54 protein-coding genes and 1 riboswitch (1 of these 55 only partly in view) are annotated in these 56805 nt (G+C 61.5%); of the genes, 25 read left to right on the forward strand and 29 right to left on the reverse strand.

The window, feature by feature from the left end:
- Nucleotides 1-128 precede the first annotated feature (128 nt).
- The 10 genes from AC13C8_RS01335 (at nucleotide 129) to AC13C8_RS01380 (ending at nucleotide 15001) form a co-directional block, all read left to right on the forward strand.
- The gene (locus AC13C8_RS01335) at nucleotides 129-857 is read left to right on the forward strand and encodes an ImmA/IrrE family metallo-endopeptidase (protein ID WP_482846129.1); all 729 of its coding nucleotides are present in this window, start codon (nucleotides 129-131) and stop codon (nucleotides 855-857) included.
- Between the two features lie 843 nt (nucleotides 858-1700).
- Nucleotides 1701-2630 carry a DUF2493 domain-containing protein gene (locus AC13C8_RS01340; protein WP_482846130.1) on the forward strand — a complete coding sequence of 310 codons (930 nt, stop codon included), beginning with the start codon at nucleotides 1701-1703 and terminating at the stop codon, nucleotides 2628-2630.
- Between the two features lie 584 nt (nucleotides 2631-3214).
- The gene (locus AC13C8_RS01345) at nucleotides 3215-3940 is read left to right on the forward strand and encodes an SH3 domain-containing protein (protein WP_482846222.1); all 726 of its coding nucleotides are present in this window, start codon (nucleotides 3215-3217) and stop codon (nucleotides 3938-3940) included.
- Nucleotides 3941-4298: 358 nt separating this feature from the next.
- Nucleotides 4299-4505, forward strand: a complete 207-nt coding sequence (locus AC13C8_RS01350; RefSeq protein ID WP_133358581.1) for a hypothetical protein — start codon at nucleotides 4299-4301, stop codon at nucleotides 4503-4505.
- Between the two features lie 773 nt (nucleotides 4506-5278).
- Nucleotides 5279-5953 carry a hypothetical protein gene (locus AC13C8_RS01355; protein WP_482846131.1) on the forward strand — a complete coding sequence of 225 codons (675 nt, stop codon included), beginning with the start codon at nucleotides 5279-5281 and terminating at the stop codon, nucleotides 5951-5953.
- Entirely contained in the window at nucleotides 5946-7862 is a 1917-nt protein-coding gene (locus AC13C8_RS01360) for a relaxase/mobilization nuclease domain-containing protein (protein WP_482846132.1), read from the forward strand. Before AC13C8_RS01355 ends, AC13C8_RS01360 begins: the two co-directional genes overlap by 8 nt.
- A gap of 14 nt (nucleotides 7863-7876) precedes the next feature.
- Nucleotides 7877-9772 (forward strand): type IV secretory system conjugative DNA transfer family protein, encoded by a 1896-nt coding sequence (locus tag AC13C8_RS01365; protein WP_482846133.1) that lies wholly within the window; start codon nucleotides 7877-7879, stop codon nucleotides 9770-9772.
- Between the two features lie 517 nt (nucleotides 9773-10289).
- On the forward strand, nucleotides 10290-13301 hold the full coding sequence (locus AC13C8_RS01370; protein ID WP_482846134.1) for a hypothetical protein: 3012 nt from the start codon (nucleotides 10290-10292) through the stop codon (nucleotides 13299-13301).
- A 15-nt stretch (nucleotides 13302-13316) separates the two neighbouring features.
- Entirely contained in the window at nucleotides 13317-13778 is a 462-nt protein-coding gene (locus tag AC13C8_RS01375; protein ID WP_482846135.1) for a response regulator, read from the forward strand.
- Nucleotides 13775-15001: a 5'-methylthioadenosine/S-adenosylhomocysteine nucleosidase family protein gene (locus tag AC13C8_RS01380; RefSeq protein WP_482846136.1), complete on the forward strand. Its 1227-nt coding sequence runs from the start codon at nucleotides 13775-13777 to the stop codon at nucleotides 14999-15001. Before AC13C8_RS01375 ends, AC13C8_RS01380 begins: the two co-directional genes overlap by 4 nt.
- Nucleotides 15002-15643: 642 nt before the next feature.
- Here AC13C8_RS01380 and AC13C8_RS01385 read toward each other — a convergent pair.
- Complete coding sequence (locus AC13C8_RS01385; RefSeq protein ID WP_482846137.1) at nucleotides 15644-16366, reverse strand: SDR family NAD(P)-dependent oxidoreductase; 723 nt, start codon at nucleotides 16364-16366, stop codon at nucleotides 15644-15646.
- 169 nt (nucleotides 16367-16535) lie between these two features.
- Between AC13C8_RS01385 and AC13C8_RS01390 the strand changes: the two genes are divergently transcribed.
- From AC13C8_RS01390 to AC13C8_RS01400, 3 genes are all read left to right on the forward strand, one after another.
- Nucleotides 16536-17312: a DUF4386 domain-containing protein gene (locus AC13C8_RS01390; protein ID WP_482846138.1), complete on the forward strand. Its 777-nt coding sequence runs from the start codon at nucleotides 16536-16538 to the stop codon at nucleotides 17310-17312.
- Nucleotides 17313-17378: 66 nt separating this feature from the next.
- A complete protein-coding gene (locus AC13C8_RS01395) occupies nucleotides 17379-18296 on the forward strand; it encodes a helix-turn-helix transcriptional regulator (protein ID WP_482846139.1) in 918 nt (305 codons plus the stop codon).
- A gap of 37 nt (nucleotides 18297-18333) precedes the next feature.
- Entirely contained in the window at nucleotides 18334-18870 is a 537-nt protein-coding gene (locus tag AC13C8_RS01400) for an SRPBCC family protein (RefSeq protein ID WP_482846140.1), read from the forward strand.
- Between the two features lie 366 nt (nucleotides 18871-19236).
- Here AC13C8_RS01400 and AC13C8_RS01405 read toward each other — a convergent pair whose 3' ends face one another.
- From AC13C8_RS01405 to AC13C8_RS01480, 16 genes are all read right to left on the reverse strand, one after another.
- Nucleotides 19237-20193: an IS110 family RNA-guided transposase gene (locus AC13C8_RS01405; protein ID WP_482846141.1), complete on the reverse strand. Its 957-nt coding sequence runs from the start codon at nucleotides 20191-20193 to the stop codon at nucleotides 19237-19239.
- Nucleotides 20194-20633: 440 nt separating this feature from the next.
- The gene (locus tag AC13C8_RS01410; RefSeq protein ID WP_482846142.1) at nucleotides 20634-21404 is read right to left on the reverse strand and encodes an SOS response-associated peptidase; all 771 of its coding nucleotides are present in this window, start codon (nucleotides 21402-21404) and stop codon (nucleotides 20634-20636) included.
- A 156-nt stretch (nucleotides 21405-21560) separates the two neighbouring features.
- A complete protein-coding gene (locus tag AC13C8_RS01415; protein WP_482846143.1) occupies nucleotides 21561-22562 on the reverse strand; it encodes an ATPase, T2SS/T4P/T4SS family in 1002 nt (333 codons plus the stop codon).
- Nucleotides 22563-22635: 73 nt separating this feature from the next.
- Entirely contained in the window at nucleotides 22636-24054 is a 1419-nt protein-coding gene (locus tag AC13C8_RS01420; RefSeq protein ID WP_482846144.1) for a TraB/TrbI/VirB10 family type IV secretion system protein, read from the reverse strand.
- Nucleotides 24055-24056: 2 nt separating this feature from the next.
- A complete protein-coding gene (locus AC13C8_RS01425) occupies nucleotides 24057-24776 on the reverse strand; it encodes a TrbG/VirB9 family P-type conjugative transfer protein (protein WP_482846145.1) in 720 nt (239 codons plus the stop codon).
- 3 nt (nucleotides 24777-24779) lie between these two features.
- Nucleotides 24780-25436 (reverse strand): VirB8 family type IV secretion system protein, encoded by a 657-nt coding sequence (locus AC13C8_RS01430; RefSeq protein WP_482846146.1) that lies wholly within the window; start codon nucleotides 25434-25436, stop codon nucleotides 24780-24782.
- 5 nt (nucleotides 25437-25441) lie between these two features.
- Nucleotides 25442-26470: a TrbL/VirB6 family protein gene (locus tag AC13C8_RS01435; RefSeq protein WP_482846147.1), complete on the reverse strand. Its 1029-nt coding sequence runs from the start codon at nucleotides 26468-26470 to the stop codon at nucleotides 25442-25444.
- Complete coding sequence (locus AC13C8_RS01440) at nucleotides 26471-26860, reverse strand: hypothetical protein (protein ID WP_482846148.1); 390 nt, start codon at nucleotides 26858-26860, stop codon at nucleotides 26471-26473. It lies immediately after the preceding gene.
- Nucleotides 26857-27621, reverse strand: coding sequence for a type IV secretion system protein (locus tag AC13C8_RS01445; protein WP_482846150.1), 765 nt, complete (start codon nucleotides 27619-27621; stop codon nucleotides 26857-26859). Before AC13C8_RS01445 ends, AC13C8_RS01440 begins: the two co-directional genes overlap by 4 nt.
- Complete coding sequence (locus AC13C8_RS01450) at nucleotides 27618-28724, reverse strand: lytic transglycosylase domain-containing protein (RefSeq protein ID WP_482846151.1); 1107 nt, start codon at nucleotides 28722-28724, stop codon at nucleotides 27618-27620. Before AC13C8_RS01450 ends, AC13C8_RS01445 begins: the two co-directional genes overlap by 4 nt.
- Entirely contained in the window at nucleotides 28724-28918 is a 195-nt protein-coding gene (locus tag AC13C8_RS01455; protein ID WP_482846152.1) for a hypothetical protein, read from the reverse strand. Before AC13C8_RS01455 ends, AC13C8_RS01450 begins: the two co-directional genes overlap by 1 nt.
- Nucleotides 28909-31284 carry a VirB4 family type IV secretion/conjugal transfer ATPase gene (locus AC13C8_RS01460; RefSeq protein ID WP_482846153.1) on the reverse strand — a complete coding sequence of 792 codons (2376 nt, stop codon included), beginning with the start codon at nucleotides 31282-31284 and terminating at the stop codon, nucleotides 28909-28911. The genes AC13C8_RS01455 and AC13C8_RS01460 overlap by 10 nt, the downstream gene beginning before the upstream one ends.
- Entirely contained in the window at nucleotides 31274-31552 is a 279-nt protein-coding gene (locus tag AC13C8_RS01465; protein ID WP_482846154.1) for a VirB3 family type IV secretion system protein, read from the reverse strand. Before AC13C8_RS01465 ends, AC13C8_RS01460 begins: the two co-directional genes overlap by 11 nt.
- A 42-nt stretch (nucleotides 31553-31594) precedes the next feature.
- Entirely contained in the window at nucleotides 31595-31876 is a 282-nt protein-coding gene (locus AC13C8_RS01470; RefSeq protein ID WP_482846155.1) for a TrbC/VirB2 family protein, read from the reverse strand.
- 19 nt (nucleotides 31877-31895) lie between these two features.
- Nucleotides 31896-32510: a lytic transglycosylase domain-containing protein gene (locus AC13C8_RS01475; protein ID WP_482846156.1), complete on the reverse strand. Its 615-nt coding sequence runs from the start codon at nucleotides 32508-32510 to the stop codon at nucleotides 31896-31898.
- Nucleotides 32482-32814: a hypothetical protein gene (locus tag AC13C8_RS01480; RefSeq protein ID WP_248411101.1), complete on the reverse strand. Its 333-nt coding sequence runs from the start codon at nucleotides 32812-32814 to the stop codon at nucleotides 32482-32484. The genes AC13C8_RS01475 and AC13C8_RS01480 overlap by 29 nt, the downstream gene beginning before the upstream one ends.
- Nucleotides 32815-32982: 168 nt before the next feature.
- On the opposite strand from AC13C8_RS01480, the gene AC13C8_RS01485 reads away from it, so the two are divergent.
- The gene (locus AC13C8_RS01485; protein ID WP_482846157.1) at nucleotides 32983-33561 is read left to right on the forward strand and encodes a hypothetical protein; all 579 of its coding nucleotides are present in this window, start codon (nucleotides 32983-32985) and stop codon (nucleotides 33559-33561) included.
- Here AC13C8_RS01485 and AC13C8_RS01490 read toward each other — a convergent pair.
- Nucleotides 33555-33755 carry a hypothetical protein gene (locus AC13C8_RS01490; RefSeq protein WP_275394953.1) on the reverse strand — a complete coding sequence of 67 codons (201 nt, stop codon included), beginning with the start codon at nucleotides 33753-33755 and terminating at the stop codon, nucleotides 33555-33557. The two genes, AC13C8_RS01485 and AC13C8_RS01490, sit on opposite strands and share 7 nt — an antisense overlap.
- A 144-nt stretch (nucleotides 33756-33899) precedes the next feature.
- Nucleotides 33900-34586: an acyl-homoserine-lactone synthase gene (locus AC13C8_RS01495; protein ID WP_482846158.1), complete on the reverse strand. Its 687-nt coding sequence runs from the start codon at nucleotides 34584-34586 to the stop codon at nucleotides 33900-33902.
- A gap of 182 nt (nucleotides 34587-34768) precedes the next feature.
- Here AC13C8_RS01495 and AC13C8_RS01500 point away from each other — a divergent pair, with 182 nt between their 5' ends.
- Nucleotides 34769-35437: a helix-turn-helix transcriptional regulator gene (locus AC13C8_RS01500; protein ID WP_482846159.1), complete on the forward strand. Its 669-nt coding sequence runs from the start codon at nucleotides 34769-34771 to the stop codon at nucleotides 35435-35437.
- 265 nt (nucleotides 35438-35702) lie between these two features.
- Here AC13C8_RS01500 and AC13C8_RS01505 read toward each other — a convergent pair whose 3' ends face one another.
- The 6 genes from AC13C8_RS01505 to AC13C8_RS01530 all read right to left on the reverse strand — a co-directional run bounded on the left by AC13C8_RS01505 (nucleotide 35703) and on the right by AC13C8_RS01530 (nucleotide 41764).
- The gene (locus AC13C8_RS01505) at nucleotides 35703-36002 is read right to left on the reverse strand and encodes a CcdB family protein (protein WP_482846160.1); all 300 of its coding nucleotides are present in this window, start codon (nucleotides 36000-36002) and stop codon (nucleotides 35703-35705) included.
- Nucleotides 36002-36307, reverse strand: coding sequence for a type II toxin-antitoxin system CcdA family antitoxin (locus AC13C8_RS01510; protein WP_482846162.1), 306 nt, complete (start codon nucleotides 36305-36307; stop codon nucleotides 36002-36004). Before AC13C8_RS01510 ends, AC13C8_RS01505 begins: the two co-directional genes overlap by 1 nt.
- A gap of 361 nt (nucleotides 36308-36668) precedes the next feature.
- Complete coding sequence (locus tag AC13C8_RS01515; RefSeq protein ID WP_482846164.1) at nucleotides 36669-37616, reverse strand: substrate-binding domain-containing protein; 948 nt, start codon at nucleotides 37614-37616, stop codon at nucleotides 36669-36671.
- Nucleotides 37617-37710: 94 nt separating this feature from the next.
- A complete protein-coding gene (locus AC13C8_RS01520) occupies nucleotides 37711-38775 on the reverse strand; it encodes an ABC transporter permease (RefSeq protein ID WP_482846166.1) in 1065 nt (354 codons plus the stop codon).
- Nucleotides 38776-38792: 17 nt separating this feature from the next.
- On the reverse strand, nucleotides 38793-41111 hold the full coding sequence (locus tag AC13C8_RS01525; RefSeq protein ID WP_482846168.1) for a sugar-binding domain-containing protein: 2319 nt from the start codon (nucleotides 41109-41111) through the stop codon (nucleotides 38793-38795).
- The gene (locus tag AC13C8_RS01530; RefSeq protein WP_482846170.1) at nucleotides 41111-41764 is read right to left on the reverse strand and encodes a DUF2291 family protein; all 654 of its coding nucleotides are present in this window, start codon (nucleotides 41762-41764) and stop codon (nucleotides 41111-41113) included. Before AC13C8_RS01530 ends, AC13C8_RS01525 begins: the two co-directional genes overlap by 1 nt.
- Before the next feature lie 408 nt (nucleotides 41765-42172).
- Here AC13C8_RS01530 and AC13C8_RS01535 point away from each other — a divergent pair, with 408 nt between their 5' ends.
- The 6 genes from AC13C8_RS01535 to AC13C8_RS01560 all read left to right on the forward strand — a co-directional run bounded on the left by AC13C8_RS01535 (nucleotide 42173) and on the right by AC13C8_RS01560 (nucleotide 49032).
- Complete coding sequence (locus AC13C8_RS01535; RefSeq protein ID WP_482846172.1) at nucleotides 42173-43741, forward strand: FGGY family carbohydrate kinase; 1569 nt, start codon at nucleotides 42173-42175, stop codon at nucleotides 43739-43741.
- Nucleotides 43742-43744: 3 nt separating this feature from the next.
- Entirely contained in the window at nucleotides 43745-45253 is a 1509-nt protein-coding gene (locus AC13C8_RS01540) for a glycerol-3-phosphate dehydrogenase (RefSeq protein WP_482846173.1), read from the forward strand.
- Entirely contained in the window at nucleotides 45253-46185 is a 933-nt protein-coding gene (locus AC13C8_RS01545; protein ID WP_482846175.1) for a sugar phosphate isomerase/epimerase family protein, read from the forward strand. Before AC13C8_RS01540 ends, AC13C8_RS01545 begins: the two co-directional genes overlap by 1 nt.
- Nucleotides 46186-46237: 52 nt before the next feature.
- Nucleotides 46238-46376, forward strand: a riboswitch (FMN riboswitch).
- Nucleotides 46377-46445: 69 nt separating this feature from the next.
- Nucleotides 46446-46883 (forward strand): 6,7-dimethyl-8-ribityllumazine synthase, encoded by a 438-nt coding sequence (locus AC13C8_RS01550; RefSeq protein WP_482846177.1) that lies wholly within the window; start codon nucleotides 46446-46448, stop codon nucleotides 46881-46883.
- Nucleotides 46884-46886: 3 nt separating this feature from the next.
- Nucleotides 46887-48032, forward strand: coding sequence for an iron-containing alcohol dehydrogenase (locus AC13C8_RS01555; protein WP_482846178.1), 1146 nt, complete (start codon nucleotides 46887-46889; stop codon nucleotides 48030-48032).
- Between the two features lie 25 nt (nucleotides 48033-48057).
- Nucleotides 48058-49032 carry a sugar-binding transcriptional regulator gene (locus AC13C8_RS01560; protein ID WP_482846179.1) on the forward strand — a complete coding sequence of 325 codons (975 nt, stop codon included), beginning with the start codon at nucleotides 48058-48060 and terminating at the stop codon, nucleotides 49030-49032.
- A 23-nt stretch (nucleotides 49033-49055) separates the two neighbouring features.
- On the opposite strand, the gene fsa is transcribed toward AC13C8_RS01560, so the two are convergent.
- From fsa to tkt, 4 genes are read right to left on the reverse strand one after another with little or no spacing between them, the layout of a single operon-like run.
- Nucleotides 49056-49709 (reverse strand): fructose-6-phosphate aldolase, encoded by a 654-nt coding sequence (fsa, locus tag AC13C8_RS01565; protein WP_482846181.1) that lies wholly within the window; start codon nucleotides 49707-49709, stop codon nucleotides 49056-49058.
- Between the two features lie 23 nt (nucleotides 49710-49732).
- Entirely contained in the window at nucleotides 49733-50767 is a 1035-nt protein-coding gene (fba, locus tag AC13C8_RS01570; RefSeq protein ID WP_482846183.1) for a class II fructose-bisphosphate aldolase, read from the reverse strand.
- Between the two features lies 1 nt (nucleotide 50768).
- Nucleotides 50769-51785, reverse strand: a complete 1017-nt coding sequence (locus AC13C8_RS01575) for a class 1 fructose-bisphosphatase (protein WP_482846184.1) — start codon at nucleotides 51783-51785, stop codon at nucleotides 50769-50771.
- The gene (gene tkt, locus AC13C8_RS01580) at nucleotides 51782-53815 is read right to left on the reverse strand and encodes a transketolase (protein ID WP_482846186.1); all 2034 of its coding nucleotides are present in this window, start codon (nucleotides 53813-53815) and stop codon (nucleotides 51782-51784) included. The genes AC13C8_RS01575 and tkt overlap by 4 nt, the downstream gene beginning before the upstream one ends.
- A gap of 122 nt (nucleotides 53816-53937) precedes the next feature.
- Here tkt and AC13C8_RS01585 point away from each other — a divergent pair, with 122 nt between their 5' ends.
- The 4 genes from AC13C8_RS01585 to AC13C8_RS01600 all read left to right on the forward strand — a co-directional run.
- The gene (locus AC13C8_RS01585) at nucleotides 53938-54717 is read left to right on the forward strand and encodes a DeoR/GlpR family DNA-binding transcription regulator (RefSeq protein ID WP_482846187.1); all 780 of its coding nucleotides are present in this window, start codon (nucleotides 53938-53940) and stop codon (nucleotides 54715-54717) included.
- A complete protein-coding gene (locus AC13C8_RS01590) occupies nucleotides 54714-55481 on the forward strand; it encodes a triose-phosphate isomerase (RefSeq protein ID WP_482846189.1) in 768 nt (255 codons plus the stop codon). The genes AC13C8_RS01585 and AC13C8_RS01590 overlap by 4 nt, the downstream gene beginning before the upstream one ends.
- Nucleotides 55482-55499: 18 nt before the next feature.
- Nucleotides 55500-55955, forward strand: a complete 456-nt coding sequence (gene derI, locus AC13C8_RS01595) for a D-erythrulose-4-phosphate isomerase (protein WP_482846191.1) — start codon at nucleotides 55500-55502, stop codon at nucleotides 55953-55955.
- An 88-nt stretch (nucleotides 55956-56043) separates the two neighbouring features.
- A protein-coding gene (locus AC13C8_RS01600; RefSeq protein ID WP_482846192.1) for an FGGY-family carbohydrate kinase crosses the window boundary here: on the forward strand, nucleotides 56044-56805 show its 5' portion. 768 nt of this gene lie beyond the right edge of the window; 762 of the gene's 1530 nt are visible here — the first part of the coding sequence; the start codon lies at nucleotides 56044-56046; its stop codon lies off the right edge, out of view.

The raw sequence follows: 56805 nt of genomic DNA on the forward strand, positions 1-56805 counted from the left end.
AAAGGAAAAGGGTCAAGAAACAGACAATCCTACACCGCCGCTTGCAACATCAAAAACAAGCCGCATAATCAGTCACACAAACGAGCCAGAGCCTCCATTGCTCAAACCGCTCTGATGTCCCATTTTATATGACGACGGACAATATCGTCTACAACGACGATAAGCGATACCGCGGCCGTGTGCGTTTCACTATCGCGCATGAGTTCGGTCACTATCAGCTTCATCGTCCCGTATTGTCTGGCGACGACTACAAGACCGGAGCGCTAGTGCGCGATTGCGATTTTCAGTGTAAACCGTTGCAGCCGGGTGCTTGGAATGAAGCTGAAATTCGGCGTGAGGAAGAGGCTGACACCTTTGCATCCTTCCTGCTTATGCCGCTCGATGATTATCGTGCACAGGTGAGCGGCGAGGAGATAACAGTCAGCCTTTTAGACCACGTTACAGATCGGTACGGCGTCTCCCTAATTGCCGCCTGCAGAAAATGGATCGATTTCACCGAAAAACGTGCAGCAATGGTCGTTGCACGCGACGGCTTCGCCAAATGGGGACGTGCGAGCAAGTCAGCACTCAAAAGCGGAATCTTCGTTCGATCAGGCATGCAAATCCCCGACGACGCGATCGCGACCATTGGTGCCTACGAGAGAGGTTTTGTGTCGGAAAAGCCAGTTCCAAGGCCGGCAGGCGTCTGGAGCTTTGGCCGCGTGTCCGAGCCGGTGAGAGAGTTGGCAATGGTTTCAGAGTTCCTGGATATGTCTCTAACCATTCTTCAGTTCGACGACGTGGTTGATGCCAAAGATATCGATGCGGAAGATCCGTGGGATGCTTACGATCAATTCCAATCAGGGCGCGGATTTTAGAAACTGTCTCCGTGCCCACCTGATTTCGCTGAACCACATTTTCGGCGACTAACCTTGCTTGGAGAGTCTCCGCTTCGTGTAGCGCGTTCCGTATTGCTCGCCATCGCAGCGAACATCCGCTTCTTCTGAAAACCTTCCCGAAAAGAACCGACCTCGCTGCGCCGCTTTGAAGGTCCGCTTTGGCGGCATCTCAAAATTCTTGCTGCAAAGCGGCGAATTCACACTTTCCGCCAATCACGTCGAGTGCTTGGACAAGCAATCCCTATAGTCGGCAGCGGCGTCGCCTGCACATCAACCTGGGTCTAAGCCCTCTGGCCTCCCCTGCTCGGCAGCCATGACGCAGGAGAGAACGGCCCTTCGGTCCGTCGCGCATTCGGCCATGCGGCCTCACCGCGGCGTTGCACCCGGCATCCCGGTTTGCCCGCCTCGCGAGCACGTCCCTCCCCGGCCGCTCCGCCGGATTGCGCTCTGGTCTGTTTTGCGGGGCAAAACGATCCCGCCGCTCCATCCGTCTGCCGCGTCCGGTCGGGCCGTTTGCCTGCTCGGGTCGGGCAAACCTACCGTCAAAACACACACACATGAGCGTGGAAGCATATCCTCCGGATGGCCCCCAAATCAGCCCGCCTCAAGGATCGCAAAACTTTTCGGCGAGGGCGGCGGAGGTGGAGAGGTTGGTCCCGTGTTCGATGGTGCGACTGTTGCGAACGATGCGCCCGGAAAACTTTTGCGCCCGGCAAGCCGGCGGCTGCGCCGTCCCTGACCCGGGCAGATTCGGAAACCAGACATTCGGCCATGCCGCCACACTCACGTGGTGGCCTTGGAACCGAACACTGGAGACCAGACATGGCATACGACAACGCAAACACCTACGAGACCATCGAGCTTTTCGGGCTGACCGAGAAGGACGCACAGCTGCCGATCCCGGAGGATCACGTCCTGACCGATCATATTGTCCGCGAGAGCTTCGAGACCCTGCTCGGTCAAATGCGCAATACCGGCCTTGAGGCAGAAATCGAACCACTGGCACATGGGCTCGCCACGATCCTGCAGCGGCGCAAGGTGGCGCTCGGCAACGAGGTCGACCGCACCGCCGATAGGATCGGCGCGCTGGCAAAGTCCCACGACGGATCAGAGATCGCCGAGACCGCGCTCGAAGAAGCGCAGGCGCGCTTCTTGCAGCTCCGCGAGATTGTCAGCGCCATCGAGGTGATGAGCGAGGCGGCGGCGGAATGCTACGAGATTGAGACGGGTCACGCCTTCATCCCGGCAGCCGGGTCGCGCGCAAGCGTCCGGGCGCAAGAGACCGGGGCGGTCTTCGAGGCGCGGCAGCTCCTCGAGCAGCATGATCGTGAGACCGCCGAGAAGTCGAAAGTCGAGGGGGTTCCCCTGATCGTCTCAGGCGCCACCGACTGGACCGATGTCGATGTGATCTTCACCACGCTCGACAAGGTTCGCGAACGGATCAAGCAGAACCGCAATCAGGAGATCTTCCTCTGCCACAAGGGTGGCAAGCACGGGGCCGAGATGATTGCGGCTCGGTGGGCGCGCGCACGGGGTGTCGCACAAGCGCGCTTCGATCCGCGCTGGTCCGCCCATGGGCGGGCGGCTCCGTTCAAGTGCAACGATGAGATGCTGGACGACAAGTTTGCCGCGACGGGGGTTGTTCTCTTCGGCGGCAACGGGGTCGCACTGAACCTCGGGCAGAAGGCGGAAGCGAAAGGCCTGACGGTCATGCGGGTTGCGGACCCGACAAAGAAGACCGCGGAGACGTGAATTGAGAGGGTCGCGCTTGGCGCGGCCCTTTCGTCGTTGTCCCAGATGTGTGCGAACATCGGCGGTGTCGCAGTGAACTCCAACAATTGGCATGGACAGGCGTGGTGATCGCAATCCGGCCAATCTGGTTTTGGGAATGGTTGGATGGTATTTCTATGCAGTTACAGCTTAATGTGGCCGTGCGGCATAAGATATTTGTTGCACAGCTCAACACGCGCCCAGGTTTTTCCCAGATGCCTTTTTCTCCGGAACGCACCAAAGAGATTCAATCGCGCATTGATGCGCGCTTGCGATCCGGGCAGGCAAACGATTGGGAAGTGTCTTTTCTCACAAACATGGCTGAACGGTTTCAGCGGTATGGGGCGGCGACGCGCCTGAGCAAAGCGCAGTATGCCAGCCTGCACAAAGTCCTGAAACTGGAACGGGAAAAACCGGCCCAGACAAGGACAGCGGCCGACGACAAGACGTCTCAACCAGCACCAGAGCGCAGTACCAGAACTGTTCAGGCAAGACCCCGTCCGATTTCCGTGACCCGCGCGATCACTGCGCCTCGGCGTGCCGTGCGCAAGGCTCAACGCCAAATCATGGTGCCGTTGGTGATCGCTGTCGGGTTCGTCGCATTGGTTGGATCATTGTTTGAGACATCAAATTCGCGATCCACACCCTACAGTCCATCAGCGGTTCCCGCATCGCAAACGGCAAACATCGCTTACGTCTACGTGACAGGGACGCGTGTCAACCAACGTGCTGGGCCGTCTACCTCGCATGCTGTGATGGGCGTCTTGAGCGAGGGGACCCGTGTCGAAAAGCTTCGCGATGAAGGGCAGTGGGCGCAAATTCGTTCCAACTTGGGGACGGGCTGGATGTCTTCCAGATTCCTGTCGCCGGTCGCGCCACCTGCAGAGCGACCCGCCTCGCAGGGCCGGACGCTTCGTGCCAGCGATGTACGGATCATTGATGGTGATACGATCAATGTTCGAGGCCTGAGAGCGAACGTGCGTCTCGTCGGGGTTAACGCGCCTGAGACATGGAGACCCGCCTGCTCCGCAGAGCGTGAGGTCGGGGAGCGCGCGACCGCGCGTCTAGGTCAATTGGTGCGGGGTGCGACGTCAATTGAATTTGAGCGCGTGGCCTGTTCCTGTCGGCCCGGGACGGAGGGTACGGATCAGTGCAATTTCGGGCGGTTCTGCGGCTCGTTGTTCGTTGACGGTCGGGACGTGGGCAGCACGCTCATTGCTGAAGGTCTGGCCGTGCCATATCGATGCGGCCGCACCAGCTGTCCCCCACGCCCTCAACCCTGGTGCCGATAGCAGACGCGCCCATCCGACACAGACGACGGATCTTCGCTCGCGGCGGAACGCTGACCTGCCACATGGTGAGCGCGGCGGATCATTATCCAGATGCATTGGATCGGAACGAACCTAGCCATCTTCGATCACGATCGACGGGGTCGATCGCGGCTTCAAAGTGGTGGCACAAATTCGGATCACTCCTTTTTGCTCATAGATGTGGATCGCACGGGGTCGGCCCAATCGTGCCCTGCGCTTCGCTCCGGCAAGCACAAATACGGCTTCCACGGCAGGGCCGCGGACCCTCCGCATTTGCGCTTGCGACCGGGCCTCTTGCCCCCGTGCCGGGTGATCCCCATCGCAAAAAGGAGTAACCCAAATGACCAACCACTACGTCGCCACCGTCCCCGTCAAGTTCACCGATACCGATGGCCAGGAGCGCACCCGCTTCCAACGCGTGGGCGCGATGTTCCGCAACACCCGGGGCGGGGACGGCTCGGAGTTCTTCAGCCTCAAGCTCGACTTCCCTGTCGCAGTCTCGGAGCTGGTGATGTTCCCGCCGAGCGCAAAAGACCCTCAGGACTAAATCCTCTGACGAGGATGGGCCGTCCCAGGACAATCTTGGGGCGGCCCGATCCCTGTTCCAGGGATGCCGTCACCGGCGCGTGTGATCGCCGATAGCGACCTCCTCTTGGTGCCGGTCGCTGCGCGTTAAAGGAACGCACTCCCCCCGGAATGATCAGGCCGCGACAGATCGAACAGTCAGTCTCAAGGGGGCCACCCGGAATAACAGTCGGGCTGACGCCCGCCGGTTTTTCCGGCAGAGATTTGGCGGGCCAAATCTGGCCTCCCTTGACCCCGTCCGTCAGCCCCGTCGGTGTAGAGGTGCGCCGCCCCTCGTTTCAGTCCGAACACGGGTCCGTGTTCGGACTGAATCTCGGGGTCGGGCCCACGTGAAGCCGGTGGGGGTCGGGTGGAGCGGGGGGATTTCTATTACGCACTTCGGCTGCGCCGCCTTACACCTGGGCCTCACATCACCGGCTTCCTGGGGCCCATATCACCCGGATGTTTTCGGGCGGCACCAGCGCACCGGCTGGGCTAGACTGGCGGCGTGGGTGCGCCGATTCCCTGAATCGTTCGAACATGCGACTTGCATTAATCACACGAATTATATAAAACGAACAAAATAATGACATTGGCAGGATATGGCCAATGTATACACATTTTGTCCGAGGGGTCTGTGATGGGCGTTTTCCGTAGGAATGAATGCTTCACCGCACGCGAACGCGTTTGTAGGCAAACGCTGCCTCGCGCGGGTCTTCGCATACATCTCGTCATCGGAAGCGGGAAACACCTGTGATGGGCAGAGCCCGCAAGAACCTGACGCTCGAACAGCGCATCGAGATCGCGCGGCGGGCCCATGCCGGCGAGGCGGCACGGGACCTGTCGGCCGAATACGGTGTCACCGTGCGGCACATCTCGCGGCTGGCGAAGGAGCATCGCGGCGAGGGCGTGGAGGTGCGCGACCCGTCGGAGATCGTGAGTTTCCGGGCCGCGCAATCCGAGATCGAAGCCTTCGATGCGGAGTGGCGCGCGAGAGGCTTTGCCAATCGCAGCCAGGCCCTGAAGACCGTCCTGCGGGCGCGCTGCGGCGTGTTGGATGTGACCGCGGATCGGCTCGATGGCTTCGTCGATGCCTGGCGTCAGTCCCGCGATCTGACCGATGCCGGAATGGCGCTTGCTAGGGAAGTGCGGCGGGGCCGGCTGGGGCTGACGGAGGCCGACCGGGCCCTGGTGTCCGAGCTGGTCGAACTGGCGCAGAGGATGACCCGTGAGCTCGGCGCGATGAAAGATCACGCACAGGTCCAGCGCGGCACCGGGCTGCCGGAAGTGGTGGATATGCAGGACCGCGAGAGGAGGGCTGAGCATTCCGGTTCACAATCGGGTCGGGGTTCGCTGCCTCTCGGCGAGCTTGAGGCGCGAGGTCCGATACAGGATTCAATCCCTGATAACCGGAACGCTCTCAATGGCTGATCCGCTCGCACTCTACACCGCCGTGATGGGTCGTCTCTGGGAGGATGAGCGCATCCGCGGCAAGGCCCAGGGACGGATCGACGCGCGGCTGGCCGGGCGCCGGCAGGGCCGCAGCTACGCCCGGGTCGGGCGGCTCTCGTTCCGCAACATCGCCAAGGCGGCCTCCGGTCAGAGCCGGGCGGCGGTCTTCAAGCGGATCCGGGCAGGGGGGTGCAAGACGCGGGGAAGCCTCGGCAACCAGCTCTCCTATATCAACGACAAGGCGGTCTTCACCTATTCCACGATGACCAACCCGCTCGACGAACGGGCGGTGCTCTCGAACGAACAGAAAGGCGACATCATCGAAGCCTGGGCGAAGACCTGGCGCGGCACCACCAAGCTCGGTTTCACCTCCCATATGCTGCTCTCCTTCCCGACCGATGTAAGCACCGAGAAGGTGCGCGACATCGCGCTCGACTGGGCGGAGCATTTCTTCGAGAGCGGGACCTATGGCGACCAGTGGGACTACGTGCTCGCGGTCCATGACGACCGGGCGCACCGGCACGCCCATATCGTCCTGAACAACCGCGGCCGCGAGAACGGCACCTGGTTTTCGTGTTGGGCCGAGGGTGTAATGTCGCCCCAGCTCATGCGCGAAAAACAGGCGGAACTCGCAGAGACCTATGGCGTGATGCTGGACGCCACCACGCGGCTTGAACGCGGCATCTTCGCCAAAGCCCCCGGTATCGAAGAAATCTACCGCGCCAAGGAAGAGGCGCGCCTGCCGCGCGAGATCGCGATGACACCAGAAGAATCCGCCATCGCACAGGCCCAAGTCGTGGGTTTTGCCAAGGACTATGCCAAGCTCGCCGATCTGCTGGATCGTATGGATCAGCGTCACCTGGCCCGCGCCGTGCGGGCCATGGCCAAGGGTCTTGGGTCAAACACCGTTCACCAGTTCACCGCAGGAGAGATCGACATGGAAAACATCCGGACCGTCGGGGAGGCGATCGAGTATTCCGAACGCACCATCGAGGCGCTGCGTCTCAAGGCCGAGGAACTGGACGGGGAAGCTCGTGCCGGTTTCGAGGTGAAAGCGGCTCCCATCATCCGCGACCTCTCGCAGATGGTGCCGGACCCCGACCTCAGGGCGCGGTTCGGGCGTGACCTCACCGAACCCTATCCGCCAGGCGCGGGCGATGCGCGTCTGATCGAGGCGCTGCAATCGGGCCGCGACGGAACATTGGCCGACATCCTCTCGGAGGCGGAGGAGGCGGGGATCGACCGGGACGACCTCGTCGCCCGGATCGCCGCGGGCGGCACCACGAATTATGGGCTGGCCCAGGACTGGGTCGAACGCGACATGGGGGCGGTGCTGGCAAAGGACGGACTCACCACCGAGACCGCCAATGATCGCGAGCTCGACGCGGCGCTCGAAAAACTCGACGGTGTGATGGACCGGATCCTGGAGCGGGCCCGCGAATTGGGTGTGCCCGTGGGGAGAGGTCTCGACGCCGAAGACGGACAGGAGCTGACGCTGATTGATGACCGCGACCGGGGCCCGAACCCCTACCTGCAGGAGCTCGCCGAGATGCTGAAAGAGGGCCAGCTCACCGAGCAGCAGGAGGAAGTGGTCGAGCGCACCCTGCAGGCGGAACTCGTCAAGGAGCTGGGCGAAGAGGGTCTCGCCGAGCTGCGCCGCGGCAACTACACGGTCCTGGAAGAGGCGCTGCCCGGCAAGCTCGACCAGATCGCGGTCACGCAGGAATTCCTCGAGATGGCCCATGAGGAGACCGGCGATCAGGTCTTCACCGACCGCGCGGCGGCGCTGCAGCAGGACAAGGCGACCGAGCTCGCCCGGCAGATGGAGGCCGAGCGGGACCGTGCCCGCGAGCTTGGCCTCGACCGCGATGACGAGCTCGGACTCTGAGCGGAGGTCCCCATATGAAACCCATCCCCCTCTGGGCGGCCGTCCCCTTCGGCCTGGTCTGCGGCGCGCTCCTCGGCACCATCGTTGCCAGCTTCTATCTTGCCCTGGCGCTCAGGACCGGGTTCAGCCAGTTCGACATGTTCGCCGTCTGGCAGGCGAGCGCCGGGTTGCGGGCCGCGCATCCGGACGCCTTCAAGGTGGCCTTCGGGTCGGTCGGCTTCGGTGCCTTCGGGCTTGGCGTGTTGGCCGCCGCCTGGTCCTGGAAACGCCAGCAGGATGATTATGGCTCGGCCCATTGGCAGACCAAGGCGGAGCTTCGAAAGAACGGCATGCTGCAGGACCCCGGCAAGGGATTTGTCTGCGGCAAGCTCGGCAAGCCGAAATCGAAGTCCGATTTCATCTCCTCGACCGAGATCCCCCATGTGATGATGGTGGCCCCGACCCGGGCCGGTAAGGGGGTGGGCTTCGTGATCCCGAACCTCCTGTCCTTCGCGGGCTCGGTCGTGGTGCTCGACGTCAAGGGTGAGAACTTCGACAAGACCTCGCGGCTCCGCGCGGCCAATGGTGACGAGGTGTTTCGCTTCAGCCCCTTCGACTGGGCCAACAGCACCCATCGTTACAATCCGCTTGCACGGATCGCCCGATACCCAAGCTTCGCGCAGCAGTTCACCGAAGTGTCGATCCTGGCCGATCTCTTCCTCGACAAGGACAACAAGACCCTCGATACTTTCTCGGAAGCCGGCAAGTCGATCTTCGTCGCCGCCTGCCTTCTGGCTATCCAACGCGGCACGCCCAATCTCGGCGCGGTGAACCAGATCGTCACCGGGGGCGATTACAAGAACGCCCAATATGGCGCCTATGCCGAGGAGGCGGACGAACAGGTGGTCAAGGAGCTCTGGACCAATGCGGCGAGCGCGTCGTCTCGTCTGCTCACCTCGAACATCCAGGCGCTGATGACGGCCGGGCTCAAGCAATGGGACAACCCGGCGGTGCGCTCGGCGACGATGGCGAGCGATTTCGACTTCGCGGAGTTCCGGCGCAAACCGCATTCGCTCTACATCGTGGTCTCGGAAGATCATATCGCCACCCTGGCGCCGCTCCTGCGCCTCATGTTCGCTGATCTCATCGCTTGCCTGCGCCTGAAGGAGCCGGGGTCGGACGAACCCTGGCCCGTCATGATGATGATCGACGAGTTCCAGCAGATGGGCGCCATGCCCTATCTCGAACGCGCGATCCATTCGCTGGCGAGCTATGGCGGACGTGTCGCGTTGATCGCGCAGTCGCTGGCGGCACTTGATCGGATCTACGGGTCCGAAGGACGCGAGAGCCTGGAGAATGGGGCGGGCCTGAAGCTCTACATCACGCCGCGGGACCAGCGCACCGTGCGGGAGGTCTCGGCGGCGGTTGGCAGCACCACGCGCGAGGCGGTCACCCGCATGTATGGGCGCAACAAGGGGTTCCTGGGCGCGACCTCGACCTCGGCGCGGTTGGAAGAGCGGCCGCTCCTCTCCGAGACCGAAGCCCGGCTCCTCGATCCCGACGAGGTCATCATCCTCGCCTCGCCTCAGCACCCGATCAAGGCGCAGCGGATCAAGTATTTCGACGACCCGGTATTCAAGGAAATGGTCGCGCGCCAGGAGGGCAGGGAGTTCCCCTATCCGCCGAGCGTGGAAGGCGCGGGGCCCTGGGTCGAGAGCGGCGATGTCGACGAGGATGCGGAAGAGAATGATCCAGAAAGCACGCCGAGATCACGGCGGCGCCAGGCGCGGGTCATGCGCGCCACCTCGAAGAAATTCGATACCGACAGTCCGCAGCCGCAAGAACTCGATCGCGAGGACGGCGTGCCGCCTCGATGGGAGGAGATGCTCGATCGGCAGGAGAGCCTCATCGACGAGCTACTGACGGAGTAGGGATGGGGCTGACATCGGACCGAGCCACGGTGAAAGTCGGCGACGGGTCCATGCCAATCGATGCTGCGTCTGACAGCAGCCGGGGGTTTAGCGACCCTACGATCTTCCCTCCTCGCGGGTGCAGTACTCGGGGGAACGGTTGGCGGAAAGCGGAAGTTCGCTGCGGGCGAGACGGCATCAAAAAATAATGCTTAAAGCCGACATTTGATGAAAGCTTAGCCTAGATGGCTGGGTGCTCTTGATCTCAGCCTCTCGACTGGGCCAAAAAATAGTGGTGGCCTTTCTTGAGGGTAGCTCCGGATCAGTTCCAGCCGGTAACGAAATTCCTGCTCATGGGCTTCTGGTAGTGCACCTATGGGTTGATTGATTGGTTGCTTCCTCACCAACCTGAAGTTATCCATTGTGGGGATTATTCTAGTGTGATGCCTATAGAATGCGTTACGAGATAGCAATTGAGGCTTAAGACCCGACTTTGGCAAAAAAAAGAAAAAAGACCGCAAAGAACCCAATGCATGCAATGATCCGCCGAACAGGCGGTTCTCCGAGCGCACTGAACCGCGTATTCAAATCTTCTTCAGTAGCGCAATTTCGGAATGTACTCGAATGGAGTTATCCTAGGTATAGATCGCAAGTTTTCTTTTGCGGCTTAGCGCCTAAATTTTCATCTCATCTTGCAAAGTGGATGCTCTTCCCATTCGACAGCCCGAGTGAAGCTCTAGGTTGGGTATCGGTGATGGGGGACTTCAAGCATGATGAAATCCGACAGTATAATCAATTCGTTATTTCGGTCGAGGGGCTTGGTGAAAGCTTTGACGAGATTTTGGAAGAAGCTGAAATTCTGACATCTAATGCAATGTTGAGCTACTCGGGATTGAGCACGGTTCTGTTCGCATTGTCTAAGTCCAAAGGTCTGGAGGCCCAGAGAAACTGGATGGTCGAAAATCTGTATGTTGCAAGCGGATCGCTGGCCAATGTTCTCTTCTATTTCATGGGCCTGGCGGGTGAAAGTGGCCGTGATCCAGAAGACATACTGGGAACCATGTATGCCAATCTATTTGTTCACATCGATGACCCTGAATTCGTCAAGCTGATAAGCTATCTGTTGCTCAATACACCGGTTGATGTTTCGGAGTTCTCCGAAATCGCCCAGCTTATGGCCAATCAGCCGATTGTAGATCAATATGACCTCGCTGCGAACGTCATATGCTCCAACTATTTTCTGTTTGCTGGCACCGAGGACGAAAACCTGGAGCGCTTCTGGAATTTTATGGTTGTCACGGGGGACTGGAGAGCAGCGGGGATTTCTTTCCTGCTCGAAGACATAGCGCTTCAGCACATATTCTTACCTTTGTCTGATCAAAACTCCGAGCGTTTTTTTGACGACCAACTAAGCGTGGTAAATGATGCACGATTTAACGAACGCGAGTTCCGTACTGCTCTTGCAAACAGTTTCTTTTGTTCGCAAAGCACGCCTAGCGCGTATCTAGCGTCATCAGCATACCTATTGAAGGGCGCTAACTCGATTGAGGAGTTTCAGAGAGGTGTTGCGCGCCGAGAAATTGCTCAAGCACACAATTCTCAGCAAACACCAACTCAGGCAGGCAGGAGGAAAGTACCGCTCAAGTTTGACGACCTGTTGAATGAGTTGAGAAAGGCTCAATCTCAGCTTGAGAAACGTGAGATCTTCAGATTGACGAGCTTGTGCGGAATTGAAGAATGCCGCGTCTTTGATGTTCTGATTTGTCTCTACGAGATCACGCAGACAGACAGGAATGCCTACACCTACTTCCCGACAAATTTGTTTTTCTCCAAATGTAGTGAAGATGAAGTGATAGAAGCTTCAACTGATTTGCGCGTCGCCGTTGCAATTTCACGAATTGAACGTGACCTCTACAATGAAGGTGAGAGCGTTCTTTATCTTTCCGTAGAGCGAATTTTGGAGGATATTGGAGCGCTTAAGCCGAGCGAGCTAGTCGCTGAACAAGGTGAAGTTGCAGACTTCCTGTTTGAGGCTTGTACTCTGGAATGTCTTCGGCAGAGTCTTGAGTTTGTGTCAAGGCTGGAAGTCGAAGAAGAGCGGATTGAGATCCTTCGAAAGCTAGCGGAAGCCGATCCCGAGCTGCGAGACAAATATGAAGATGAAGCGCAGGCAATTATTGGGCGGCAAACTGTCGATGAGCTTCTTCAGCGCTATGAAGTTGGGAAGATTCACTGCAACGAAAAAGCGATACTTGCTTGGGCAAAAGAAGAGTTGGCTGCAAAATTCATTCGCCTGCAAGATTTTATTGCAGAGGACCTTTTGCCCGTTGAACGAGATGCTGAACTGGAATTTCTATCTCACATCTCAACTGGGAAAGATGGTGCTTTTACATTCAAAGTTCCTAGCAGTGAAGCGCTTAGCATCGCGAGTTCAATCATCATGGATCTGGCAAATAAGTACGCACTTGATCCAAGGCACGGAATAGACTCGTATTTGAGTTTGGGTATGAGGCATGGCGAACTGGAGGAGCATTTAAGGGCTCCACTTTCGACGAGGCAGCTTCTGACTGTTAAAGGTCCCACCGGATACGAAGAAACGGATTTTTGGTGCCGTACTTTTCACCCAGTGGTGGGCACCAAGATCGGCCAAGTGATCGCCCGTTTCTCCGAGAAGTATAATGAGACGCTAAAGCTCATTAAAGATGAGTACATTCAGGTAAATCGCGATGAAAAGCCGAACGGAATAATTGACCTTGAATGGCAGCAGGTTGAAACCCTTTCTTTTTCCTCGACTTTTGCCAAAGTGGACTCCATTGACAGACTACTTGAGGAGTTTTCACCTTTTTATTGGGCAACCGTAGAGCAGAAGCTGGTACCTGCAAGGCGTAAAGTATTCACAGAAATTGGACCAATTTTGCACGCATTGCTCGACGAGCTTCAAAGAGAGGTTGAATCAGAAACGGGGATTCCCAGGCTTGGGCCATTCACCGATGAAATAACCCGTGCACGTTCAGATTTGGACACCGCGCTGAAAGAGCTAGCATCGTGGCACAATGTAGCGCGCTCAACGGATACCGAGCCAATCGCCCTGGCGGACATTATTTCGGCCGCACATCGGATCGTTGCTAGATTGCACCCGCGATTTGCTCCCCGCATTGAGGTAACGGGTGATACTAATGTCTCTCTGAGTTCATCACTTCATGTTTTGATTGAGGTGTTTAAAGCCCTTTTCTTCAATGTCTTTGAGCATTCTGGTGTGGACAGCCCCCGAATCTTTGTTGAAATTGACGCTACCGTCAGCGACCAACTCGTTGTGGAATTCTCTAGTTCCCTTGATGACCTTGAAGCAGGTGAAATTGCTGCCAAATTAGCGAACGAGCGGATCCGTACTGGAGAGTATGAAGCGAGGCTTCCGAAAGAAGGTGGATCTGGCCTCCCGAAAGTAGCCCGAGCCACTGTCAAGGATGGTAGGCCGAACACTGTAATTTCGGTTGATCCGAAGAGATCGCTTTTCAGTGTACAGATGACTTTCAATTTACTGCACTTGTAATTCCGGGGGGATGTAATGAAGATTCTTCTTGTTGAAGATAATCCAGCTAAGAGAGCTGCAATCAGCAGTTTTCTCTCGAAAGAGTTCCCTGAAGATACTCTTGAAGAGGCAGACTCTTTGATTTTAGGGTTGAGGTTCGCCAGAGATTTTGAGCCAGACTTCATCTTGTTGGATATGTCGCTGCCGAACCATCCGCCAAAGGATCGAGGGTCGCATGCAACGGATATGCGTCCGTTCGCCGGAACGGAGTTTCTCCGCCGCTTGAAGCGTATGAAATTTCCAACAAAAGTTTTGATAGTATCCATGTTTGAAACGTTCGGAGTGGCCCCAAACCTAACAACCTTACAGGGGCTTAGCCAAGAAATGGCCGAAAAATATCCCGAAATCTATCTCTCTGCCATCCACTACTCGACATCAGACGACGAATGGCAAACGCATGTGAAAAAATTCCATCAATCCATTAAGGCAGAACAATGAAGATACTTATCGTAGACGACAACAATGATAAAGTGATGGAAGTCGTGAGTGTGGCCAAGGATGCTGGCGTGAACGAAGGCGCAATCGAAGTTGCCACTACTGCTGCGACTGCGATGAGGGCACTCAAGAATGAATATTTTGATCTATTGATCGTAGATCTGGTTTTGCCACTACGATTGGGAGAAGCTCCGGAAATCGGGGGAGGGGTTACTCTTTTAAAGCAGATACACCGTTCGAGTGATGTTCAAGCTCCTGAGGCAATTCTTGGGCTGACTGTTGATGAGGAAGCGCTGAATTCTTCACAATCAGATTTTTCCGATCATCTTTGGAGTGTAGAGCTGTCGGGGCCTAGCAATGGTCAGTGGAAACTTAAGTTGCAGCAGAAAATTCAACACTTAACTGCTCGAGAAAACCAGCGTGCAGGTATGTCCCTTGAGAACAAGGTGGATTGTGACGCGCTTTTTGTTTGCGCTCTAGCGTCACCAGAACTAGAGCAGCTGCATATAGCTTCTGGAGTGAAGTGGGAACAAGTCACATTTCCTAGCGATCCAATTCTGTATTGGAAGACAAAATTAGACGTCGAGGACCGCAAGATAGAGGTTTATAGTATTTGTCTACCACAAATGGGTTTGGTCTCAGCTGCGACAGGTGTATCTCAGGCAACTCGAACACTATCGCCGAAAGTTGTCATTATGACTGGTATATGTGCAGGGCGAAAGGGTGACTGTAATCTTGGCGATGCGATAGCTGCGAACATTACTTGGGACTATGGAAGTGGTAAATTTGTACAGGATGATGATGGCGAAGTTGAATTTGAACCAGCTCCAGTTCAATTAATTTCGGACGCAACGATTCAGCGCAGTGTCACTTCCATAATTGCGGACGATATGAAGCTAAGGCAATTTTACGATGATTGCCCAGGGTATCGGATCAGCAATGTTCCTACACTGCACATAGGCCCAATAGCTTCAGGAGCGGCGGTTCAGAACCACAGAGAGTTTTTTAACGGCGTGGCGGACCAGAACCGAAAAATTCTAGGCGTTGACATGGAAGCCTTTGGGGTCGCTTGGGCCTGCCATCAGAGCATTGAGCCGCAACCAAAATGGCTCATCGTAAAAGGTGTTTCTGACTTCGCTGATGGATCCAAAGACGACAATGTGCAAAGCTTTGCGTCGTTCATAAGTGCGAAAATTGGCTTGGAGGTGACACGCAGTATGGCCTGATCGTCCCTTGACGGCGGGTTAGGTGGAACACCTGGTTTCTACGCTGCTTGTAGAATGACAACGAAGCGAAAGAGCCAAATAGCAATCAGGGTTTTGCTTCTGCAATTGCCAGTGTCACTGACCGCAAAGAGAATGAGGACATTGAACTCCTTTCAAAGGTCTACCGAGTTGCGCGACCGCACGTGGGGAAATATGAATAGCTGGATTGTCTGACGGGCGAATGACCGGTTCGGTGAAGCTGCGCCGCGGTGTCAATTGTGCTGATGAATGGCAGCAATGGGCCGTTTCCCCAGTTGGCCTGATCAGCGCCAAGGACCGTTTTGTCCCGCAACTTTCCCATTCATGAACTTCGAGATTTCGCTATTGCAGCGAATGGCCGGAAAGCGGGCTGCAGATGCAGCATCTGGACTGCTCGGTGAACGGCAGGAATGGGCCGGGTGTGACGAAGCAAGGTTGAGTTGAGCGCCCGGATGCTGCGGTCGATCTAACGGCCGCGAAGAGCCCGGAACGGACGATGCGTGATGGTCGTAAGAAGCAGAATCCATGAAAAAAGCTCCGGTCGCCCCCGTTTGCCTGGCATTGGGAACGATACCTCGCGGCGTGCGCATTGCGCCTTCTGAACGATATTCGGCGAAGGGAGCTTCAACCCCGGGCAATCGACCTGGCAACGAGTTCCGGAAAGAGCCGATTGAGCCTCAGCACTTGGCCGGAAAGACCGGGAGCGACGACCCGGCGTCTGTCGGCTAGGCCAGCAAGAATGGCATCGGCCATCGCTTCGGCGCTGATCTTGCCCTTGCCGCGACCCGAGGTCATCGCGGTGTCGACGAGCGGCGGAATCGCTTCCATGACATGAACCCCCATTGGCTCCGCCTGCAAGCGCAAGGCCCGGGTGAATGACTTCAGCCCGGCCTTGGTTGCGCTGTAGACCGGAGCGGAGCTCTTGGGATGTAGCGCCGTCAACGACGTCACGTTTACGATGGCACCACCCGGCCGGGCGATGCGGTCGATGAGCGACCAGGTGAGTCGGATCGGAACTTCAAGGTTTAGCGCGATCTCGGTGCGAAGGGCCGAGCTGCGGTCTTCCTTGAGGAGATCCGTAATGCAGTGCGAGTACTGAACGCCGGCGTTGTTGACCAGCAGGTCCACAGGCCGTCCTGCGCGCTCGACTTCTGAGACCACGCGCGGGATCGCGTCGTTGTCGGTGAGGTCGAGCGCCAGGTGGCGGACCCGACCGCTTTCCGCGGACGGAGGATTGCGCCGCGCGATGGCAAGCACGTCATATCCCTGGGCGGCGAGCTTGGTCGCAAGGGCCGCGCCGATCCCGCTGCTGGTTCCGGTGACGATGGCAAATCCGTTGGTGTCCATGACTGGTCTCCTTCGATCTGGATGCCGGTTTCGTACCGAAAGGCAGAGGAGACCTATTGAACAAACGCGCCAAAGGCCGGATCGGGCGGATTGGCGCGATCCTTCAATAAGCGGGTTTGGGGGTCAGTCATGCTGGCGGCACAAATACCCGCAACCGAAGAGGTCTGTCATGCCTGTCACAACCCGAACTCCCGACCGCGCGACGGCAGTCGTGCTCATCCTGCATATCGTCGCCATGTTCGCCGGCTTCGCCGTCCTCGGCGCCGTCTTCGAGTTTCCCGACGTGCTCCGCTACCCGGCGCCAGACCGCTTCGCGATCTTCGCCGAGAACGAGGCCATCATCCGCCCGACCTACTGGGTGCTGACCATGACCGGGATAACGCAGATCCTGATCTCGGTTCTCCTGTACCAGGTGGTCCGGGCCCGGTCGCAGACCGCTGCGACCTTGTCGTTGATCTTCGGCACGCTCGCCGGTTTCTGCCAGGCGCTCGGTTTCGGCCGTTGGGTCATCCTCATCCCCTATTTCGTGACCGAGGCCGCCGACCCAGAAAAGGCGCAGATGGCGGCGATGCTCGAAGGCGCGTTCAACCACTACGCCGGTGTGCTCGTGGGCGAGCACCTGGCCAATATCTGCTGGGGTGTGTGGCTCGCGTCGATCTGTGTCGTGTTCCTGAATGGTACGAATATCAGTCGTTGCCTGGCGTGGTTCGGCCTCGCGCTCTCGCCGCTTCTGTTCCTGCTGGCCGGTGAACAGATCGGCGTCTCGGGTGACGTCCTCGACCCGCTCGTGGATTTCGGCTTCCCGTTGCTGGCCGTCTGGCACATCCTTCTTGCGGTTCAGCTCTGGCGGCGATACGGGGCTGAAGAGTTCGCGGGGGTGGGTCGCACCACATGGGTCACAGGGGGCGCGCTGGCAGTTGCCATGATCGTCCCGGCCTTTGCCTGACCCCTGCGTGACATCAAGGCGTCGGACCGCTCCGCCGGTCCGGCGCTCCACCATCGGGAGGAGGGCATGTCCGGTTTCACCAGCACGACGCTGATCGGTCTCGTGGTCGGGGCGATTGACCACATCGACCCGGACCTCTGCCGCGGCATCTTGCGGCCCGATCCCATGCAGGCCGGTGTCGTGTCCGACCGGGACAAGCTCACGCTCCTGTCGGCTTTCGCGGATCGGCACGGAGCGTCGGCCGTCCTGCGGATCGGGCAATACCTGGACTTGGCTGAGGAATCGCCCGTGATGGCCGTTCTCCTCCGATCCGTCGAGCCGGCGGTGCTGGCCGAAAAGTGGATGCGCCTGGAAAGATACTACCATTCGAGCCACCGGACTCGGATCGACACCGGCACGCATCGCCAGTGGCAGTGCCGGCGCGAGAGCAAGGCGGACCCCGCCAGCGCCGCCGAGAACCTGCTGATTGCGGGTATTCTTTTTGGCCTTCTTGCCCGTATCGGCGCGAAAGACTGCCGTCTCTCACTCGATTCGGTGGAGCTTGCCGAGGGCGAGATCGCCGAGACGAAGCTCGACTGCGACGCGCAGCATTTCTCGATTCGCTGGTCCAACGATCCTGCGGCTCTTGCGGAAGAGCACTCCGACGCCGGAACCGTGAATGACCGCCTCGCCGACCTGCTTGCCGGCGATATCGGGCGCGGCTGGAAGCTCGGGGAGGCCGCGCGGGCCCTGGCGCTCTCGGACCGGTCTCTGCAGCGCCGGCTGGGAGAGGCAGGCCGCAGTTTTTCGAGCGTCCTGCGCCGCGCCCGGATGCGGCAGGCCACGCACCTGCTCACCGAGACGGCAACGCCATTGGCCGAAATCGGTTATTGCTGCGGCTATGCCGATCAGGCGCATTTTCAGCGCGATTTCCGGCGGGTCACCAACATGACACCGAGGACGTTTCGCGATGTTGCGCAGCAGTCTGGCGCGATAATTCAATAGTCGTTCGGCGGCAGCGGGCAATCTGTCCTCATCATCAATGGAGGACATCATGTTCAAACCCATCTTGTTCATCATCTCGATTCTCGCCGGCGTAAACGTTGCGGCAGCCGAGACGACCGAACGCCCGACCCGGATCGAAATCGAGACCCATATCGATCTGCCCTACGCCGCAGAGAGTATCTGGCAGGTCTTGGCTGATCTGGCCGCCTACCCGGAGTGGAATCCGTACCATGTCCGTGTCGAGGGCTTGGCGGAGCGCGGGGCTCGGCTGGAGGTTGAGGTGCACAAACCCAACGGCCATCGACTCGTTATCCACCCTCGGGTCATCGTGGCCGAACCCGACCGCAGCCTCGTCTGGGGTGGCGGCGTCCCGGGCATCTTTCGCGGCGTGCACCGGTTCGACCTCGAACCCCTGTCCGAGAGCTGCACCCGACTATATCACACGGAAGTATTCGCTGGCCTATTCGTCGGATATGCGGAACTCGACTCGATTGAAGCGGGCTATGCCGTGATGAACGCGGCGCTGGCGGACCGGCTGGCGAGTGTTTCAAGGGCGCTCGACGAAGCGTGCTGAATTTGGAGTGCACCTCCACGGGGCCACGATCAATCTACAGAAGCTGTGAAGCTCTGCAAAGTCCCGCGAAGTGTGAGTTCGACCATCGCCGGATTGTGCGCTTGCAGCGAATGTCCTGTGTGGATGGCTCCTGTATAGCAAGACATTTTTTGAGCTGGTACGAGCGTCTGTCAGATGCAGTCGTGTGTCCGGCCTGTTTGCGCAGCGCACACGGCTGCTGGCCCTGATGGTTTCCGCTGACCAAGTCCCAAACCGCTTCGCGGACAACGACGTGTCCCTGACATTCGACGGGGTGTCTTGGTTGGCGGGCTGACATTGCTCCATCATCTCAATGGTCTTGCGTCTCTGCTGTTCCTCTTTTGACGTTTATGATGTGTGAGACTGATACCTTTCGTTGCGCGTCAACACCGCCCAGATGATGCGGGCGGTTTTGTTCGCCATGGCAACGGTAGCCACGCGCGGAGGTTTGCGCTCTCTCAGGGACATTGCCCAAGGATCAACACGGTCGGGATTGACCTTCATCTGGTTCAATCGGGCGGTCATGCCGGTTACCAGAAGCCGTCTGAGGTATCGATCTCCCATCTTGGATATTCGTCCGAGACGTTCTTTGCCGCCGCTTGAGCGGTTGATCGGTGTCAGCCCCAGCCAGGCGGCAAACTCGCGTCCATTTCGGAACTGATGCCCGTCGCCCGCTGTCGCAACAATGGCCGAGGCGGTAACAGGGCCAACCCCGGGAATGGTCCTTAGCAACATAACTTTTGGGTCTCTCCGGCCTTCAAGCAGAATGCGTTTATCGTACCAGAGAATGCGCAAGTGCAGAGCAACCATCTGGTTGCACAGGTTCGTCAAGACTTCGATGGCGACTTCAGGAATGCTCGGACGATCTCCGTCCAGTACCGCCTTTGCAAACTTCACGGCGCTCCCGATCCCCTGGGCAATCACGATACCAAACTCCCCCAGCAAGCCGCGCAGCATGTTGCTGAGTTGGGTCCTTTGCCGCACGACCAAGTCGCGAGCGCGATGCAGGAACAGAACGCCCTGTTGTTCTTCAGTCTTGACCGCCACGAACCGCATCGTGGGGCGCGTGACAGCTTCGCAGATCGCCTCTGCATCGATGGCGTCAGACTTGCCGCGTTTAACATAGGCTTTCACGTACATCGCAGGCATCAATCGGACTTCATGGCCCAGCTTTTGGAATTGCCGCGCCCAGTGGTGGCTGGATCCGCAGGCCTCCATCCCAATGAGACATGGCTCAAGGTTCTCGAAGAACTGCAAAAGTTGTGCACGCCTAAGCTTCGAAAAGCCAGAAATGCCATCGTTCATGAGTATCTTAGCACCGAGCACGATACAGGTCGCAGTTACGTTGCAAAGGCAGACCGATTAACTCTCAACAGGGATTTGGATGATCTCTGTTTGGAAGGGATTCAGTCCGCTCGCAGTATCTTTCGTTATCTCAACCTGAACTTCTAACGTCTTGGCAAAACTGTTTGCCACTAACCCTCTGACCAAACGCGTGCGCCAAATACGGTCGTTTTTGTCCAAAAGCCCTACCCTATCCAGGATCAACCGCTTAGCTAAGACAAAAACCCCCGGCAAAACCTTTGTGGTTTTGGCAGGTTTTTGTCCAAGCCAACAATGGTTCACTACTACTCGTCAATGCCCGCATCTGAGAGACTTCAGGGCAGAAGCGAATGACCCACCAGTTGTCGGATATCGGTCGTAGACCCATTTCCACTCTCGCAGGAGTGCTTTCACCACCAGACTTACTCCCGCTCAATCAACTCCGGCCCCTCATCTCGCGCGCCAAATCTCCTGACCGGATGATGTCGAAGCCGCACCTCTGCCCCCAGTTCCTGAACGTTGTCACTACCTGAAAGCCACGCCTCACGTTCCTGAATATTGAGGATTACAGGCATGCGATGGTGGATGCTCTCGATTTCGGCATTGGCCGCGCGTGTCATCATCGTGCAGGTTAGCAGATCGTTCCAGAGGGACGCCAACCCAGCCGCCCAGAGCGTCGGCTCGTTCCCGCCGGACAAGATCACATGGGGCTGTTTCTGACCCTTCGTGCCGATCCATTCGTAATAGCCGCCCATCGGAATGAGACAGCGCCCGTGTCGCCACACAGCGCGAAAGCTCGGCTTCTCTTTTGCATCCTCTATGCGCGCATTGAACGTCGTGGCCTTCCAGTCTTTCATCTCGCCCTTGTGCCAAGACGGGATAAGCCACCATCGGGCTTCCATGGCGACCAGAGGCGAACCACCGAAGATCAAGATGTCTTGCGTCGGCGCGACGTTGTATCGACGCGGACCTCGGGGCGGGATGATAACCGGTCGCCTTGGGAACGGATTGATTTTGGTTTCGGAGTGCTCTTGGTCCGTGCCTCGCAGATCGGGGTCGATGAAGCGCCCGCACATATGGATATCTCCCCTGACTAACAGGATTGAGACTAGGCGTGTGCCCAAGCCCTCGCAAGTGTGTCGGTACAGGCGAAGTTGGAACCAGATGCCGAGCCGGAACATACCGCCGTTCATGGCGAAGCGAATGAAATGTTCGATTGCCTAAGAGAGAACTATCTAACAGTCCGCATAGACGTGTCGCCTCAGTGACAGCGCCCCCATATTGCACCAAATGAAAGCCAAGCTGGGGCCGGAACGACCAGCCGGGATGGGATCCCGCGCAGCAGGCCTTTAATTCGATCTGCTCGAACGACCGCCCAACACCAACACTTCCGAAACCCCCCTTTGCCCCTCCATGCGCCCGAGCTGGACGATCACATCGATCGACTTCCGGATGTACGTCTGGACTTCGGAGAAGGTCAGCGGTGTACCGGCCTGCAAGACCATGATTGCCAGGCGGTCGATGGCGAGTTCGGCGGTCTCGGCATGGATGGTTGAGACCGAGCCACCGTGGCCGGTGTTGATGGCCTCGAGATAGGTAAGCGCTTCGGCGCCGCGCAGCTCGCCAACGACGATCCGGTCCGGCCGCATCCGCAACGACGCCTGAAGGAGCGCACCGGCAGCGCGGGGGCTGTCCTTGACGCGATCCGCCAGGAGGCAGACGGAATTCGGCTGGGTGGGAAAGAGCTCGAACGCGTCTTCGATCGTGATGAGGCGCTCGGTGTCCGGCACATGGGTCAGGAGATGCCGGGCAAAGGTGGTCTTGCCGGTCGATGTCCCGCCGCTGACCAGGATGTTGAGCCGGTTCGCGATCAGTTGCTTCAGCGCTTCCGGCAGGTCTGACCCTGCCAGTTCGGCGATTTCGGACAGCTTCTCCACCCGTTTGTCCGACAGCGACACGGCCCGCCCCAACAGGTATTTAGGGCGATAGCTGCGGATGTCGGCTCGGCCGAAGAGCCGGATGGTGATCGACGCGCCGGTCTCGACGGCAGGCGACACCACGACCTGCACGCGCAGGGGTCGTCCCTTGAACTCGACCTTGCCGGAGACGAGCGGGTTTTTTTCGGAGACCTTGGCCTTGGCGTCCCCGACAATCGTGGTCCCGAGATTGACCGCATCCATCGGATCGACGGTGAGATCGACGGGCTCCATCGCATCGCCGCCACGCCGTTCGATCCAGACCCGACCATCGGCGTTTACCGCGAGTTCGATGACCTCCTCGTCTGTCAGCCACCGTTCAAACGGTGCGAGGTAGCGTTCGAGATAAGATGACGGCTGGATAGGTTCGCTCAATTCGGTGATTCCGGTTTGATTGAATCGGTTTTCACTGCCTTTCGCTGACGCTCGAACGCGAAAGCTGATGCTTTCATTGCCATTGCGACCCGGAATCCCCATAAATCACTACATCCCGGTCCACGAGCACCGTCACGCTAGCGCCCTGATCCACGTAGATCGTGGGTGCGATCGAGACCTGGTCGGCAATGACCGAGCTGGTCGCGTCCGAGAGATCCTCGCCGATATTCTCCAGCACTTCGCCTGTGACTTCGTCCTGTGCCTGTTCGGCCGCCACGGAAGGGGCCGCGCCGATAATCGAGATCAGCGCTGCACCCCCGAAACGTTCATCGAACTTGGTGTCGACGAGGCCGGTGAGCCCGGAACGGCCCAGTTGGTCGCCCCCGACCGCAGCGATATCCATTGAGGTGCCGTCGGGTGTGAGAACCCGGGTCCAGAGGATCAGGATGCGTTTCTGGTTCACCTCGATGCCGGAGCGGTATTGGCCAAAGAGGCGCGAGCCGCGCGGGATCAGGATCCGCTCGCCGGAAAAGGCCGGTACCGGTTCCGACACCACCGCCACGACATTGCCCGGCAGATCGCTGTTGATCGCCGTCTGAAGGGCCGCTTGGATGACCGAGCCTTGCGCAAGGGTTCGGTCGGGGAACTCCATACGGGTGGCTTCCTCGACCTCGAGTGGTCGGGCGGCACGCTGCAGATAGGCCTCGTTCTCGTCGAGCGGGGCGCCCGTGCCCGCCGGGCCGGACGGCGTTGCGGAGGCACCGCGCCCGTCAGCATAGACGATCGCAGGTGACCGGATCTGGGCGGTCAACAGTTCCGCCGCTTCCCGTTCCGCCTCGCGCCTGCGCTGTTCCTCTTCCTGCCGCCGCCGTTCCTCGAGCAGTTCCTGGTCGGCGATCAGAGAGCTGTTGTGAAGCTCGGCTTCGAGGTTCTCCCGTTGCGCCTGCTCGGCTTCGAGCAGGGCCTGAAGGCTCGCAAGCTTTGCATCGTTTTCGCGTTCCAGCGCGGTCAGTTGGCGCTCGCGTTCCGCGATCTGGGCTTCAAGCGCCCTGGTCTGGGCATCGAACGCCTCGCGCAGATCGTTAACAGCGGCCTGTATCTCGGCATTGCGCTCGGACTGGCTGGCCGCAAGCGCCTCGTGGAGCCGGGCGATTTCATTGAGGACCTCGCGGGAGGGTTCCGGTGTCGGGCTCTCCGGCACATCGAGCGCGTCCTCGACGGCGATCAGCGCATCATTGACCCGCTCTGCGGCCTCGTCCGGCGGGAACTCCAGCCGTCCGCCACCGGGCCGGCCATCCTGGAACGGCTCGACCTCGGAGGTCTCGAGCGAACCCGGGTCATCCTGCCCTGAACTGGCCAGCCAATAGGCGACACCGGCCCCGGCCAGCCCAAGCGCGATGGCGAGCGCGCCAACGCCAAACCCTCTGGACCGGGATTTCTTCTTGTCCTCGCTGAAGGTCTCGAGACGTTTCTGGAGATCGGGATCCGCCATGGTCAGTTGCTCACGTAGATCGCGGAGCGGTCGCGGGCGATGCAAAGCGCCTTGTCCCCGATCCGCAGCGTCCAGTAGTCGGTCACCCCGAGCACCCGGACGGTGTTGCCGATCTGGGTCCAGTTGACGGTGCGTTCGCGGCCCTGGTCGTCGGCCTTGAAGATCGCGGGTTGGCGACCGTTTTCAGGGAAGGTGAAGTAGGTGTAACGCCCGTCGTCATAGACCGAGGCGGGCCGGAAATCGCTTTCTCCCGAAACGAGATAGGCGTAGTTGCGCGGCGCCTCGAAGCCCTTCGGTGTGGTGCCTGTCGTGCGCTGCGCGTCGTCTGGATATTGAAACCGCACCTCGAAGAACATGCCGGTCCGGTTCGGGATCGAGCCCTCGCGCAGATGAAAGGAATAGGTCCGGCGATTGGTGATGACGGTCATGTTGGTGGAGGCACCGGCGACATGGGGCTTGATTGTCAACACGTTGCCCAGCTCGGGGATCGGATCGACCTGGAAGCTTTCGGTATCGCCGACGATGACGGCCTCGAACCGCTCGCCGCGCCCGAAGTGGATCGTCGTGGAATGGCGCAGATCGGTCTCGATCCGGAAGACCTGGTTCTCGTTGTAGACGGCGTAGCGGATGCGGATGTCGAGCGGGCCGCCCTGGGGCGTGGCCTCGGCAAGGGTGGCGGTCGGCAGTGCGCAGGCGAGGAGGAGGGGGACGAGCAGTCTCATGGGTCAGTTCTCGAGGGTTTCGGCATCGACGCGATAGGAGGTCACGACGAAGCCGAGCGGGTTGGCCCAGACGTCCTGCAGGCGCTGACGGGTTTCGGGGCGGAAGTCATAGGCGAGGGTGGCGACGTAAGGCCGCGTCACGGTTCGGGTGTCGCGCTCGCGCCGCAGCGTCCGGGTGAAGCGAACCTGGGCGACGCCCGGCTCGATCTGGTTGACCGAGCGGATCACCACGTCGATCTTCGCCTGGCGGCCGTAGATGGTGATCGGGTAGTCCGGGTTTGACGAAGACCAGAGATCGCGGAGCGTGCGGGCGGCATCGCCATCGGAGCGGTCGAGCACCGCGTTGATGCGCTCTTCGCCATCGGTGAGATCGTAGGTCTCGCGATCATCGACATAAGCCACGAGGCTCGCCTGGATGATGGCGTCACTCTCGTCGAGGGTGAGGGCCGCGACCTGGGCCACCCGGTCCATCTCGCCGGTTTCCTTATCGACAACGACGACGAAGGTCTCGACGGATTTGAGCGGGAAGAGCGTGAGCGCGCCGAGAAACCCGGCAAGACCGACTATGACGCCGGCGGCGGCGATGAGCCAGGCGAAGCGCTCCCGCCGCCTCGGCCCATAGATGAAATCCGCCTCGAAGGCGTCCCGTTCCTTGCTCATGCCATCTATGCCTGGGTCTGGTTGGGGCTGCGGAGCGCCTTGCTGCGGGCGAGGAGGGCACCCGGCGTTGCCCGGATCGCCTGACCGGTCCGGACCACACCGTCGCTCGTGGCGCGTCGCAGCTCGTAAGGTGTCTTGCCCGTGGCGAGCCGCCCGGCACCGCCCAGGCCGTATTCTCCTGTGTTGACGACGCCGCGCCGCGCAAGCCCGGTAAGGCCGATGGCGTTCGAGGCAACGGCCACCACGCCGCTGAGGTTCGCGGCAATGGAGGGAACGGCGGCCATGATGCCGGCGCTCAGGATCAGGATCACGAGGAAGGGCAGGATGAGGCTGATGGTCTCGACGCTGTCCGGATCGGTCGAGGCGTCGCCGATACTCTCGGCGATCGCGACGATGATGCCGGCCGCCCCCGCGGCGGCGATCGGCATGAGGGCGTAGCCGATGGTGGCCCGGCTCCAGGCCTCGAAAAGCGATTGTGTCGGCTTGAAGAGGGAGGCCAGGATCATGAATGGGGCGATCACGATCATCAGGGTGAAGACGATCTTGCCGAAGGCGATGATCCCGGCGGTGACGGCAGCAAAGACGGCCGAGAGCACGAAGAAGATCGCGCCGAGAACGGCGCCGAAGACCCAGCCCGCGCGGTCCCCGATCGCATCGCCATAGGCGGTGATGCGGTTCACCATGCGATCGAGGCCTTCATAGACGCCTGCCTCGTCGCCGCTGTCGGTCAGATCGAGAATGGCCGCGCCGATACTGTCGGGGACGGATGTTGCGATGTCATAGATGACCGAGAAGTTCGACCAACTCTGCGCGAAGAGCGAGACGAGGACGAGCTTCATCCCGAAGGCGAAGCCGCTCCCGAAACTCATCGGTCGGAGTTGCATGACGACATTGATGCCAAGGAGGATCAGGAGCACCGCACCCCCGGCCGAGATCACGTCGCCCACGACACCCGCCCCGTCCGCGAAGCCGGATTCCGCGACCGTGTCGACCGCATCGTCGACCTGGGAGAGGATATCGCGGATGATCCCCATTTATTGGCTTTCACAGGCGGCGGCGCGTTCGGCCTCGAGCGCATCCGCCATGAGACGCAGCTCGGAGGTGTCGAAGGGCCGGAGAGGATCGTTGCCGGTGACGAACTCCGCGCTCTGGGCGACCACCTCGTCCCAGGGGATGTCCTGGATCACGCAAGCGCAGTCGCCGGTCTCTTGCCAGTGTCGCGCCGCGAGGATGCGCAGGATGGCGCGATAGCCGTTCCGGATATAGGCGGTCTTCGCCAGATCCCGTGGCGGCCGCGGGGCCACGCATTCCGTAACGGCTTCCTCTGGTTGCGCCATGCTCCCGAAACCTTCAGCGGCGACGGCCGATCCCGAGACGACCAGAGTGAGGACTAGGCAGATGACGCTGCCGGCGTTCCGGCTCATTCCGGCACCTCCATTTCGCGAAACTTGCGTTCGGCGGCGAGCGTTGCGGCATCGACCACGCCGAGCTGGCCGGCGCTGACGCCCTGGGCCGCTTCGAGGCGCCAGATCTGGGTGAGGATGATGCCGAGCTCAGCGGTGACGCGCGTGTTGAGATCGACCGCGGCCTTCAGCCCATCCTGGTCGTCGATGAGCCCGACCATGGTTTCCAGGCGATCGAGGCTGGCGCCGGCCTCTTCGTGGGACTCCTGGGCGGCGACGGAGAGCATGGCGCTCGCGCCGGCCGAAGTGGCGAGCCGGTTATCGGCCGGCTCCGGTGAGCTTGAGAGCGTCGAGAGGTGTTCCTGGGTCAGGCCGGTTCCGGTCAGCGCCGCCTCGACCTGCCCGGCGAGATCGGAGCCGGGTTTGAAGCCCGACAGGAAGTCGCCGCTCGCCAGGGCCTGCAGGGTATCGATGGGGGCGGTCAGTGAGCCTTTGAGCCGCTCGAACTCCTCGATGGTGGCAAAGAGCTCGCCAAGGGCATTGCCGTCGACGAGAGAACGCAGCTGGGCCTCGAGGTTCAGAAGCTGAGAAAGCTGTGTCTCCAGCTCTTGCCGCATGGTTGCCAATTGTTCGAGCTGGACGTTGAGGTCCTCGGCCATGTGTTCGATTTGCAGGACGAGCTGGCGCAGTTGCTGTCCGTCGAAGGTCGGCACGCCCTGGGCCAGGCTTGGGGATGTGGTGAGAAGGAGCGCGGTCGCCGCGCCGAGCAAGAGCCGTTTCATTCGGGCACCTCCATGGCCATGAATTCCCTCTCATCGATCCGGTCGACCGCGAGGTGCTGGGCATGGGCCGCCTCGCGGGTCTGGTTGGCGGCCATCAGCCGGACACGGAGGGAGAGGATGCGGGCGATCTCGACCCGCGCGTAGGTGTTGAGTTCGATCGCCGCCTTGACGTTCGGCTGTTCGTCGATCTGCCGGATGATCGCGGCCAGGCGGTTCACGACCTGCCCGGTGGTGGCATGGGCATCGGCCGCGTAGTAGAGGCTCGCAACCGAGATGTTCGAGTATTCGGCCAGCGCCATGTCGGCCGGTGTCAGCGTGCCGAGTGCGTCCGCCCCGCCGACCACGGCGAGGTATTCGCCCATGAACCGCGAGATGTTGCGCACGTAACCTTGGGTCTCCGGGAAGGGCGGCACGCCGCCATATTCCGTCACCCGGCCGGGCCCCGCGTTATAGGCCGCGAGCGCGTGGGGGACATTGCCGAAGGTACCCAACTGCGTGGTGATGTAGCGGGCGCCGCCCCGGAGATTGTCCATGACGTCGTAGCGGTCGACGCCCATGTCCGACGCGGTGCCGGGCATCAGCTGGGTCAGACCATAGGCCCCAACGGGGCTCTGGGCGGTGATGCTGAAGCGGCTTTCCTGCTTGATGAGCGCCTGGAAGAGGCAGCGCCACTGGGTCGGGGAAAGTCCTGCCCGCGCGACCCCCGGCGCACCGGCATACTCGCCCGCGACCCGGACGATCATCATCTCGATGGTCTCGCGGCCTTCACCGAAGAGGCGGCTGTCCATGGGGCTTGCATCCACGGGCGGATAAATCCCTGCGGCCGGGAAACTGGCATGAGTTTCGATTGATGCGATGTCGAAGCCCGGTCCGGTGATGGCCGCGGTCATCTCTTCCAGAACGCGAAGCTGCTCCGCCTGGACCCGGGCAAGTTCGTCGCCTGTCGAAAGCGTATCGCGTTGCACGCCCAGATCCTCGCCCAAGGACCCGAAGAGCGTGACGAGCTGTCCTACGCGCATATTGTCCTGGGTCGGCACGCCCTGCGCGAATGCGGGCGGTACCAGACCGCAGAGCGCGGCGGATATGATCAGCCAGCGTCGCATCACTCTTGCATCACCGGCTCGAACAGGCAGTCCTTGGCGGGAGCCTCTGATTTCGAGGAGAAGGTGAGCGGTGCGATCGCGTTGCGTGACACGACCGGATCGCCGTTCTGCCCGAAACAGGGGGAGGTCTTGTCGGTGTAGCGGGCGCAGCCGGAAAGACCGAGGGCGATGAGGATCAAGGGGATCAGGCGCATGCGTGTCTCCAGAACTCGGGGTTTGCTCGCCAGTCGGCGCCGACCTGCGCCTCGCCGGTGCGGCCGCCGCCGAGGATCGGGAGCAAATCCCCGAGGGCGGAGAGATCGGCATCGACGAAAAGGCTCTCGCCGGCGGATCGGACGAGCGCGATCCGTTGACCGGCGGTGGGTTCGGTGAGAAGGACGGCCTCTTTCTCCGAGACGCGCAGGAATTCGTAATCCTTCGGCGTGGCCCGGTCGTTGGGAAAGAGAATTTGCGTGGGCACCGTCTCGACGATGGTCTTGCCGACCCGGGTGTCGCAGAGCTGGCTCGGGTATTGCGTCATCATGACGACGACGCAGTTCATCTTGCGCAGCGTCACCAGCCAGTTTTCGAGCCGCGCCCCGAAATAGGGATCGTCGAGCAGCTTCCAGGCTTCATCGAGCACGATGATCGTGGGGCGGCGATCTTCGACCACGCGCTCGATCTGGCGGAAGATGTAGGAGAGCACCGCCATGCGCTCGGTGGCCATGTCGAGGATCTCGGTCATGTCGAAGCCGACGATGTCGCCGTCGAGCGCGAGCGCCGGTTCAGCTCTCGTGGCGGCGAAGACCCAACCGTAGCGCCCACCGGGAGCCCATTCCGCGACACGCGTCTGAAGCTCGCCGCCATCGTCGAGGGAGCGGAACAAGGTCTCGAAGCTCTCGAAGGATTGCAGCGAGGTCCCGGCCTCGGCGTTTTGGCGCACCGCACCCTGGATATGGCGGGACTGCTCGCCCGAGAGTGTCCCATGAGTGGAGAGCAGCGTCCCGAGCCAGTCAGAGAGCCAGGCGCGGCCGCGTTCGTCGACCTCGGAAGCCAGCGGGTTTAGCCCGGTAGGAACGCCTGCGCGGACTTCGTGATAGGTGCCGCCAAGGGCACGCACCGCCATCTCGAGGCCGCGGTCCTTGTCGAAGAAGAAAAGCCGCGTGCCGACCCGCTGCGATTGTGCAGCGAGAAAGGCGGTGGTCAGCGTCTTGCCGGTTCCGGTGCGGCCGAGAACGAGGCTGTGCCCGACGGTGGGTTCCTTCGCCGCATCGCCCGCCTCGTGGAAGTTGAAACGGTAGCCGGAGGTGCCAACGCTCGGCAGGATCGTGATCGGCGCGCCCCAGGGGCTCTCCTGGCCGGACCGTCCCTCGACCGATCCGTGGAGTGCGGCAAAGTCGGCAAAGTTCACCGACGAAATCGGGGTGCGCCGCGCCCGGTATCCGAAATTGCCCGGATGCTGCGCGAAATACGTGGCCTTGAGCGCCATCTTCTCGCGCACGATCACCGCCATGATCTCCTGGCCCGCCCGTTTGATCTGCGCGGCGGCGCGCTCGAGCATCTCGCGGCTCTCGGCATAGACCGCGATGGAAAGGTGATGATTGCCGAAGGCGATCCGGCCGGCCTCCTGGTCGTCGGCGGCGATGGCCAGTTGTTCCCGGAGTGACACCGCCGCATCGTCCGAGGCGTGCATCTGCCGGATGATCCGCTGGATGCGTTCGGCCATGATGTTGGTCGGGATCGGCGTGAAGGAATTGGTCAGTACGATGTCGAGGGGCAGGTCGAGCCCGTCGAGCAGCGTGACATCGGTCAGCGCGGGGTAGGATTTGATGCTGAAGCCCGCGCCATAGCGGCACTCGCCCGTCACGCCATCGGTGACGAGGATTGTGTCGCCCTCGAAGGTGGCGCGAATGTCGGAGAGCGCATGGGCGAGGGGCAGGGCGCTCTGGCCGATGGCTATGGGCGCAAAGCGGCCCGAGTTCAATGTGTTCAGGACCCCGAGCCATTCGCCGCCTTCGGTGGTCAGGCGCATTGGTCGGGCGGCGGCGAGCGCGACTTCGAAGAAGCCCGTGACCTCGTTCAGTTCCTGGAGCCGCGCGGCGCGATCCTTCACCCAGGCCCGAGTGGCAAAGCTCCTGAGGATGGGAAACCGTGCTGAAAGCTCGGGCCGCCGCAGGATCGTGAGATAAAGCTGCTTCTTCTTCGGCTGCAGGCCGACGATGTGGTGCTGCCAGCGTCGGTCGATCTCGGCGGCAAACCCGTCCCCTTCGATGGGGCGCAGGCGCAGGTCCTGTGGCACGGAGATCCGATGGACATAGAAGCCGAAGAGATCGCCGGTCTGCGCGACGATCGCGGCGACGGCGCGGCGCAGGGCGTCGAGCTCGCCGTCCGGTGTCGTCATCGGGTTCAGACCGTCAAGGCGCAGCGTCGCCATCAGATCGCCTTCACGGGTGATCAGGGCATTCGAGGCCGCCACCGCGAAATAGGGCAGGTGCTCGGCATGGGTGCTTTCGCGCGAGAACGCGAGGCCATCGGCGGCGAGGAGGGCAGGGGCGGCGTGCCGGGTTCCGTCAAGCGCCATAGCTGTCACCCCCGTGCAGCGCCCGGTTCTTCGTCGCGCGAACCGAGCCATAGGAGACCCGCAGCACGTCGAAGAAATGCGGCTCCTTGTCGGCGACAACCCAGAGCACCGGGTAGGTGATGATGCCGATCAGGAAAAAGGCGAGCGACTTGGTCCAGATGAAGGGCAGAACGACCCCCATGGCCAGCATAACAAGGTAGCCAACAGGGAGGCCGAGATATTTGGGCGGCCTCGCAAGACCCAGGAACAAAGGGGATCGTTCTGCCATCAGCCTATCCCACCGATTGGAGCCAGAAAGGTGAGATAAACATCAGGTGAATCCGTCAACGATGGTGCCGGCCGAGAAGATCAGCACGATCCCGATGATGACCGAGGCGAACCAGCCCCAGTTCAACCGCCCCATCATGCACATGAAGCCGGTGCCAATGACGGCGAGGGTCGCGACGGCAATCCCGATCGGTCCCGTAAGCGCGGCCTCGACGGTCTCCAGCATGTTCTGGATCGGCGAAAGGTCCTGGGCGAGGGCAGGCGACGAGGCGATTGTCAGCATCGAGATGATGGATGACAGGTGTCGGCGGCGGGGAAATCTCATGCGCGGAAGTCCTCTGGCTCTAGTTGAGGTCGATCACGACCGGGACGCGCGTCTCGGCCCTGGTGGAGAGACGGATGATGGGCTGAAGGGGGGGTTGCCCGGAAAGTCGGCGGCGGATGTTGTGGATGCGGGCGATATAGCCACGGGTCTCGGCGAAGGGTGGCACGCCATCGTATGCGCGAACCCGGTCGGGTCCGGCATTGTAGGCGGCAAGCGCGAGATCGATGTCCCGGAAGGTCGACAGTTGTGCCAGCAGGTAGCGCGCGGCACCTTCGAGGTTTTGTGCGGGATCATTGCGGTCCACGCCAAGGTCACGCGCCGTCGCCGGCATGAGCTGCCCGAGACCGTAGGCACCCTTGGGGCTCGTTGCGGTCGGATCATAGGCGCTTTCTGCTTCGATCATGGCCCTGAACAGGATGTGCCACGCGGCCGGCGTCAGCCCGACCGCCGTCAGGGCGCGGTTCCCGGTGTGTCGGTCGGACGTGGCACGGATCGCGGCGAGTATGCTGGCGCGATCAGCCCGGACCGGCAATTCCAGCGACGCCGTCTGTGGCTCATCGCGGTCTCGGTCGTGGAAGGTCCAGTTCGAGGTCCTGACGCTGCCCTCAGTCCCGATCACCATCAGGTCCGCCATCGCCGCCTTCGGCGTTGCGGATATCGAGATCGAGAGTGACAGGGCGGCCGTCACCAAAATTGGTGTGGTGATTGACGAGCCCCGGCCAGAGCGCGAAGTGACGCACCTTGGGTCCGTGTTTCTGAACCTTGGCAGCGACCAGGATGAGTTCCTCATCTCCGACGCTATAGATGCACTGGTATAGCGGCTTGCCATCCCCTGTGCCCCCTACGAGCTCATACCGACAGGTGAAGTCCACCTTCCTCTGAATGAGGTCCTTCACACCATCCAGTGTGATCAGACTCAGGTGTCTCGCGATCGGCATGGTCTCTCCTTTTGAGAGACCTTCTTACATGATGCAAACATCACGAAAAGCATAGATAGAGTCAATATATATAAAACGTAGAAAATAGAAAAATGTGGAATGCTTGCTAAATCGCTGTTAGATTGGGCTCGTTTCCAACCAGTTCCAGCAAACTCTTGGGAGAAACAGATGCGTATTCTCGTCCTCCGCCTGATCCTGTCCATCCTGACATTGCCGATCTTTGTCAAAGCCACGCGCGCCTATGACATGGATTGTGCGATCATGCTCTGTATGGCGGGAGGGTTTCCACCAGGCGCGGTCTGCTCTGCGGCCTATGCCGAGATGATCCGTCGAATCACGCCTTGGCCGGTACGCCCGCCCTTTGGGATCTGCACCTATGCCGCCATGCCGGTCCAACTTGGCGGACCGGGTGTGAAAGGGGAGGTCGATATCTCCAGCCCGGACTATGGCTGGCTCAGGCGCACGCGCGTGTTGTGGTTTCGCGGTGCATCGTACAGGGATGACTCTGGGCCGCAAAAATGGGACTGGTCCATTCACTCTTGCGATTTCCAGAACGACAATTGTCGCGTTCTGTTCCAGGTCTACAGGTCAAGAACGCGATGGCCCGTCGGTTTTGTGAGCGAGAACGGCCAGACAATCCCGTATCCTGATACGGAGGGCCGCCTCGCGCCTTTCCATCGCGCGGTGATGGTCGAGCATGGCGACCATGCAGGCGTAATGGCACACTCGGCGTGGTTTGCCTATTGATCGGTTGCGGTGTCATCATCTTGCAGGCACTTTATCTCGATCTCTGCATCATCAATGGTCTCGGGATCCACAAACCACAGGCGGACGATCCGCCCCGAGTTCCAAAGATAGTCCCGCCAGACAGCTTGGGGTGCCGACGCGTCCTGCATCACAGCTTCGGCGACAGGCCGTGCGAATAGAAGCTTCTCACCCATAGTTCAGAGCCTGACAGCTTGTTTTGCCGATGACGCCTGGCCGATCCCGAACGAGCTGCGCGCGGGCTTCAATGCCAGCGCTATTGTCATGGCCCGTGCCAGCCAGGCCTTGATCTTCAGATCGCGTATGCACCTGAGGTATGGTCAAGTGCCGCTCCCACGGGATTCGTGGTGATCACCGTACAGGACAGGGCAGGCAAAGGCCTGGAAACGACCATCCCTGTTGCCACAGATCGGACCGATGGTCCTGGGTGTAAATCCCATGGATCGCGCCATCTTCTGAAACCCGACCGGGCCGAGGAACAGGCAATGTTCGGCCTTCTGCGTTGCAAGATACGCGTTCGCCGCTCGCAACACTGCTGCCCCGGCGCCGGGCGTGCCATCGGTGACAAGACGTGTGAGTTCCCAGACGCCGCTATCGACAGGCGGGACATCCGTACAAAGATCAAATGGCAATCCATCTAGCAGGCCACGGCAGGCGTCGCGGATCATGTAGGAGAACATGGCATGACCTGCCGCACCGGCCACATTGTCCGTGCGGATCAGTCGCGCCCCGCCAACAACTGTATCCGTGGCCTGCTTGAGCGCAACGACATAGATGGTATCGGGTCGATCATACTGATCCAGATCGGTTTGCCCAGAGATCCAGACCTTCCAACCCTTGCCCAAGGCGAACACGCGTTTCCTGAGATCCATGAACTGGCCGATCAAGCGCATATCCGAGGAGAAGGCCGCGCGCGGGGCAAACAGTTCCTGTGGCATCTGAGCGACTACGCAGCGGAGGGTGTCTTCTGACGGGTTTTCCGGCAATACCGTTTGTGCGTGTATCATGATCTGCTCCTGCATTCGGCTGATCCCATGAGCCACACCCCAGGAAGGCAGGTCTAGGAAAATAGCTCAATCTTTGATAGAAACTGACCTGGGGCCAGAAACCCAAGGTTTGGTCAGACCCATGGTCGGAGCAGACCTGACTTGAGGTCAGGTTCGGTAAGTGGTGAGTGGAGGAATCGGTTTTGGAGATTTACGAAAAGGGTATTCAGCAAAACCCCGACGCGCTTGAGACAACGAATGCTGTCGCCAAGGCCTTTGCGCCTTACCGGGCTGATATCGAGGAGATTGCGATTTCCGGGTACAGCATCCTCGTGAACGTGAATGTGCGCGGCTACGAATATTTTGAAAGCAGCTACCCACCGGCCTGGCAGGACGAATATGAAAAGCGGCGTTACTATGCCTTTGACCCTGTCCTGGTTTGGTCGCTCTTCTCCACCGGAGACAAGCAGTGGTCCGAGGTGCCCATCCCCGACCTGCGCCGGTTCATGAATTCCGCAAAGAAACATGGTCTGGTTTATGGGGCGGCCTTCAGCCGAAAATCCGGCGCCAATAGATCGCTGCTCAGTGTGTCGCGCCCTGACCGGGAATTGCTGCCGCAAGAGATGCTGTTCCTGTCCGGGCTGGCAACCGAGTTCTTCGAATCGCTTGAAGATGAGCGTGGGTTGTCGAAAGGCGAGATCGCCGTGTTGCAGTGCCTGTCAGAAGACAAGAACGTCAAAGAGGCGTCAGAGCATCTGGGCATATCTGAATCGGCGGCCAAGGAAAGGCTGGCCTCCGCACGACGCAAGGTCGGGTGCAAGACGAACTATCAATTAGTGGCCACGGCGCTAAGGAAGAATTTGATTAGGTAGTCAAGCAAGATGTGATGGCGGTCACAGGCCGGTGATTGGGTGCAGAAGCATCGCTAAACTACTACTGCGCAGACATTTTTGACCAGTCGGCTTAGCATAAGATGTCCGTCGTCAGGGTTTCTGTCTCCTCTTCACTTTTTGGTGGTTACGATGAGCCAGGAACCCTCTCTTATCAACTCAGCATAAACTGTCCCATTGGCGCCGACGTCAGACAGTCAGACACAAGGGTATGTTAGATGAGGATGAGTGAATCGATTCTGTTCGTCTAAAAACCCTGCATAAGCATGTCGATCGCGGTCGTGACTTTCTCAAATTCATTGTTGAGGTTTCCAATGGACGTCTTAAGAATGCCTGTTGGCACCGCCGCCATGAACTGCGTGACCATCACGACCGGCCGACCATCGAATTCGAAAATTGGGTTGAGCCTGGTTGCCGGTTTCGGTGCACTTGATGGTCGCAACAAAGGCACGACAACGCGGGTGTTCAGATCACTCAGAAGGTCGGTTTGAACATCCAAAAGATAACCATCTCCGGACGGATTAGGAAATACGTCATACTTGGGCATCAGAACTGACGATAACGATCGAGCGGTAAACCATGCTTTTCAACGTATGAGTTAGAACTCCGAATTGCGGCGGCATTCTCAGCTTTCCACTGTTCCGCTTTAGCTGCAGCAACAGCACTCCGAACTCCGTTCTCAGCCGCTCGAGACAGATTCACCTTCAATGCTTTGGCTTCTGTAAGCAAAGTTACGTCCAGGGACAGATTTGTAGGCTTCCGAGTATGAGAATTCATGAGCTCACCTCCTAAGGAGAGGTTATACTTTGGATGTATGCGCGTCAATCGTGCGCATACATTATGCGCACGCATAATGAAGTTTATGTTAATTTTGGCTGAGCCAACCGGGAACCGAGATTCAGACTTATTTAAATTGTATCAATTTGCGAGGGGCCCAATATGAGAAAACAATATTTGATGGCGCTTCGGTGTTTCGACCGTAACATTGCTCTCCACCCTGTCGGACTCAAGGATTGAATTAGGTGAAATAACACAAGTTCGGCCAGCTTGACGAACGATCGAATGTTCTTCTTCTCCGCAAGACGCTCGCCATGCCGCATTGATCGCAACCGCACCATGCAAAGTTCGCCAGAGAATGGACTGTTGAACCCGTCAGACAAAAACAGTTGCTTAGGAAATGGGCGCGCGACCGGGGCCGCGCGCCATTGGTTTGTTACTGCGACAGGGTGAACGGGCCCGTGTAGTTGGCAACGTTGTCCGGAGTGATCAGCAGGCAGTCGAACAGCTGCTTCTCTTCAGCCACCATCGGCGAGCCGTTCTTGATGTAGTGGTCGGCCTGGATGACAGCCTCACGCGAGAAGACAGCGACCGGCTGCAGAACGGTATAAGCCATTTCGCCTGCCTTGACCGCTTCCACGGCGTCCGGCGAACCATCGAAACCGCCAACGATCACGCCTTCGAGCTGGCCTGCTTCTTTCAGGGCGGCGATGGCACCAAGCGCCATTTCGTCGTTGCCCGAAATCACGGCGTCGATTTCCGGGTTGGCCTGCATGATCGACTGCATCTTGTTGTAGCCTTGGGTGCGGTCCCAGTTGGCCACTTCCTCTGCCACCTTTTCCAGGCCCGGATACTGGCTCAACACGGTTTCATAGCCATTCGACCGCGTGGCGGCGTTGTTGTCGGCCGGGTTGCCGAAAAACTCGACATACTTGGCCTCGTCACCCACCAGCGATTGGAACTGCACGGCGCCAAGCGCGGCACCCTGCGCGTTGTTCGACACCAGCTGGGCTATGGCGATTCCCGACTCGTTGATCTCGGCGTTCACGAGGAAGACAGGGATGCCGGCGTCGGTGGCCTTGCGGACAACGCCGACCGAACCGTCCGCGTTCGCCGGATCGAGGATGATCGCCTTGGCGCCATTGGTGATGGCGGCGTCGATCAGGTTCGACTCGGTGTTGGTGTCGCCCTTGTGGGCCGCAACCGTGGCTTCATAGCCCAGCTCTTCGGCGGTCGCCTTGGCCACTTCACCCTCGGTGAACCAATAGGGGTTCGCGGGGTCGGTGACGATGATGGAGATCAGCCCTTCTGCCCAGGCGGAGCCCGCCATCAGGGGCAGCGAGGCCGCAGCGGCCAGCATGGCGCGTTTGGTGAACTTGATCATGAGATATCTCTCCCTTGGGTTGGTTGGATGCCGGTTGCCCGGCAGGTCTTCGCGTCGGATCTCCTCGCCCGAAAAACCGCGAAACTGGGTGGGGTCAGGCCCTGCGGCCCATGCCCCCGTACTGGATGGAGTTGAGCATCACGGCGAGCACGATCACCGAACCGGTGAAAACGGTCTGCCAGTAGGAACTGACGCCGACGATGACGAGGCCCGCGCCGAGGAACACGATGACAAAGGCGCCGAGAAGCGTGCCCTGAACCGTGCCACGTCCGCCCATCAGCGACGCGCCTCCGACGACCACCGCCGCGATGGCGGTCAGCTCATAGGTGGTGCCTGCCGTGGGGCCGGCCGAGGTCAGCTGCGAGCTGAGCACGAGACCGGCGACAGCTGCGCATAGGCCCGACAGGACGTAAACCCAGATCAGCACGCTTTTGACCGGCACGCCCGAAAGCTCGGCCGCCTTGGCATTGCCGCCGACGGAATAGAGCCAGCGCCCGAAAGCCGTCCGCGACAGCAGAAGATGCGCGCCGATGGCCACGGCGGCGAGCACGAAGATGCTGATCGGGATGCCCCACAGACGATAGAAGCCCAGCCATTCGAACCCGGTATTGCCGTGCTCGGCGTTGCCGGACAGGTTGTTGAAGGTCAGGCCATTGGTCATCAGCAGCGCAACGCCGCGCGCGACATAGAGCGAGCCCAGGGTGGCAACGAAGGCGGGCACCTTGAAATAGGCGACCAGAACACCGTTCACGACGCCGACAAAGGCCCCCATCGCGAGCGTACAGACGACGACGGCCCAGACCGGCATGTAGAGGATCACGCCCAGCGCTTCGAGTTCGACACCCTGCATCAGGAAGCCCGCGAAGACACCGCACAGGGCCAGCGTGGACCCCACCGACAGGTCGATCCCGCCGGACAGGATCACCAGAAGCATACCGATCGCAAGCAGTCCGAAAACCGCGACCTGAGAGGTCATGATCAGGAAGTTCGCAAGGCTGAAGTAGTTGTCGGACAGGATCGAGAAGATCAGGATAATCGCGATCAGGGCAAAGAAGGCGCGGCCTTCCAGCAGGATTTGCACGATGTTGGCGTCCTCGCCGAACAGCTGGGCCTTCAACCCGCCGGAGCCGTGCTTCTTGTTCGTGGTAACGTCGGTCATGACTGCAGGTCTCCGTTTCAGTGCTGCGCGGTCGCGGGTTTGTCCATGTCTACAATGGCCCGTGCCGTGTGTTCGTCGATGATGAGCCCGCTCAGTAGCCCGCTCTCCAGTACGGCCTTAATCGCATGGGTCTTGAGGGCGCCACCGGCCACTGCCACGATGCGTCGGCCTTGCAACTGGTCGAGCGGCAGGGTGAGGATGCGGTCGCTAATGTCCTGGCCCACCGGTTTGCCGCGTTTGTCGAAGAAATGACCCATCATTTCGCCGACGCCGCCCGCATTGGCGATGCCCGCCATTTCGTCCGGCTCGATCATGCCGGTCGTAACGAGCTCGGCCTCGGGCACCGTGGTGCCGATGCCGACGATCATCACGTCCGCCTGCCGCGCCAGTTCGGCGGCCTGTGCCGCGGCCTTCTGGCCCATCAGCACGTCGCGGTCCGACGTGGAATTCGCGATGAAGGGGACCGGCATCGAAGCCGGTTCCGCCCCGGTCAGTTCCGCCAGCCTGCTGACGATGGCATGTGGGTTCACGTCAGAGCCCGCGGTCAGCGCCCCCATCAGAGACACGACATTGAGCCCCTGCGCCGGTTGCGCATCGAGGTTCTGGACACAGGACAGAAGCGTCCGGCCATGTCCCGCCCCGATCACCTTGTTGCGGCCACTGGCGATCTCTGCCGACAGGAACTTGCCGCCCGCCACGCCCAGCGGGCCGAGCGCCAGATCCTCCTGGTGCAGGTCCGTGACCACTTCGCAATGCGTCAGGCCAAAGGCCGCAGAAAGGCTCTGTTGCAGGTCCACCTCGCCGGACGCCGCCATGATCTGTTCCTTGGTGGCATCGGGGCCGAAGGTGGCCGAGATCTTGCCCTTGTGCATGACGATGATGCGGTGCGCGATGGAAAGGCATTCGGTGACCTCGGACGTGGTGTAGACCACCGCCAGCCCCTTCTTGGCGCCCTCGGCCAAGAGCCCGAAGACCTCGGCCTTGGCGCCGATGTCGATGCCGCGCGAAGGCTCGTCTAGCAGCACAACGGACGGCTCGGTGGCCAGCATCTTGCCGATGACGACTTTCTGCTGGTTGCCGCCCGAGAGCGAGCCGATTGCGGCGCCGCCGCCGTCGGTCTTGATGGTGACTTCGCGGATCGAGCGGTCGATGATGTCCTGCTCGTCCGCCTTCGAGGTGAAGATCCGTTTGGTAAAAGCGCCGATGGACGCCAGCGACAGGTTCTGGCCCACCGTCATGGTCTGGACCAGCCCGTCGCGCTGGCGGTCTTCCGGGGTCAGTACCAGCCCGGCTTCGATCCGCTGGGCGATGGACATGCCCGCCAGGTCACGTCCGTGCAATTCCACCTGTCCGCCCGAGGACGGCAACCGCCCGGCGATGCATTCCATCATCTCCGTCCGGCCTGCGCCCATCAGGCCATAGATGCAGACGACCTCACCCTGACGCACGTCCAGCGACAGACGGTCGACCACCGAATAGCCAGACCCGCCGGGTGCAGGCACGCTGAGGTTCTTGATCGACAGCGCAACGTCGCCAAAGGTCACCTCGGGCGGCGAACCCAGGTCGAAGTTCTCGCCCACCATGTTGCGGACGATCCAATCAAGGTCGATCTCGGCGCGCGGCGCATAGGCGGTCATCACGCCATCGCGCAGCACCACCGCGTGATCGGTGATTTCCAGCGCCTCTTCCAGGTGGTGCGAAATATAGACGATCGAGACGCCGCGTTCCTTCAGGTCGTGGATCACCTTGAACAACACTTCGACTTCCGAGGCCGACAATGCCGAGGTCGGCTCGTCCATAATCAGGATGCGGGAATTGACGCTGAGTGCGCGAGCGATCTCGACGATCTGCTGCTGGCCGAGGCGCAGGTCCTCGACCGGGGTCAGCGGGTCGATGTCTTCTTCAAGCTCTTCCATCAGGGCGCGGCACTGGCGCTCTTCCTCGGCGAAATTGACGCCGCGGGACCCCATGATTTCGCGCCCCATGAATATGTTGTCGCGCACGTTCATGTTCGGCGCGAGCGACAGTTCCTGGTGGATGATCGAGATGCCCAGTTCACGCGCTTCGACGGTCGAACTGATGGCCACCGGCTGGCCGTCGAGGATCAACTCGCCGGTGGTGGGCAGATGTACGCCCGAGAGGATCTTCATCAGCGTCGATTTCCCGGCGCCGTTTTCACCGAAAAGCGTGGTAACCTGCCCGCGGTGGACATCGAAGTTCACGCCCTTGAGCGCATGCACAGCGCCAAAGCTCTTGGTCACGTCGCGCGCGGCCAGCACCACCTCGGCCTTGTCCGGCGTCAGGGTCGGGGTTTCGTCATGAATCGGGCTCTTCATCACTGCACCTCGAAGGCCACCGGGGTGACCAGCCAGTTCTTCGGGTTGATCATGGTGAAGACGCCGGTGACGGTGATCGTCTTGCCGGTCAAGGCATCCCGGTCGAGCCCGTCGAGCACTTCTGCCGCCATGGCGCGGTTGATGCCTGCGCCTGCGTTCTGGTACTCGATCTGGTTCTTGAAGGCCCCGAATTCGATGTCGCCTGTGATATCGCGCAACTCCGTCCCGTTGATCGCCGGGCCGGTCTGGATTCGCACGCCGGTGCCATCGGGCATGCCGTCGATCGTAACGTTGAAGATGCCGGATTTGCCCTCGCCCGCGGTACCGGTAAAGGTGACCGGCATCACCGGAAAGGCCCCGGCCATCGTGCCATAGGCCGCGACCGCAGCGTTCTTGTCCGCGGCCAGTTCCTCTGCCAGTTTCACTGCTTCAGGCGCCTTTTCAACGACATAGTCGCGAATGCGCGGAAACTCGTCCGCCCCGAAGCGATCCGGGTTGAACGCTTGCTGGCGCAGGTCTTCGTCGCCGCCGATTGCAACCACCTTGGTGTCAAAGGCGATGGCGCCGAGTAGGACAACCCCAGCGAGAGCTGTGATCGCCTTGCGTCGTGTCGCCTTGGAAGCACTGACAGATACGGTGCCGGTTGTGGCCATAGCGGACGTGCCCCTTTTCTATCCGGCCCGGAGATCCGGGCGGTGGTGATTCTGCGCCGGGAGACCCGGGCGCGGTCATGTCTCGGAAATGGCCAACCTGTTGATGTTGAACCTTTCCTCCCCTGCCGCCGATCGTGGAACTCCTCAATCCCGCGGTTCGATCAGCGACTCGCCACACCGTTTGGGGTGCGTTCGATTGGGTCAACCATATTCGAAAAAAATTTCTGTGTCTGCAAAAAATTTCACACCAGCGAAAATTTTTGTGCTACACCCAATTCAACCAAGCGCAGTGCGGCTTCCCCTACAAGGGTGGCGCGGCGACTGGGCAAATCGACGCGGAAAAGCGGAAATGTCACGGCGTCACAAGGGGGAGGCCGAGGTGACGAACAGCGGCAAGGGAGGCAGCAAATGGCTGATTCGTCCGACCTGATCATCGGCGTGGACGCCGGGACATCCGTCATCAAGGCGGTTGCCTTCGATCTGAAGGGTCAGCAACTGGCGTCATCGTCGGTGCGCAATTCCTACGTCATGGGGGCAGACGGATCGGCCACCCAGTCCATGCAGCAAACTTGGCACGACTGCGCCGCCGCGCTGCGCGGTTTGGGCGACAAGGTCGAGGGCCTGGCATCGCGGACCGCCGCCGTGGCCCTGACCGGGCAAGGGGACGGAACCTGGCTGGTGGGCCAAGGCAACCAGGCGGTTTCCGACGCATGGCTCTGGCTGGACGCACGGGCGGCGCCGACGGTCCGGGACCTCGCGCGGGGCATCGACGAACGCGCACGGTTTGAGGCTACCGGCACGGGGCTCAATACCTGCCAGCAAGGCAGTCAGATGGCGCATATGGCCCAAGTCGCGCCCGAGCTTCTGGATCGCGCCGAGGTGGCGCTTCACTGCAAGGACTGGCTTTTTCTCAACCTGACCGGCGTGCGGGCAACCGATCCGTCGGAGGCCAGCTTTACCTTCGGCGACTTCCGCAACAGGCGATATAGCGACGCGGTTATCGGTGCCCTTGGACTGGAGGACCGTCGGCACCTCTTGCCCGAGATCATCGACGGTTCTGAGCAGACCCGACCACTGAGCGCCGAGGCCGCAGCGCAGACCGGGCTCAAGGCGGGCACGCCGGTGTCGCTGGGCTATGTCGACATGGTGATGACGGCGCTGGGTGCGGGCGTGCACACCGGCGATGCCGGTGCGGCCTGCTCGACCGTCGGGTCGACCGGCGTGCACATGCGGGCCGTCAGGTCGGATGACGTGCATCTGAACGCCGAGGGTACGGGCTACGTGATCTGCCTGCCGGTCCCCGACCTGGTGACGCAGGTCCAGACCAACATGGCCGCCACGCTCAATATCGACTGGGCGCTGGCGCTGGCCGAGGACTTGATGGCCGAGGTGGGCAAAGCCCCGTCGCACGCCGAGATGGTCGCACGGATCGACGGCTGGATGGCACGCTCGCGTCCCGGCGCATTGGTTTATCACCCCTATATCTCCGAGGCAGGCGAACGCGGGCCTTTTGTGAATGCGGATGCGCGGGCCAGCCTTGTGGGGCTGAATGCCTCGCACCGTTTTGCCGACGTGATCCGCGCGGTGATCGAAGGGCTCGGGATGGCCGCGCGGGATTGCTATGCCGCGATGGGCGACATGCCCCGCGAATTGCGCCTGACCGGCGGTGCGGCCCGTTCTGCCGCGCTGCGCCGCGTTCTCGCCGCATCGCTCGACACGCCTGTCCGAGTCTCCGCACGTGAGGAGGCCGGCGCGGCGGGCTGCGCCATGATGGCCACCGTCGCAATCGGCGCCTACGACAGCATGGACGCCTGCATCGCAGACTGGACCACCCCGCTTCTGGAAGAGCCGGAAGCGCCTGATCCGGGTCTCGTGCCCGTCTATGACAAACTCTTCGACAATTACCGACACGCGCGCGAAGGCCTGGCCCCGGTCTGGGACGGGTTGGCGGCAGCGCGCGCCTCGCAAGGAGCCTGAGACATGAGCGATATCCAGAAGGTCGACCTCTTCGTGATCGGCGGCGGCATCAACGGCGCGGGCATTGCCCGTGATGCGGCAGGCCGTGGCCTGAGCGTCGTGCTGTGCGAAAAGGACGATTTGGCCGAAGGCACCTCTTCCCGCTCGGGCAAGCTGGTGCATGGCGGGCTGCGCTACCTGGAATACTACGAATTCCGGCTGGTGCGCGAAGCGCTGATCGAACGCGAAGTGCTGATGCGGAACGCACCGCATATCATCTGGCCGATGCGTTTTGTCCTGCCGCATTCGCCGCAGGACCGCCCGGCGTGGCTGGTGCGGCTGGGGCTGTTCCTTTACGACCATCTCGGCGGCCGCAAGAAACTGCCCGGCACCCGCACGCTGGACCTGCACCGCGACCCCGAGGGCGCCGCAATCAAGGATGCGTACGCGCGCGGGTTCGAATATTCCGACTGCTGGGTCGACGATGCCCGCCTCGTGGTGCTCAACGCCGTGGATGCGGCAGAGCGCGGTGCGACGGTGCTGACCCGGTCGCCCTGCACCTCGGCGCGGCGTGACGGAAATGCCTGGCGGGTGACGACGCAGAACTCCGTCACCGGCGAGACGCGCGAGTTCGAAGCCAAGCTGCTGGTCAATGCCGCAGGTCCCTGGGTGACCGACGTGGTCAACCGCGTGGCCGGGTCGAACTCTCCGCGCAATGTGCGGCTGGTCAAGGGCAGCCACATCATCGTGCCGAAATTCTGGAAAGGCGAGAATGCCTACCTCGTGCAGAACCACGACAAGCGAGTGATCTTCATCAACCCGTACGAGCGTGACAAGGCGCTGATCGGCACCACCGACATTGCCTATGAGGGCCGCGCAGAGGATGTGACCGCCGACGACTCGGAAGTGCAGTACCTGATCGACGCGGTGAACAAGTACTTCAAGGAGCAGCTGACCCGCGACGACGTGCTGACCACCTTCTCGGGCGTGCGGCCGCTGTTCGACGACGGCCAGGGCAACCCGTCGGCGGTGACGCGCGATTATGTGTTCGACATCGACGACACGGGCGGCGCGCCGCTGCTGAACATCTTCGGCGGCAAGATCACCACCTTCCGCGAACTGGCCGAACGCGGCCTGCAACGGATCGCCAAGTTCTTCCCCCAGATGGGCGGCGACTGGACCGAGACCGCCCCCCTGCCCGGCGGCGATATCGAGAACGCGGATTACGAGACCTTCCGCAACCAGATGAAGCGCGACTATCCCTGGATGCCACGCGCATTGCGCCAGCACTACGGGCGGCTCTACGGCACGCGGGTGGCCAAGATCGTGGGGGATGCGACTTCTCTCCAAGGGTTGGGGCAGCATTTCGGCGGCAATCTCTACGAGGCTGAGGCTGCCTATCTCGTGGCGTATGAATGGGCGCAGACCGCCGAGGACATTCTCTGGCGTCGCACCAAGCACCGGCTGCACCTGACCGAAGTCGAGCAGAACGCGTTCCGCAAGTGGTTCGAAGACCAAAGGGAGGCCGCCTGATGGCGCTGACGCTTTCGCTGAATACCAATCCGCTGGTGAACCGTTTCGCCGAACCGGACGACCTGGTCGATGCCATTGCGCGCGATATCCGCATCCGCGATATCCAGCTGACGCATGAGTTCATTAACCCGTCCTGGCCTGCCCCCGTGATCCGGCGGCTGACCCGCGACATGAACCGTGCGCTGCAGCGCACCGGCGCGCGGGTGACCAGCGGCATGACCGGGCCATACGGACGCCTGAACCATTTCGGCCACCCGGACGCCGACGTGCGCCGCTACTACGTCGACTGGTTCAAGACTTTTGCCGACATCATCGGCGATCTCGGCGGCACCTCGGTCGGCACGCAATTCGCGATCTTCACCTTCCTTGATTACGACGACCCCGCACGCCGCGAGGAGCTTTTGCAAATCGCCATAGATTGCTGGGCCGAGGTGGCGGACCATGCCAAGGCGGCCGGACTCGAGTACGTCTTCTGGGAACCGATGAGCGTCGGGCGCGAGTTTGGCGAAACCATCGCAGAATGCATGAAGCTGCAGGACCGGCTGACCGCCGCCGACATGGCGGTGCCGATGTGGATGATGGCCGATATCGACCATGGCGACGTGACCAGCCCCAACCCGGACGACACCGATCCCTATGCCTGGGCGCGGGCGGTGCCGAAAGTCAGCCCCATCATTCACATCAAGCAGTCGATGATGGACAAGTCCGGCCACCGGCCATTCACGGCCGAGTTCAACGCAAAGGGCGCGATCCAGCCGGACCCGCTTCTGAAAGCCTTTGCCGAAGGCGGCGCGGTCGATAACGAGATCTGCCTCGAACTGTCCTTCAAGGAGCGCGAACCAAACGACCGGCAGGTGATCCCGCAGATCGCCGAAAGCGTCGCCTTCTGGGCGCCGCATATCGACAGCGGGGCGCGCGACCTGAATGTCTGAGACGGCCCGGATGACATGCGCTTGCCAATTCCGGCAAATCTTGTCATTTGACACCTGTTCTCAGGGCGGGGTGAAATTCCCCACCGGCGGTGACAGCCCGCGAGCGCCTTTCGGAGCAATCCGGAGGGGTCAAGCAGACACCGGTGAAAGTCCGGGGCCGACGGTTAAAGTCCGGATGGAAGAGAACCAGCCGTCGGGCCCCCACGCCCGCACGGCTGGAATCGCCTTGGGACCACTTTTGAAACGCAAAGGATGGTTCCATGACTGACACACTCAAAATCGCCTTCATCAAGGCCCGATGGCACGCCGAGATCGTCGATCAGGCGCTGGTCGGGTTCAAAAAGCGCCTGGCCGATGCCGGTAGGCCAGCCGAAGTCACGCCGTTCGACGTGCCGGGCGCTTTCGAAATGCCGTTGCTGGCGCGGAAACTGGGCCGAGGCGGCGGCTATGACACCATCGTCTGCGCCGCGCTGGTTGTCGATGGCGGGATCTACCGTCACGATTTCGTGGCGCAGGCCGTGGTGGACGGTCTGATGCGCGCGCAACTGGACACGGGCGTGCCGACATTCTCGGTCTCGCTGACGCCGCATCACTTCCAGCCGACGGCCGAGCACATCGGATTCTTCCGTGACCATTTCGTCAAGAAAGGCGAAGAGGCCGCGGATGCTGTTCTGATGGTCACCGCCCTGGAGGTCTGAGCCATGCCCCAGCCCGCCTTTCACTTTGCTACCGCCTCCGACATCCGCTTCGGACGGGGCGAAGCCGGTCGGGCAGTGCCCGATCTGGCAAGGTTGGGCAAACGGGTTCTGCTGGTGCATGGCGCGACGGCCTCGCGCTCTGGCTGGCTGTGCGAGGCGCTGACAGCCCAGGGCTGTGCGGTGTCGACCATTGCCGTCGCCGCGGAGCCCGATGTCGATCTGATCGCATACGGCGTGTCGGCGGCGCGCGACCACGACGCGCAGGCGGTCATTGCCATCGGTGGCGGTGCGGTGATCGACGCGGCCAAGGCCATCGCCGCGCTGGTGCCCGTCAACCGGCCACTGCATGATCATCTTGAAGTCGTCGGCCAAGGCTTGCCGCTCGAGGCAACCCCGCTGCCCTTCGCCGCCTTGCCGACTACGGCAGGCACCGGGGCGGAAGTGACCCGCAACGCCGTGATCTCGGTGCCCGACGCGCAGCGCAAGGTGTCGCTGCGGGACGCGCGCATGCTGCCACGCATCGCGGTCATTGATCCTGCACTGACCGATGGTTGCCCGCGTGCCATTACGCTGGCCTCGGGTCTGGACGCCATCACGCAGGTGATTGAGCCTTACCTCTGCATCCGCGCCAACCCGATGACCGATGCGCTTTGCCGTCCCGCGATTGACTGCGGCCTGCCCGCGCTCATGACCCTGATGCAAAACGAAGATGCCGATGCGCGCGACGTCATGGCCTGGACCAGCCTCTGCGGCGGGCTGGCCCTCGCCAATGCCGGTCTGGGCGTCGTGCACGGGCTGGCCGGGCCATTGGGCGGCCTGTCGGGCGCGTCGCACGGCGCCATCTGCGGCGCGCTTCTGCCGCATGGGCTGACAGCCAATGCCGAACGTGCCAGTGGTGCCACCGCATGCCGCATCGGACATGTCCGCCAAAGCCTGGCCAAGGCTCTGAGTATTGAACCGGACGCGGCATTCATGGCGCTCCACGCTTGGGCGCGCGAAGCGGGCCTGCCGGGGCTTGATGCGCAGGGCGTGACGTGCCCCCACCGGGCACGCGCAGCCGCGATGGCGGCCAGCTCTTCGTCGATGAAGGCAAACCCGGCTCCACTGGACGAAACGGTTTTGGCAGGCATCATGGAACAGGCGCGATAGGCGTCGCAAAAGCGGAGGAGGTGATATGGCGAAAGACCGCGGTTCGGGAGATGCCGAGCATTCCCTGGCGATCCGCGCCGCCTGGCTGCATTACGTGGGAGGGCTGCGCCAGGCCGAGGTGGCCAAGCGCATCGGCGTGCCCTCGGTCAAGGCCCACCGCCTGATCGCCCGGGCCGTGGCCGAAGGCGCCGTCAAGGTCTCGATCGAGGGCGATATCATCGAGTGCATCGAACTCGAACAGATGCTTTGCACGCAGTACGGGCTTGAGACCTGCGAGGTCGCACCCGACCTTGAAGAAGACGGCATCCCCTTCCGCACACTCGGTCTGGCGGGCGCGTCGCGGCTCAGGCGCTGGATGGAAAGCGGCGAGGAACTGACCATCGGTATCGGTCATGGCCGCACGCTGGCCGAGGCGGTCCGCGCCATGCCCCGGTTTGGCACGACGGGCCTCAGCTTCGTGTCGCTGCTGGGCGGGCTGACCCGGAACTTCGCCGCCAACCCTCATGACGTGATGCACCTGCTGGCGGAAAAGACCGGCGCGCGGGCCTACGTGATGCCGGTGCCGTTTTTTGCCAATACCAGCGAGGACCGCGAGGTGCTGTTGGCGCAGCGCGGCGTGACCGAGGTGTTCCAACTGGCCGAAACCGCACCGCTGAAGATCGTCGGCATCGGCACGGTCGAGGCCGAAACCCAACTGGTCACCTCGGGAATGATCGAACCGTCCGAGATCGAGGCGATATCCCAGGCGGGCGGCGTCGGCGAAATGCTGGGGCATTTCTTCGACCCCGAAGGCCGCGCCCTGGAAACCCCGCTGACCTCGCGGACACTGGCGGTTTCGCTCGACACCACGCGCGACGACCGGATCATCGCCCTGGCTGGTGGACCCGAGAAAGTTGCGCCAATCCGCGCGGTTCTGAACAGCGGGCGGTTGTCCGGCCTGATTACCGACGAACGCACGGCACGGGTGCTGCTGGGCGATGCCGCGGCCAAACCCGTCTGATCGGGATTGGCCGCGGCCGCCAATCACAGGATTGTCTGTCCGGTCGCGGCCCAGTCGCCGGCAAACTGATCGAGCCCCTTGTCGGTCAGCGCGTGGTTGGCCAGCCCCTTGATCACCCCGGCCGGTATGGTGGCCACATCCGCCCCGGCCATTGCGGCCTCCTTGACGTGATTGGCGGACCGGATCGAGGCCGCGAGGATCTGGGTCTGAAACCCGTAGTTGTCATAGATCACCCGGATCTCGCGGATCAGCTCCATCCCGTCGATGTTCAGATCGTCGAGCCGCCCGACGAAGGGCGAAATATACGTGGCCCCCGCTTTCGCAGCCAGAAGCGCCTGATTGGCGGCAAAGCATAGGGTGACATTCGTCTTGATGCCCTTGGCAGTGAAATGGCGGCAGGCTTTCAAGCCGTCGAGCGTCAGCGGCAGCTTGATCACCACGTTGTCGGCGATCTTGGCCAGATGCTCGCCTTCCGCGACCATGCCGTCGAAATCCATCGCCGCTACTTCGGCAGACACAGGGCCGTCGATCAGAGCGCAGATCTCGGCGATGACCTCCTTGAAGTCGCGGCCTGATTTGGCGATCAGCGACGGGTTCGTGGTGACGCCATCCAGCAGTCCGTATTCGTCGAGTTCTCGGATATCCGCGACAATAGCGGTATCGACAAAGAATTTCATGGATGTCTTTCCTTTCGTCCGTCTCAGTAGGCCGAAGCCATCTCGGCCAGTGCACGAACACGAATGCGCTCGGCTTGACCTGCCGTGCCGAAGGTTTCGAACTTGCGGACGCACTCGGCCTTCATGCTGTCCATCGCGGGCTTGAGGTATTTGCGTGGGTCGAATTCGGACGGCGTGCTGACCAGCGTCCTGCGGATGGCCGAGGTGGCGGCAAGGCGCAGGTCGGTATCGATGTTCACCTTTCGCACGCCATGGCGAATGCCGCGCCGGATTTCTTCCAGCGGGACGCCCCAGGTCGGTTTGATGTCGCCGCCGAACTCGTTGATCAGCAACCGCAGTTCCTCGGGCACCGAGGACGACCCGTGCATCACCAGGTGCGTGTTCGGCAGTCGCTTGTGAATCGCCTCGATCACGCCCATCGCCAGCACGTCCCCGTCCGGCTGGCGAGTGAATTTGTAGGCGCCGTGGCTGGTGCCCATGGCCACGGCCAGCGCATCGACCCCGGTGTCCGCGACGAAACGCCCGGCCTCTTCCGGGTCGGTCAGCAACTGGTCATGGCTCAGCTTTTCGGTGGCGCCGTGGCCGTCCTCCTGATCGCCCATGCCAGTCTCAAGCGAGCCCAGAACGCCCAGTTCACCCTCGACGGAAACGCCTGCGGCATGGGCCATTTCAACCACGGAGCGGGTCACCGCCACGTTGTAGGCATAGTCGGCCGGCGTCGTGCCATCCTCCTTCAACGAGCCGTCCATCATGACCGATGTAAAGCCGTGCTGGATCGCGGTGACGCAAGTCGCAAGGGTGTTGCCGTGGTCGAGGTGCATGCAGACCGGAATGTGCGGGTAGACCTCGACAAGGGCGTCGATCAGCTTGGCCAGCACCACGTCGTTTGCATAGGCCCGCGCGCCACGGCTGGCCTGAAGGATCACCGGTGCACCGGTGGCGTCGGCGGCGGCCATAATGGCCAGCCCCTGTTCCATGTTCGACATGTTGAAAGCGGGCACTGCGTAGTCGTGTTCGGCGGCGTGGTCGAGAAGCTGGCGCAATGTGATTCGGGCCATGTTAGGTCTCCTGATGTTCCGGGATTGCGAGGTAGTCGCCGACAGTGGCGACCTCACCGCGATTGCCGAAGATCAGCGGTACGCGGTCGTGCAGATGCGCCGGGATCCGATCAAGGATGGCGCTCGTGCCGTCCGTTGCCGCACCCCCGGCCTGTTCGATGAGATAGGCAATTGGAAAGGCCTCGTAGGCCAACCTAAGGAAGCCGTTTTCATATCCCGGACGGCTGTCCCCCGGATACATGAACAGCCCGCCGCGGCGCAGGATGCGGTGCAGGTCGCCCACCGCGGCGGCGATCCAGCGCATGTTGAAGTCGCGTCCCCGCGGCCCCTCGGCACCTTCCAGCAGGTCGAACACATAGGTCTGCAACCCGGGCAGCCAGCGTTTGCGGTTCGAGGCGTTGAAGGCAATTGTCGTGGTATCGTCCTTCATCCGGACATCCGTGGTGTCCACGTGAAAGACGCCGCTGGCCGGATCGAGCGTCGCGATGGATACGCCGTCCCCAGCGCTGAACCCGAAGTCGACGGAATGGCCGAAGGACACATAAGCCGCAGCAATTATCTCGCGCCCCGGACGCAGGAAGCTCTCGCCCGCGGGAAAAACCGCGAAGAGCGCGCCCAGCGGGGCTCCGATGCCGATGCTGCCCGAGCCATCGATCGGGTCCATCGCTACGTCGAACCGGCCGGTTGGGTCCAGCTCGATCACCGTGTCGGACTCTTCCGACAGGATGCGTGCGACCGAAAACCCGCGCAGGAGCGCCACAAAATGGTCGTGGGCCGCCATGTCCAGCGCCTTCTGCTTGTCGCCGGAATCGTTGATGCCCAGCACGGTGGTCGGATCGCCGGTCAGATGGCCCTGCGCCAGGCGGCCCGCCAGGGGAATGCTGCCTTCGGCCAGGGCCGTCAGCAATGCCGCCAGCGCGTGTCGGCTGTCGTCCTGTCCGGCCCATCGGGCCAGGTGTTGCGTCAGCGCCGGTGCCGAAATCGGGCCATCCTGCGCAAGGATCAGCGGTGCCGTCATTGGCACGCCTCCCGTTCGACCAAGGCTTCCGCCCGTGCGATGATGGCCTCACGGGTGATGCCGAAGGTCTGATACAGGTCCTCCGCCGGGCCCGAGGCGCCGAAGCCTTCCAGGCCGATCACGTCGTCTTCGCCGTCGACATAGCGGGTCCAGCCGAACTTGCCCGCCGCCTCGACCGCGATGCGCGGGGCACTGCCCAGGACGCTGTCGCGGTAGTCGCGGGACTGTGCCTGGAAAAGCTCCCAACTGGGCATCGACACGACCGCCACGGCAAGGCCGCGGTCCGCAAGCGCTTCGGCGGCCTCGACCGCCAGGCTGACCTCGGTTCCGGTGGCCAGAAGCGTCAGGTCGCGGACCTCGCCGAAGTGCCGGATCACATAGGCGCCCCGGCCGCTGAGGTTCTCGCCGGTTTCCTCCAGCCTGAGTTGCGGCACGCTCTGGCGGCTGAGCGCCAGCAGCGACGGTGTGCCGCGCGACCGGATTGCGATGTCCCAGCATTCCAGCGTTTCGACCGCGTCCGCGGGGCGGAAAGTGAAGAGGTTCGGGATTGCCCGCAGCGACGCCAGGTGCTCGACCGGCTGGTGGGTCGGGCCGTCCTCGCCCAGTCCGATGCTGTCGTGGGTCATCACATAGACCGTGCCCACGCCCATCAGCGCCGATAGGCGGATCGCGTTGCGCGCATAGTCGGAGAACACCAGGAAGGTGCCGCCATAGGGGATCAGCCCGCCGTGGGTGCTCATCCCGTTCATCGCCGCGGCCATGCCGAATTCGCGCACGCCGTAGCCGACATAACGCCCCGGTGCGTCCGCCGAGAACTGGCTGTCCACCGCCGGAACCCGTGTCAGGTTCGATCCGGTCAGGTCCGCGGACCCGCCGATCAGCTCTGGCAGCGCGGGGGCCAACGCGGCCAGCGCCATCTGGCTTGCCTTGCGGGTTGCCACCTTCTGTGGCGTCTCGAACAAGGCGGCGCGGGCGGTCTTGACGGCGGCGTCATAGCCCTCGGGCAAGACGCGTGCCATGCGGCGGTTGAATTCCGCGGCCTGCGGGGAACCGTCCAGCCGGGCCTCCCATTCTTCACGCGCCTGCCCACCTTTCGCTCCGATGGCCCGCCAGTCCGCTGCAAGATTTGCCGGGATCTCGAACGGCGCGGCATCCCAGCCCAGCGCAGCCTTGGCCGCGGCGGCCTCTTCCGCGCCCAGCGGCGCGCCATGGACAGAGGCCGTGCCTGCCTTGTTCGGTGCCCCGAAGCCGATCACGGTTTTCATGGCGATCAGCGTCGGCTTGCCGGTTTCCGCTTTCGCCTCGGCAATCGCCCGGCTGATCGCAGGAATGTCATGACCGTCGCAGCCAAGCACGTGCCAGCCACAGGCGGCCAGTCGCGCCGGGACATCGTCGGAGAACGATACAGAGGTCGGGCCGTCGATGGTGATCTGGTTGTCGTCGTAGAGCACGATCAGCTTGCCCAGACCCAGGTGGCCTGCCAGCGAAATCGCTTCCTGCCCGATGCCTTCCTGCAAGCAGCCGTCACCGAGAAAGACATAGATGTGGTGATCCACGAGGTCGGCGCCAAATTCCGCCGCCAGTGCGCTTTCCGCCATTGCCATGCCGACAGCGCTGGCAATGCCCTGCCCCAGCGGGCCGGTTGTCGTCTCGATACCCTTGGCATGGCCGTATTCCGGGTGTCCGGCGGTTTTCGCGCCCAATTGGCGGAAGTTGCGGATCTGGTCCAGCGTCATGTCGGCGTATCCGGTCAGATGCAGCAGGGAATAGAGCAGCATCGAAGCATGGCCGTTGGACAGCACGACCCGGTCACGGTCGGGCCAGTCGGGAGCGGAGGCGTCAAATTTCAGGTGATCGCGGAACAGCGCGGTGGCCGCATCGGCCATGCCCATCGGTGCGCCTGGATGGCCGGATTGCGCGGCTTCAACCGCGTCGATGGACAGCGCGCGGATACAATTGGCCAGCGCGAAACCCTCGTGGTCGCGGTCTGCTTTTTCGGCGATCTGCGGGGGGAGCGAATCTTTGGGCATGTGGTCCTCCTGATGTGGCGACTTGGTAGCCCAACCAGCAAATTATCACAACAGGAAACCTCAAAATAACATCATTGACGTGAGATATGTGATATGAGATGTTACGAAAAGGAGGACTTCTGGTGAAGCGCGACGACAGACAACGAGCGATCATGGATCTGCTGGTGGCCGAGGGCGAAGTCGATCTCGACAGCCTGTCGGACCGCTTTCAGGTGTCGCGCATGACCATTCACCGCGATCTCGACGATCTCGAAACCGCGGGCCTTTTGCGCAAGATCCGCGGCGGCGCGACGATCCGTTCGGGCACCCAGTTCGAAAGCGATTTCCGGTTCCGCGAACGCCAGGACAGCGCGGCCAAGACCGCCATGGCCGAGGCCGCGCTCAGTCTTGTGGAACCGGGCATGAGCGTGATGATCAACGACGGCTCCATGGCCGCAATCTTGGGCAAATTGCTGGTCGCGAAGCGCCCGCTCACGGTCATATCCAACAACGCGGCGGTGATCGACGCGCTCAGAGCAGAGGCCGGCATCACCTTGATTGCGCTTGGCGGGGTTTATTCCGCCAAGTTCAATGCATATCTGGGTAAAGTGACCGAGGACGCCCTTGCGGGGCTCAGGGCGGACATCGCCTTCATCTCATCGCCTGCCGTGTCGGGGCTCGAAGTCTTTCACATGGACGACAGCGTGGTGCGCGCCAAGCAGGCGATGATGGAACAGGGCGCCGTCCGTGTCCTGCTGGTCAATCACGCGCGCTTTGGCCGCGCGGCCCTGCACCGGCTCGCTGCGCTGGCGGATTTTGACCACATCATCACCGATACCGCCCCCGCCCCCGGAGCACGCGCAGCACTCGACCGCGCGGGGCTGACACTGACCCTGGCTGACACTGAAAAGGCACCTGCATGACCCAGACGGAATACTGGATCGGAACCAGTTGGAAAATGAACAAGACCCTGGCCGAAGCTCAGGCCTTTGCCGAGGCCCTTGCCGCGGCGGACATCGAGCGCGACCCGCGAATCCAGCGCTTCGTGATCCCGCCGTTTACCGCTGTCCGCGAGACCAAGCAGATCCTTTCAGAATGCTCGGTCAAGGTCGGCGCGCAAAACATGCACTGGGCCGACCAGGGCGCGTGGACCGGCGAGGTTTCGCCCCTGATGCTGACAGATTGCGGGCTGGATATTGTCGAACTGGGCCATTCTGAGCGCCGCGAGCATTTCGGAGAGACTGACGAGACCGTGGGCCTGAAGACCGAGGCCGCTGTGCGCCACGGCCTTATCCCGCTGATCTGCATCGGCGAGACGCTGGAAGAACGCGAAGGCGGCCGCGCGCGGGAGGTGCTGAAGGCACAGGTGCACGGTGCTCTGGGCAAGCTGGACGACAGCCAGAAGTCCGCGCCGATCCTGCTGGCTTACGAACCTGTCTGGGCAATCGGCGAGAACGGCATCCCCGCCACCTCGGACTATGCCGACGACCGGCAGGGTGAGATCATCGCAGTTGCCGAAACCGTGCTGGGGCGCCGCGTGCCCTGCCTCTACGGCGGTTCGGTCAATCCCGGCAATTGCGAAGAACTCATCCAGTGCCCGTATATTGACGGGCTCTTCATCGGGCGCTCGGCCTGGAATGTCGCGGGCTACCTCGACATCCTTGCCAAATGCGCCGCAGCCCTCTGACCCCGAAAGGAAAACGACATGAAAATCGCAGTTGCAGGCGATAGCGCCGGCGAAGGCCTTGCCAAGATTCTCGCCGACCACCTGAACGACAAGCACGAGGTCGCCGAGATCTCGCGCACCAGTGACGGGCCGGATCCGTTCTACGCAAACCTCTCGGACCGCGTGGCAAGCGCGGTGATGGCGGGTGGCTACGACCGCGCCATCCTGATCTGCGGCACCGGCATTGGCGTCGCGATGTCCGCCAACAAGATCCCCGGCATCCGCGCCGCGCAGTGCCACGACACGTACTCGGCGGCCAAGGCCTCGACCTCGAACAACGCGCAGATCATCACCATGGGCGCGCGCGTCATCGGGCCGGAACTGGCCAAGGACATCGCCGACGCCTTCCTGTCGACCGCCTTCGATCCCGAGGGCCGCTCGGCCGGGAACGTAAACGCGATCAACGAGGTCGATGCGAAGTATAACAAGGCCTGAGCACGCTCAGCGACGCCACAGGCCCAGCCCCGGAACCCCGGCCTCCCACGGGGTTCCGGACAACACCCGATCCTAGCGCAGGCACGGCATGGACAGGATCCTCGCAATCGACAACGGGTTGACCGTCACCAAGGCGGTACTCTTCGATCTCGAAGGCGCCCAGATCGCGGTCAGCCGACGCAACGTGCCGCAACTGAAACCCGCGGCGCGCCATGTCGAACGCGATATGGCGGAACTGTGGCAGCAGACCACAGCCGCGATCCGCGACGTTTTGGAGACCAGCCGCACGGACCCCACCCGGATCATTGCCGTCGCCGCGACAGCACATGGCGACGGGCTCTACCTGCTTGACAGGGAGGGCACACCTCTGGGGCCGGGTATTTTGTCGCTGGACAGCCGGGCGATGGAGATTATCGAGAACTGGCAGAGCGATGGCACAAACGCTGCGGCGCTAGAACTGACTGGACAGGTGCCGCATGTCTCCGCCCCCTCCGCCTTGCTGGCCTGGATAAAGCGCGAGGAACCCCACCGCTTTGCCCGGATCGGGCATGTCCTGTCCTGCAAGGACTGGCTCTGCCATTGCCTGAGCGGGCGGATCGGCACCGACCGCACCGAGGCCAGCACCTCCTTCACAGAAACCCACAGCCAGTCATACTCCACTGAAGCGCTCGCCATCTTCGGCCTCTCCGACCTGAAGCCAGCCTTGGCGGAAGTCGCGCTTTCCGCCGAAATTGTCGGTGCGATCTCCCCGCAAGCGGCCCGCGCCACGGGGTTGGCCGAGGGCACGCCCGTGGCCGCCGGACTGCATGACGTGACGGCATCGGCGCTCGGGATCGGTGCGCATCGGCCC

The organism is Aliiroseovarius sp. B-4, from assembly GCF_056857795.1.

Coding starts and splice junctions, on each gene's coding strand:
- AC13C8_RS01385 (WP_482846137.1), bottom strand. CDS start 16,366: ATGGACACCAACGGATTTGCCATCGTCACCGGAACCAGCAGCGGGATC.
- AC13C8_RS01370 (WP_482846134.1), top strand. CDS start 10,290: ATGATCCGCCGAACAGGCGGTTCTCCGAGCGCACTGAACCGCGTATTC.
- AC13C8_RS01510 (WP_482846162.1), bottom strand. CDS start 36,307: ATGCGTGCGCATAATGTATGCGCACGATTGACGCGCATACATCCAAAG.
- AC13C8_RS01590 (WP_482846189.1), top strand. CDS start 54,714: ATGACCCAGACGGAATACTGGATCGGAACCAGTTGGAAAATGAACAAG.
- AC13C8_RS01515 (WP_482846164.1), bottom strand. CDS start 37,616: ATGATCAAGTTCACCAAACGCGCCATGCTGGCCGCTGCGGCCTCGCTG.
- AC13C8_RS01475 (WP_482846156.1), bottom strand. CDS start 32,510: ATGGCGGACCTGATGGTGATCGGGACTGAGGGCAGCGTCAGGACCTCG.
- AC13C8_RS01540 (WP_482846173.1), top strand. CDS start 43,745: ATGAGCGATATCCAGAAGGTCGACCTCTTCGTGATCGGCGGCGGCATC.
- AC13C8_RS01505 (WP_482846160.1), bottom strand. CDS start 36,002: ATGCCCAAGTATGACGTATTTCCTAATCCGTCCGGAGATGGTTATCTT.
- AC13C8_RS01555 (WP_482846178.1), top strand. CDS start 46,887: ATGCCCCAGCCCGCCTTTCACTTTGCTACCGCCTCCGACATCCGCTTC.
- AC13C8_RS01480 (WP_248411101.1), bottom strand. CDS start 32,814: ATGCCGATCGCGAGACACCTGAGTCTGATCACACTGGATGGTGTGAAG.
- AC13C8_RS01380 (WP_482846136.1), top strand. CDS start 13,775: ATGAAGATACTTATCGTAGACGACAACAATGATAAAGTGATGGAAGTC.
- tkt (WP_482846186.1), bottom strand. CDS start 53,815: ATGCCCAAAGATTCGCTCCCCCCGCAGATCGCCGAAAAAGCAGACCGC.
- AC13C8_RS01425 (WP_482846145.1), bottom strand. CDS start 24,776: ATGAGACTGCTCGTCCCCCTCCTCCTCGCCTGCGCACTGCCGACCGCC.
- AC13C8_RS01490 (WP_275394953.1), bottom strand. CDS start 33,755: ATGGGTGAGAAGCTTCTATTCGCACGGCCTGTCGCCGAAGCTGTGATG.
- AC13C8_RS01440 (WP_482846148.1), bottom strand. CDS start 26,860: ATGAGCCGGAACGCCGGCAGCGTCATCTGCCTAGTCCTCACTCTGGTC.
- AC13C8_RS01485 (WP_482846157.1), top strand. CDS start 32,983: ATGCGTATTCTCGTCCTCCGCCTGATCCTGTCCATCCTGACATTGCCG.
- AC13C8_RS01345 (WP_482846222.1), top strand. CDS start 3,215: ATGGTGCCGTTGGTGATCGCTGTCGGGTTCGTCGCATTGGTTGGATCA.
- AC13C8_RS01465 (WP_482846154.1), bottom strand. CDS start 31,552: ATGGCAGAACGATCCCCTTTGTTCCTGGGTCTTGCGAGGCCGCCCAAA.
- AC13C8_RS01400 (WP_482846140.1), top strand. CDS start 18,334: ATGGAGGACATCATGTTCAAACCCATCTTGTTCATCATCTCGATTCTC.
- AC13C8_RS01360 (WP_482846132.1), top strand. CDS start 5,946: ATGGCTGATCCGCTCGCACTCTACACCGCCGTGATGGGTCGTCTCTGG.
- derI (WP_482846191.1), top strand. CDS start 55,500: ATGAAAATCGCAGTTGCAGGCGATAGCGCCGGCGAAGGCCTTGCCAAG.
- AC13C8_RS01355 (WP_482846131.1), top strand. CDS start 5,279: ATGGGCAGAGCCCGCAAGAACCTGACGCTCGAACAGCGCATCGAGATC.
- AC13C8_RS01445 (WP_482846150.1), bottom strand. CDS start 27,621: ATGAAACGGCTCTTGCTCGGCGCGGCGACCGCGCTCCTTCTCACCACA.
- AC13C8_RS01430 (WP_482846146.1), bottom strand. CDS start 25,436: ATGAGCAAGGAACGGGACGCCTTCGAGGCGGATTTCATCTATGGGCCG.
- AC13C8_RS01340 (WP_482846130.1), top strand. CDS start 1,701: ATGGCATACGACAACGCAAACACCTACGAGACCATCGAGCTTTTCGGG.
- AC13C8_RS01350 (WP_133358581.1), top strand. CDS start 4,299: ATGACCAACCACTACGTCGCCACCGTCCCCGTCAAGTTCACCGATACC.
- fsa (WP_482846181.1), bottom strand. CDS start 49,709: ATGAAATTCTTTGTCGATACCGCTATTGTCGCGGATATCCGAGAACTC.
- AC13C8_RS01455 (WP_482846152.1), bottom strand. CDS start 28,918: ATGCGCCTGATCCCCTTGATCCTCATCGCCCTCGGTCTTTCCGGCTGC.
- AC13C8_RS01535 (WP_482846172.1), top strand. CDS start 42,173: ATGGCTGATTCGTCCGACCTGATCATCGGCGTGGACGCCGGGACATCC.
- AC13C8_RS01495 (WP_482846158.1), bottom strand. CDS start 34,586: ATGATACACGCACAAACGGTATTGCCGGAAAACCCGTCAGAAGACACC.
- AC13C8_RS01420 (WP_482846144.1), bottom strand. CDS start 24,054: ATGGCGGATCCCGATCTCCAGAAACGTCTCGAGACCTTCAGCGAGGAC.
- AC13C8_RS01390 (WP_482846138.1), top strand. CDS start 16,536: ATGCCTGTCACAACCCGAACTCCCGACCGCGCGACGGCAGTCGTGCTC.
- AC13C8_RS01530 (WP_482846170.1), bottom strand. CDS start 41,764: ATGGCCACAACCGGCACCGTATCTGTCAGTGCTTCCAAGGCGACACGA.
- AC13C8_RS01375 (WP_482846135.1), top strand. CDS start 13,317: ATGAAGATTCTTCTTGTTGAAGATAATCCAGCTAAGAGAGCTGCAATC.
- AC13C8_RS01450 (WP_482846151.1), bottom strand. CDS start 28,724: ATGCGACGCTGGCTGATCATATCCGCCGCGCTCTGCGGTCTGGTACCG.
- AC13C8_RS01410 (WP_482846142.1), bottom strand. CDS start 21,404: ATGAACGGCGGTATGTTCCGGCTCGGCATCTGGTTCCAACTTCGCCTG.
- AC13C8_RS01470 (WP_482846155.1), bottom strand. CDS start 31,876: ATGAGATTTCCCCGCCGCCGACACCTGTCATCCATCATCTCGATGCTG.
- fba (WP_482846183.1), bottom strand. CDS start 50,767: ATGGCCCGAATCACATTGCGCCAGCTTCTCGACCACGCCGCCGAACAC.
- AC13C8_RS01550 (WP_482846177.1), top strand. CDS start 46,446: ATGACTGACACACTCAAAATCGCCTTCATCAAGGCCCGATGGCACGCC.
- AC13C8_RS01545 (WP_482846175.1), top strand. CDS start 45,253: ATGGCGCTGACGCTTTCGCTGAATACCAATCCGCTGGTGAACCGTTTC.
- AC13C8_RS01520 (WP_482846166.1), bottom strand. CDS start 38,775: ATGACCGACGTTACCACGAACAAGAAGCACGGCTCCGGCGGGTTGAAG.
- AC13C8_RS01335 (WP_482846129.1), top strand. CDS start 129: ATGACGACGGACAATATCGTCTACAACGACGATAAGCGATACCGCGGC.
- AC13C8_RS01395 (WP_482846139.1), top strand. CDS start 17,379: ATGTCCGGTTTCACCAGCACGACGCTGATCGGTCTCGTGGTCGGGGCG.
- AC13C8_RS01560 (WP_482846179.1), top strand. CDS start 48,058: ATGGCGAAAGACCGCGGTTCGGGAGATGCCGAGCATTCCCTGGCGATC.
- AC13C8_RS01575 (WP_482846184.1), bottom strand. CDS start 51,785: ATGACGGCACCGCTGATCCTTGCGCAGGATGGCCCGATTTCGGCACCG.
- AC13C8_RS01525 (WP_482846168.1), bottom strand. CDS start 41,111: ATGAAGAGCCCGATTCATGACGAAACCCCGACCCTGACGCCGGACAAG.
- AC13C8_RS01435 (WP_482846147.1), bottom strand. CDS start 26,470: ATGGGGATCATCCGCGATATCCTCTCCCAGGTCGACGATGCGGTCGAC.
- AC13C8_RS01460 (WP_482846153.1), bottom strand. CDS start 31,284: ATGGCGCTTGACGGAACCCGGCACGCCGCCCCTGCCCTCCTCGCCGCC.
- AC13C8_RS01405 (WP_482846141.1), bottom strand. CDS start 20,193: ATGAACGATGGCATTTCTGGCTTTTCGAAGCTTAGGCGTGCACAACTT.
- AC13C8_RS01365 (WP_482846133.1), top strand. CDS start 7,877: ATGAAACCCATCCCCCTCTGGGCGGCCGTCCCCTTCGGCCTGGTCTGC.